Origin of the sequence: Propionivibrio sp. (assembly GCF_029255185.1) — a bacterium.
In the GTDB taxonomy this organism is placed as follows: domain Bacteria; phylum Pseudomonadota; class Gammaproteobacteria; order Burkholderiales; family Rhodocyclaceae; genus Propionivibrio.
This window is the reverse complement of sequence record NZ_JAPUVO010000105.1, coordinates 1-53,398: the sequence shown is the minus strand read 5'-3', so window position 1 is coordinate 53,398 and position 53,398 is coordinate 1. Positions and strand designations below refer to the sequence as shown.

General features: G+C 57.9%; 47 protein-coding genes and 2 tRNA genes. 12 read left to right on the top strand and 37 right to left on the bottom strand.

The features are described from left to right. Positions 1–164: 164 nt before the first annotated feature. Positions 165–1,256, bottom strand: coding sequence for an iron-sulfur cluster carrier protein ApbC (gene apbC / locus Q1J43_RS09450; RefSeq protein WP_301102238.1), 1,092 nt, complete (start codon positions 1,254–1,256; stop codon positions 165–167). Positions 1,257–1,392: 136 nt separating this feature from the next. Between apbC and metG the strand changes: the two genes are divergently transcribed. Continuing rightward, positions 1,393–3,486 carry a methionine--tRNA ligase gene (gene metG, locus Q1J43_RS09445; protein WP_301102237.1) on the top strand — a complete coding sequence of 698 codons (2,094 nt, stop codon included), beginning with the start codon at positions 1,393–1,395 and terminating at the stop codon, positions 3,484–3,486. 200 nt (positions 3,487–3,686) lie between these two features. Here metG and Q1J43_RS09440 read toward each other — a convergent pair whose 3' ends face one another. The 6 genes from Q1J43_RS09440 to queC all read right to left on the bottom strand — a co-directional run bounded on the left by Q1J43_RS09440 (position 3,687) and on the right by queC (position 9,652). Beyond that, positions 3,687–5,687, bottom strand: a complete 2,001-nt coding sequence (locus Q1J43_RS09440; protein ID WP_301102236.1) for an acyl CoA:acetate/3-ketoacid CoA transferase — start codon at positions 5,685–5,687, stop codon at positions 3,687–3,689. Positions 5,688–5,853: 166 nt separating this feature from the next. Further along, the gene (locus Q1J43_RS09435; protein ID WP_301102235.1) at positions 5,854–7,236 is read right to left on the bottom strand and encodes a GntP family permease; all 1,383 of its coding nucleotides are present in this window, start codon (positions 7,234–7,236) and stop codon (positions 5,854–5,856) included. A 269-nt stretch (positions 7,237–7,505) separates the two neighbouring features. After that, positions 7,506–8,630 carry an NAD(P)-dependent alcohol dehydrogenase gene (locus tag Q1J43_RS09430; RefSeq protein WP_301102234.1) on the bottom strand — a complete coding sequence of 375 codons (1,125 nt, stop codon included), beginning with the start codon at positions 8,628–8,630 and terminating at the stop codon, positions 7,506–7,508. Between the two features lie 42 nt (positions 8,631–8,672). Next, positions 8,673–8,748, bottom strand: a tRNA-Lys gene (locus Q1J43_RS09425). A gap of 39 nt (positions 8,749–8,787) precedes the next feature. Further along, positions 8,788–8,863 (bottom strand) — tRNA-Lys (locus tag Q1J43_RS09420). Positions 8,864–8,932: 69 nt separating this feature from the next. Next, positions 8,933–9,652, bottom strand: a complete 720-nt coding sequence (queC, locus tag Q1J43_RS09415; RefSeq protein WP_301102239.1) for a 7-cyano-7-deazaguanine synthase QueC — start codon at positions 9,650–9,652, stop codon at positions 8,933–8,935. Between the two features lie 123 nt (positions 9,653–9,775). Here queC and Q1J43_RS09410 point away from each other — a divergent pair, with 123 nt between their 5' ends. The 5 genes from Q1J43_RS09410 (at position 9,776) to Q1J43_RS09390 (ending at position 14,458) form a co-directional block, all read left to right on the top strand. Next, positions 9,776–10,963 (top strand): ABC transporter substrate-binding protein, encoded by a 1,188-nt coding sequence (locus tag Q1J43_RS09410; protein ID WP_301102233.1) that lies wholly within the window; start codon positions 9,776–9,778, stop codon positions 10,961–10,963. Positions 10,964–11,083: 120 nt separating this feature from the next. Beyond that, entirely contained in the window at positions 11,084–11,998 is a 915-nt protein-coding gene (locus Q1J43_RS09405; RefSeq protein WP_301102232.1) for a branched-chain amino acid ABC transporter permease, read from the top strand. Positions 11,999–12,000: 2 nt separating this feature from the next. Then, on the top strand, positions 12,001–12,954 hold the full coding sequence (locus Q1J43_RS09400; RefSeq protein ID WP_301102231.1) for a branched-chain amino acid ABC transporter permease: 954 nt from the start codon (positions 12,001–12,003) through the stop codon (positions 12,952–12,954). Next, complete coding sequence (locus Q1J43_RS09395; RefSeq protein WP_301102230.1) at positions 12,947–13,714, top strand: ABC transporter ATP-binding protein; 768 nt, start codon at positions 12,947–12,949, stop codon at positions 13,712–13,714. Before Q1J43_RS09400 ends, Q1J43_RS09395 begins: the two co-directional genes overlap by 8 nt. Positions 13,715–13,747: 33 nt before the next feature. Then, the gene (locus Q1J43_RS09390) at positions 13,748–14,458 is read left to right on the top strand and encodes an ABC transporter ATP-binding protein (protein WP_301102229.1); all 711 of its coding nucleotides are present in this window, start codon (positions 13,748–13,750) and stop codon (positions 14,456–14,458) included. Between the two features lie 3 nt (positions 14,459–14,461). Here the strand turns inward: Q1J43_RS09390 and Q1J43_RS09385 are convergent, their stop codons facing one another. From Q1J43_RS09385 to Q1J43_RS09300, 18 genes are all read right to left on the bottom strand, one after another. Continuing rightward, positions 14,462–14,824: a PilZ domain-containing protein gene (locus Q1J43_RS09385; RefSeq protein WP_301102228.1), complete on the bottom strand. Its 363-nt coding sequence runs from the start codon at positions 14,822–14,824 to the stop codon at positions 14,462–14,464. 19 nt (positions 14,825–14,843) lie between these two features. Continuing rightward, on the bottom strand, positions 14,844–15,503 hold the full coding sequence (gene queE / locus Q1J43_RS09380) for a 7-carboxy-7-deazaguanine synthase QueE (RefSeq protein WP_301102227.1): 660 nt from the start codon (positions 15,501–15,503) through the stop codon (positions 14,844–14,846). Between the two features lie 4 nt (positions 15,504–15,507). Beyond that, entirely contained in the window at positions 15,508–16,260 is a 753-nt protein-coding gene (ybgF, locus tag Q1J43_RS09375; protein WP_301102226.1) for a tol-pal system protein YbgF, read from the bottom strand. Between the two features lies 1 nt (position 16,261). Further along, positions 16,262–16,783 (bottom strand): peptidoglycan-associated lipoprotein Pal, encoded by a 522-nt coding sequence (gene pal / locus Q1J43_RS09370; protein WP_301102225.1) that lies wholly within the window; start codon positions 16,781–16,783, stop codon positions 16,262–16,264. 37 nt (positions 16,784–16,820) lie between these two features. Beyond that, the gene (tolB, locus tag Q1J43_RS09365) at positions 16,821–18,113 is read right to left on the bottom strand and encodes a Tol-Pal system beta propeller repeat protein TolB (RefSeq protein WP_301102224.1); all 1,293 of its coding nucleotides are present in this window, start codon (positions 18,111–18,113) and stop codon (positions 16,821–16,823) included. A 77-nt stretch (positions 18,114–18,190) separates the two neighbouring features. Beyond that, the gene (locus Q1J43_RS09360; RefSeq protein WP_301102223.1) at positions 18,191–18,976 is read right to left on the bottom strand and encodes an energy transducer TonB; all 786 of its coding nucleotides are present in this window, start codon (positions 18,974–18,976) and stop codon (positions 18,191–18,193) included. A gap of 3 nt (positions 18,977–18,979) precedes the next feature. Beyond that, on the bottom strand, positions 18,980–19,384 hold the full coding sequence (gene tolR / locus Q1J43_RS09355; protein WP_301102222.1) for a protein TolR: 405 nt from the start codon (positions 19,382–19,384) through the stop codon (positions 18,980–18,982). A 12-nt stretch (positions 19,385–19,396) separates the two neighbouring features. Beyond that, positions 19,397–20,074 (bottom strand): protein TolQ, encoded by a 678-nt coding sequence (gene tolQ, locus Q1J43_RS09350; protein WP_301102221.1) that lies wholly within the window; start codon positions 20,072–20,074, stop codon positions 19,397–19,399. Continuing rightward, the gene (ybgC, locus tag Q1J43_RS09345) at positions 20,071–20,514 is read right to left on the bottom strand and encodes a tol-pal system-associated acyl-CoA thioesterase (RefSeq protein ID WP_301102220.1); all 444 of its coding nucleotides are present in this window, start codon (positions 20,512–20,514) and stop codon (positions 20,071–20,073) included. Before ybgC ends, tolQ begins: the two co-directional genes overlap by 4 nt. Positions 20,515–20,592: 78 nt before the next feature. After that, a complete protein-coding gene (gene ruvB, locus Q1J43_RS09340) occupies positions 20,593–21,675 on the bottom strand; it encodes a Holliday junction branch migration DNA helicase RuvB (RefSeq protein ID WP_301102219.1) in 1,083 nt (360 codons plus the stop codon). Positions 21,676–21,677: 2 nt separating this feature from the next. Beyond that, on the bottom strand, positions 21,678–22,751 hold the full coding sequence (locus Q1J43_RS09335; protein ID WP_301102218.1) for an AI-2E family transporter: 1,074 nt from the start codon (positions 22,749–22,751) through the stop codon (positions 21,678–21,680). Continuing rightward, positions 22,748–23,323 (bottom strand): Holliday junction branch migration protein RuvA, encoded by a 576-nt coding sequence (gene ruvA, locus Q1J43_RS09330; protein WP_301102217.1) that lies wholly within the window; start codon positions 23,321–23,323, stop codon positions 22,748–22,750. Before ruvA ends, Q1J43_RS09335 begins: the two co-directional genes overlap by 4 nt. Before the next feature lie 184 nt (positions 23,324–23,507). Further along, positions 23,508–24,032 (bottom strand): crossover junction endodeoxyribonuclease RuvC, encoded by a 525-nt coding sequence (gene ruvC / locus Q1J43_RS09325; RefSeq protein WP_301102216.1) that lies wholly within the window; start codon positions 24,030–24,032, stop codon positions 23,508–23,510. Positions 24,033–24,056: 24 nt separating this feature from the next. Next, positions 24,057–25,496, bottom strand: coding sequence for a mannose-1-phosphate guanylyltransferase/mannose-6-phosphate isomerase (locus tag Q1J43_RS09320; RefSeq protein WP_301102215.1), 1,440 nt, complete (start codon positions 25,494–25,496; stop codon positions 24,057–24,059). A 70-nt stretch (positions 25,497–25,566) separates the two neighbouring features. Further along, positions 25,567–27,015, bottom strand: coding sequence for a phosphomannomutase (locus Q1J43_RS09315; RefSeq protein WP_301102214.1), 1,449 nt, complete (start codon positions 27,013–27,015; stop codon positions 25,567–25,569). Between the two features lie 21 nt (positions 27,016–27,036). Continuing rightward, positions 27,037–27,585 (bottom strand): dTDP-4-dehydrorhamnose 3,5-epimerase, encoded by a 549-nt coding sequence (gene rfbC / locus Q1J43_RS09310; RefSeq protein ID WP_301102213.1) that lies wholly within the window; start codon positions 27,583–27,585, stop codon positions 27,037–27,039. After that, positions 27,585–28,469 carry a glucose-1-phosphate thymidylyltransferase RfbA gene (rfbA, locus tag Q1J43_RS09305; RefSeq protein ID WP_301102212.1) on the bottom strand — a complete coding sequence of 295 codons (885 nt, stop codon included), beginning with the start codon at positions 28,467–28,469 and terminating at the stop codon, positions 27,585–27,587. Before rfbA ends, rfbC begins: the two co-directional genes overlap by 1 nt. Beyond that, positions 28,466–28,651, bottom strand: a complete 186-nt coding sequence (locus tag Q1J43_RS09300) for a hypothetical protein (protein WP_301102211.1) — start codon at positions 28,649–28,651, stop codon at positions 28,466–28,468. Before Q1J43_RS09300 ends, rfbA begins: the two co-directional genes overlap by 4 nt. 199 nt (positions 28,652–28,850) lie before the next feature. Between Q1J43_RS09300 and Q1J43_RS09295 the strand changes: the two genes are divergently transcribed. The 5 genes from Q1J43_RS09295 to Q1J43_RS09275 all read left to right on the top strand — a co-directional run bounded on the left by Q1J43_RS09295 (position 28,851) and on the right by Q1J43_RS09275 (position 36,677). Further along, positions 28,851–29,651 (top strand): sulfite exporter TauE/SafE family protein, encoded by an 801-nt coding sequence (locus Q1J43_RS09295; protein ID WP_301102210.1) that lies wholly within the window; start codon positions 28,851–28,853, stop codon positions 29,649–29,651. A gap of 123 nt (positions 29,652–29,774) precedes the next feature. Continuing rightward, positions 29,775–31,943: a methylmalonyl-CoA mutase gene (gene scpA, locus Q1J43_RS09290; protein WP_301102209.1), complete on the top strand. Its 2,169-nt coding sequence runs from the start codon at positions 29,775–29,777 to the stop codon at positions 31,941–31,943. A 21-nt stretch (positions 31,944–31,964) separates the two neighbouring features. Next, on the top strand, positions 31,965–32,969 hold the full coding sequence (gene meaB, locus Q1J43_RS09285; RefSeq protein WP_301102208.1) for a methylmalonyl Co-A mutase-associated GTPase MeaB: 1,005 nt from the start codon (positions 31,965–31,967) through the stop codon (positions 32,967–32,969). A 64-nt stretch (positions 32,970–33,033) separates the two neighbouring features. Beyond that, positions 33,034–34,566, top strand: coding sequence for an acyl-CoA carboxylase subunit beta (locus tag Q1J43_RS09280; protein ID WP_301102207.1), 1,533 nt, complete (start codon positions 33,034–33,036; stop codon positions 34,564–34,566). A gap of 122 nt (positions 34,567–34,688) precedes the next feature. After that, positions 34,689–36,677 carry an acetyl/propionyl/methylcrotonyl-CoA carboxylase subunit alpha gene (locus Q1J43_RS09275; protein ID WP_301102206.1) on the top strand — a complete coding sequence of 663 codons (1,989 nt, stop codon included), beginning with the start codon at positions 34,689–34,691 and terminating at the stop codon, positions 36,675–36,677. A 162-nt stretch (positions 36,678–36,839) separates the two neighbouring features. On the opposite strand, the gene Q1J43_RS09270 is transcribed toward Q1J43_RS09275, so the two are convergent. From Q1J43_RS09270 to Q1J43_RS09245, 6 genes are all read right to left on the bottom strand, one after another. Further along, entirely contained in the window at positions 36,840–42,920 is a 6,081-nt protein-coding gene (locus Q1J43_RS09270; protein WP_301102205.1) for a PilC/PilY family type IV pilus protein, read from the bottom strand. 30 nt (positions 42,921–42,950) lie between these two features. Further along, on the bottom strand, positions 42,951–43,487 hold the full coding sequence (locus Q1J43_RS09265; RefSeq protein ID WP_301102204.1) for a hypothetical protein: 537 nt from the start codon (positions 43,485–43,487) through the stop codon (positions 42,951–42,953). Positions 43,488–43,549: 62 nt separating this feature from the next. Continuing rightward, complete coding sequence (locus Q1J43_RS09260) at positions 43,550–44,647, bottom strand: PilW family protein (protein WP_301102203.1); 1,098 nt, start codon at positions 44,645–44,647, stop codon at positions 43,550–43,552. Then, positions 44,644–45,123 carry a hypothetical protein gene (locus tag Q1J43_RS09255; protein ID WP_301102202.1) on the bottom strand — a complete coding sequence of 160 codons (480 nt, stop codon included), beginning with the start codon at positions 45,121–45,123 and terminating at the stop codon, positions 44,644–44,646. The genes Q1J43_RS09260 and Q1J43_RS09255 overlap by 4 nt, the downstream gene beginning before the upstream one ends. After that, entirely contained in the window at positions 45,123–45,701 is a 579-nt protein-coding gene (locus Q1J43_RS09250) for a GspH/FimT family pseudopilin (protein ID WP_301102201.1), read from the bottom strand. The genes Q1J43_RS09255 and Q1J43_RS09250 overlap by 1 nt, the downstream gene beginning before the upstream one ends. Beyond that, positions 45,695–46,153, bottom strand: coding sequence for a prepilin-type N-terminal cleavage/methylation domain-containing protein (locus Q1J43_RS09245; RefSeq protein WP_301102200.1), 459 nt, complete (start codon positions 46,151–46,153; stop codon positions 45,695–45,697). The genes Q1J43_RS09250 and Q1J43_RS09245 overlap by 7 nt, the downstream gene beginning before the upstream one ends. A gap of 209 nt (positions 46,154–46,362) precedes the next feature. On the opposite strand from Q1J43_RS09245, the gene Q1J43_RS09240 reads away from it, so the two are divergent. Further along, positions 46,363–47,175 carry an energy transducer TonB gene (locus tag Q1J43_RS09240; protein WP_301102199.1) on the top strand — a complete coding sequence of 271 codons (813 nt, stop codon included), beginning with the start codon at positions 46,363–46,365 and terminating at the stop codon, positions 47,173–47,175. Here Q1J43_RS09240 and ispH read toward each other — a convergent pair. From ispH to Q1J43_RS09210, 6 genes are read right to left on the bottom strand one after another with little or no spacing between them, the layout of a single operon-like run. Further along, entirely contained in the window at positions 47,087–48,034 is a 948-nt protein-coding gene (gene ispH / locus Q1J43_RS09235) for a 4-hydroxy-3-methylbut-2-enyl diphosphate reductase (protein ID WP_301102198.1), read from the bottom strand. The genes Q1J43_RS09240 and ispH overlap by 89 nt on opposite strands. Before the next feature lie 2 nt (positions 48,035–48,036). Then, a complete protein-coding gene (locus Q1J43_RS09230; protein ID WP_301102197.1) occupies positions 48,037–48,501 on the bottom strand; it encodes a peptidylprolyl isomerase in 465 nt (154 codons plus the stop codon). Positions 48,502–48,540: 39 nt separating this feature from the next. Continuing rightward, positions 48,541–49,020, bottom strand: a complete 480-nt coding sequence (gene lspA, locus Q1J43_RS09225; RefSeq protein WP_301102196.1) for a signal peptidase II — start codon at positions 49,018–49,020, stop codon at positions 48,541–48,543. Continuing rightward, positions 49,007–51,811 (bottom strand): isoleucine--tRNA ligase, encoded by a 2,805-nt coding sequence (gene ileS, locus Q1J43_RS09220; protein WP_301102195.1) that lies wholly within the window; start codon positions 51,809–51,811, stop codon positions 49,007–49,009. The genes lspA and ileS overlap by 14 nt, the downstream gene beginning before the upstream one ends. 40 nt (positions 51,812–51,851) lie before the next feature. After that, the gene (locus tag Q1J43_RS09215) at positions 51,852–52,241 is read right to left on the bottom strand and encodes a GxxExxY protein (RefSeq protein ID WP_301102194.1); all 390 of its coding nucleotides are present in this window, start codon (positions 52,239–52,241) and stop codon (positions 51,852–51,854) included. Beyond that, positions 52,231–53,202, bottom strand: coding sequence for a bifunctional riboflavin kinase/FAD synthetase (locus tag Q1J43_RS09210; protein WP_301102193.1), 972 nt, complete (start codon positions 53,200–53,202; stop codon positions 52,231–52,233). The genes Q1J43_RS09215 and Q1J43_RS09210 overlap by 11 nt, the downstream gene beginning before the upstream one ends. Positions 53,203–53,398: the final 196 nt, after the last annotated feature.

The following is a 53,398-nucleotide window of genomic DNA, read 5'->3' as shown; positions in this document are numbered from 1 at the left end:
TGGTTTCCCCCATTCACCATATGGGTGAGCGCCATGGACAAGAACAACAAGATCTAAGCTGTTGATTTCTTTGCGGCACTCTGCGTCCTTCGCGCCTTTGCGGTGAACAACTGAGTTTTTAAGGTTGAATCCACCGCAAAGGTGAATATCCACCTGCTTCAGGTTCAGGTGTTTTGAACAACAATATTCGGGAACTTGGCGCTCATGTCCTTGGCGCGCTCAGCGACCTTCACCGCAAGACGGCGGGCAATCGCCCGGTAGATGTCGGCGGCGCGGGAATCAGGGGCGCCAACCACCGTCGGCCGCCCGGCATCGGCCAGTTCCCGGATCGAGAGTTCGAGCGGAAGCGAACCGAGCAATTCGGTATCGTAGTCCTGACACATCTTCTCGCCGCCACCATGGCCGAAGATATGCTCTTCGTTGCCGCACTTGGAGCAGATATGGATGCTCATGTTCTCGACCAGCCCGAGAATCGGAATCCCGACCTTATCAAACATTTTCAGGCCCTTACGCGCATCGATCAGCGCGATGTCCTGCGGCGTGGTGACGATCACCGCACCGGTCACCGGAACCTTCTGCGCCAGTGTCAATTGTGTATCGCCGGTACCCGGCGGCATGTCGACGATGAGATAGTCCAGCTCCCTCCAATGGGTCTGATTGAGCAATTGCTCAAGCGCCTGGGTGACCATCGGACCGCGCCAGACCATTGGCGAATCGACATCAATCATGAAGCCGATCGACATTGTCTGCACCCCGTAAGCGATCAACGGATCCATCGATGTGCCGTCCTCCGACTCCGGCTGGCGACCAGCCAGACCGAGCATCTGCGGAATTGAGGGGCCGTAGATGTCGGCGTCGAGCAGACCAACGCTCGCACCTTCCTGGGCCAGGGCCAGCGCCAGATTGACTGCGGTTGTACTCTTGCCAACGCCGCCTTTGCCAGACGCTACGGCAATGATATTCTTGACGCCCTTGAGTGGCTTCAGATTGCGCTGCACGGCGTGGGCAATGATCTTGATCGTCACGTTGACGGCTACACTGCTGACCCCCGGAACCGCCTTGAGCGCCGCTTCTACCATGCCGCGAATGCCGTCGACCTGTGTTTTCGCCGGATAGCCCAGTTCAACATCAAGCGACACCTTGTCGCCATCGACCGCTATGTTCTTTGCCGAACGGGTCGACAGAAAGTCTTTCTTCGTGTTCGGATCGATCAGATTTTTCAGCGCCGCTTGTACGGCATCCAGTGTTAAAGCCATTCTGCACTCCTTGTCGAGATACCCGAGTAATTTCGTCCAGTTTACCCGAAAACGGGATCGACCGCGCTTTGATAGAATGCACGCTTTGCCGCGCGCGGCTCCACCGACGCTTCACCGGAACTCCTGATCGCAGCCCATGACCCGAAAAATCCTCGTCACCTCCGCCCTGCCCTATGCCAATGGCGCCATCCATCTCGGCCATCTCGTCGAATACATCCAGACCGACATCTGGGTACGCTTCCAAAAGATGCAGCCCAAGGAAAGGGTCAGCGAATGCTGGTACGTCTGCGCCGACGACACGCACGGCACACCGATCATGCTGCGCGCCGAAAAGGACGGCATCACGCCGGAAGCACTGATAGCGCGGGTACACAGCGAACACTCGCGTGACTTCGCCGGCTTCCATGTCGCTTTCGACAACTTCTATACCACGCACTCCGACGAAACTCGTGACTGTGCCAACGAGATTTATTCCCGCCTGCAAAAGGGTGGCCTGATCGAGAAGCGCAGCATTGAGCAGTACTACGATCCGGTCCGGCAGATGTTTCTTCCCGACCGTTTCATCAAGGGCGAATGCCCCAAGTGCGGCGCCAAGGATCAATACGGAGATAACTGCGAGAACTGCGGCGCCGCCTATACACCAAATGACCTGATCGATCCGTACTCGACCGTTTCCGGCGCCAAACCGGAACTGCGCAACTCCGACCACTACTTCTTCAGGCTCTCCGACTCGAGCTGCCAGAGCTTCCTGCGCCGCTGGACACGCGAATCTGGCCGTCTTCAACCGGAAGCCGCAAACAAGATGCAAGAGTGGCTCGGTTTTGACGAAAATTCGGACGAAAACAAGCTCACCGACTGGGACATCTCGCGCGACGCACCCTATTTCGGTTTCGAAATTCCCGACGCGCCCGGCAAATACTTCTACGTCTGGCTCGACGCCCCAATTGGCTACATGGGCTCATTCAAAAACCTGTGCACTCGTCGCGGCATCGACTTTGACGAGTACTGGAAACCGGATTCGCAAACCGAGCTCTATCATTTCATCGGCAAAGATATCCTGTATTTCCACGCCCTCTTCTGGCCGGCCGAGCTTGAGCACGCCGGCTATCGCACGCCGACCAGCGTCTTCGCGCACGGCTTCCTGACCGTCGACGGCGCCAAGATGTCCAAATCACGCGGCACCTTCATTACCGCCGAGAGCTACCTGCAACAGGGACTCAACCCCGAGTGGCTACGCTACTATTATGCCGCCAAGCTCAACAATTCGATGGAAGACATTGACCTCAACCTTGAGGATTTCGCCGCCCGCGTTAATTCGGACCTGGTCGGCAAGTACATCAACATCGCCAGCCGCTGCGCTGGTTTCATCAGCAAAAAATTCGACGGCCAACTAACAACGACTGATGCCCCCTGGCTCAAGCCGCTACGCGATACCGCGCAGACCATCGCCCAAGCCTACGAAGACCGCGAATTTGGCCGCGCCCTGCGCGAAGTGATGGCCCTGGCCGATAGCGCCAACGTCATCATCAACGATCGCAAGCCTTGGGAACTTGCCAAGCAAGCTGATAATAATCCCGAAGTAAGTGCTCAACTTCATGCCGCCTGTTCCGAAGCCATCGAAGCCTTCCGCCTGCTTACGCTTTACCTGAAGCCGGTGCTGCCCAAGGTCGCGCAAGCCGTGGAAGCCTTCCTCGGCATCGCCCCGCTGACCTGGAGTGACGCGGCGAAACCGCTGGCCGCCGGACACCAAATCAACAGCTACACCCACCTGATGACACGCATCGATCCGAAGCAGATTGCGGCGCTGGTCGACGCCAACAAGGCGACGTTCTCCCCCGCCCCCGAGACCGTTGCCCAAACCACCGTTGGTCATGACGACAGCATTAGCATCGACGACTTCATGAAGATCGATCTGCGCATCGCGCGCATTGTCGCTGCTGACCACGTCGAGGGGGCAGAAAAACTGATCCGCCTGGCACTCGACATTGGGGAAACGCAAAATGGCGGAATGAAAACACGGCAGGTCTTCGCTGGAATCAAATCCGCTTACGACCCGGCGCTGCTCATTGGCCGCATGACGATGATGGTTGCCAATCTCGCGCCGCGCAAGATGAAGTTCGGCATCAGTGAGGGCATGGTCCTCGCCGCCTCGGACCCGAATGGCAATACCCCTGGGATTTTCCTGCTTGCACCGGACGCCGGAGCCTTGCCCGGAATGCGCGTAAAATAAACAGGGCGTGCAACCAACCATCCCAGGCACCACTCGGGACGGCTAGCAGTTTGTCAGGCTTGATCGTGAAATTTGGCGCGAACAAAAAACCTTTGTTGCAGCCTTGAAGTACAACACATCCACATAATTCAGCACCGCCTCCGCCAACGGCATGCTGGCTAGCCTTGTTGTGAAGCCACGCCTTGTGCGTGTCATGCGAACTACTGTTGCAAGCGGACCAGAGCTTCCTCCGGAGTGTTGAAAAAATCAGGCGCGACCGACCGTTGTGTCAACGCGTCACCGATGTGGGCACGGGTGAAACTGCTGGCGGTATAGCGTGTGGCACGAACGTAAAACCGAACGACCACATCACGCACCATATCCATATAGGCATTAAGTAAATCAGGGTTAAGGGTGAAGTTATCGTAGTTCTCGATCGTATAGACCTTACGGCCCAATGGTTCGAGCCGAGCTTCAATCAGGCGACGGATAGTGTCGATATCGTGCTGGCTGCGAACGTTCAGTCCCTCGAAATTAACGAAGAAAATATTGTGCTCCGCGTCGTAGGCGAAGCGCTGCTCGAGCGGCAACGTCAGCATGTCGTCACGCAAGCCCATCGGCTCATCGCGAAAGATGCGCGCATCCATGGTTTTCAACTGCGGGCTGATGGCTGGACGAAAGGCCATTAGCGCCAGAATGTCGCGCTCCAGATCGACACCGGGGGCAATTTCGATCAGTTCCAGCCCGCTCTCGATCAGACGGAAAACGCAGCGCTCGGTAATGTAGAGAACTGTCTGTTTTCTCTTGAAGGCATATTCACCGCTGAAGGTGCGATGTTCGACGAGCGGAACGAATTTCGCCGTTTCGCCCTCGGTGAGAATTTTCAACGCGCCATTGACGACGGCGACATCGAGTTTCCCTGCGGTGAAAGTACCGACGAAAACAACTTTTTTTGCGGTCTGGCTGATGTTGATGAAGCCACCAGCACCGGACAGTCGCGGTCCGAACTTGCTGACGTTGAGATTGCCTAGGGCATCAGCCTGCGCCAGTCCGAGAAACGTGATGTCCAGCCCGCCACCGTCGTAGAAGTCAAATTGGGTCGGCTGGTCGATAATTGCTTCAGCGTTGGTCGCTGCGCCAAAACTCAAACCCATCGCCGGAACACCGCCAACCACGCCGGGTTCGGCGGTGAGGGTCATCAAGTCAATGACCTTTTCTTCGGCGGCAACGCTGGAGACGCCCTCGGGCATGCCAATGCCGAGATTGACGATGTCATTGGGTTTCAACTCAAAAGCCGCACGGCGGGCAATAATTTTTCGCTCGGAGAGTTCCATCGCCGGGATTGACGACATGGGAACCCGGATTTCGCCAGCATAGGCCGGGCTGTAGGGTTCGCTGAACGTCTGCATGTGGTATTCAGGCTTCTCGGCGATCACCACGCAATCGACCAGAATGCCGGGAATCTTGACCTGGCGGGAGTTGAGCGTACCGCGCTCGGCAATGCGCTCGACCTGGACAATGACGATGCCGCCCGAGTTGTGCGCGGCCATGGCAATGGCATTGGCTTCCAGGGTCAGCGCTTCCTTCTCCATGGTGATGTTGCCGTCAGGATCGGCAGTCGTGCCACGAATGATGCCAACATTGATCGGGAAGGTCTTGTAGAAAAGGTATTCCTCGCCGTCGATGACCATCAACTCGACCACATTTGTTGTGGTGATGCTGTTGAGCTTGCCACCACCGTGGCGTGGATCAACGAAGGTGCCAAGGCCAACGCGCGAGAGCAGCCCAGGCTTGCCCGCGGCAATGTCGCGGAAGAGATGGGTAATGATGCCTTGCGGCAGGTTATAGGCTTCGATGCGGTCGGTCACGGCAAGCTTTTGCAGCTTGGGAGCCAGCCCCCAGTGTCCGCCAATAACGCGCCTGACCAGGCCCTCGTGGCCGAGGTGGTTCAGACCACGCTCCTTGCCGTCGCCCTGGCCGGCAGCGTAGGCAAGTGTGAGATTGCGCGGGCTGCCCGCCGGTGACAGCGGATCGGCCCCAAGAAAGCGCTTCTCAAGCGCAATCGCAATATTCTCGGCGAAACCAATGCCGACAAAACCGCCGGTCGCCACGGTGTCGTTGTCACGGATCAGGCGCACGGCTTCGGCGGCGCTGACAATCTTGTTGCGCTTGGTCGGCACGTGTTGTGGGTTGGTCAACAGCGGATGGGTTGTTAGGATCACGTCATGCTTCCTTGGGTTGGTGGTGGTTGCCTGACAAGGGATTGCAGCCGGGTGAACACGGCGATCGCAGGCCGGTCGTTTGGTGAGGCTCGCACGATGCGTTGCGCATATCCAGTAGCATGTGCCAAATTGCCGGGAACCCCTGAGGGATCCCGGCAAAGGAGAATCAGACCACTCCGAGCGTACCGAGGACGATGGCCAGGGCACAGCAGATCACCGGGATCACGACGGAAACCATACCGATGTCGGCATAGCTCTGCTTGTGGGTGAGCTGGGTAATGCCGAGCAGGGTGATCACGGCACCATTGTGCGGCAGGCTGTCAAGGCCGCCGCAGGCGATGGCCACCACACGGTGCAGGACCTGCGGATTGATACCCTGGGCGAGGGCGGCCTGGTAGAACGTTTCGCCCATCGCGCCAAGGGCAATGCTCATGCCGCCCGACGCCGAGCCGGTAATGCCGGCAAGGATATTGGTGGCGATTGCCGAGGTGATCAGTGGGTTGTCAGAAATCGAGAGTAGGGCCGCCTGGATGATGGCGAAGGCACTAAGGGTCTTGACGACATTACCGTAGCCGACCTCGCTTGCCGTGTTGAGGATCGGCAGCATTGAGCCGAAAACACCGGCATTGACGGATTCCTTGACGTCGGTAAAGCGCTTCCAGTTGACGGCGATCGCGAAAATGACGGCCACCACCAGGGAAATCACCAGTGCCCAGATTCCGCGAACTGCGCCGAGATTGGTTTCGAAGGGCTTGGCCTTGAGGTAGTCATAGCCGGTCGCATTGGCCGTCAGGACGTACTCGGAAAGGATGAAGTTGAGGACCAGGACGATGATGATCGGCAGCAGAGCGACCCAGACACTGGGCAGATTGGCGCTGTCAAAATCCTTGACTACTTCGTTCGGGTGATTGCCGTAAAACTCGCCGCGCGCATTGGCTACCTTGGCGCGGTACATCAGCCACCAGGTGCCGGCAACGAACATGATGATGCCAATGATGGTACCCAGGACCGGGGCAGCATAAACGGTGGTCTTGAAGAAGGGCATCGGGATGGCGTTCTGGATCTGTGGCGTGCCAGGCAGGGCCGTCATCGTAAAAGTAAATGAGCCGAGGGCGATGGCGCCGGGGATCAGAAACTTGGGCGTTCCGGCTTCCCTGAAAAGGTGGGCGGCAATCGGGTAGACGGCAAAGGCGACGACGAAGAGCGAGACGCCACCGTAGGTCAGGATGCCGCAGGAAAGCACGACGGCGAGGATGGCCCGGCTCTTGCCGACCCTTTCGGCGATGTCATGGGCAATCGCCTTGGCGCAGCCGGAGTCTTCCATTACCTTGCCGAAGATAGCGCCGAGCAGGAAAACGGGGAAGAACAGTTTGAGGTAGTTGGCCAGGTTGGGCATGAAGACATGCGTGTAGGTGGCTATGATCGGCATGTCCGAGAACATTGCCGCAACCAAGGCCAGGATCGGTGCAAGGATGAGGACCGTTATGCCTCTGTACGCGAGGTACATGAGCAGGCCAAGTGATAATACGATGCCGATTACGCCAATCATGAAAGGTGCTCCTCCGTTAGTTTATTTTGGACGCCACTGACGCCCTCGATTTTGAAAGGGTAAAAGCGATCCGGAAAACGACCGCCTTTATCTCTTTCACCACGCCCCAAGGTTAGCAAATGCAACCAGTCTGAGTATCATTGACCGCTTCAACTCTGTCAATGCCGATTATTACTCCTGAATATTGCCTTTGAATTCCCACAGGAAGTTAAACAGTAACGACTGCGACCCGACCATCCCAGGTTCGAAGCCTGTATTTCCATTGTCTTTCAGCCTTTCAGCGAAGCCATGTCAATCACGAAGCGATATTTCACATCGCTCTTCAGCATGCGCTCGTAGGCTTCGTTGATTTCCTGAATCTTGATCACCTCAATATCCGAGGTAATGCCATGCTCGCCGCAAAAATCGAGCATCTCCTGGGTTTCGGTAATGCCGCCAATAACGGAACCGGCCACCGACTTGCGCCCCATGATCAACGGAATAGTATTCAGCAAGGGATCCAGGCCACCCAGATACCCGACGAGCACCAGCGTTCCGTTGAGCGACAACGTAGGCAGGTATGGATTGACGTCGTGGATATAAGGCACGGTATCGATGATCAGGTCGAAACGGCCCTTTACGGCAGCCATTTGCCCGCCATCGGTGGAGAGTACGACTCTGTCCGCGCCCAAATGACGCGCATCCTGCTCTTTGCCCGGTGATCGGGTAAAGAGCGAGGCCTCGGCGCCCAAGGCCTTTGTGAGTTTTAGCGCCATGTGGCCGAGCCCGCCCAGACCGATGACCGCCACCTTGCTGCCCTTGCCGACCTTCCAATGACGTAGCGGTGACCAGGTGGTGATGCCGGCACAAAGTAACGGCGCGGCTCCTGCCAGATCCAAGCCGTCGGGGATTTTCACCACGAACTTATCCGATACGACGATCTTTTCGGAATAGCCGCCGAATGTCGGCATCCGGTCATGACAATCAATATCGTTGTAGGTCAGGGTGTGACGCACCTCGCAATACTGCTCCAGTCCTTGTTCGCAAGCCGCGCAGTGCTGGCAGGAATCAACCATACAGCCGACACCGACATGAGCGCCAGCTTTGAAGCGGGTGACGTTCGGCCCAACACTAATCACGCGGCCGATGATTTCATGGCCAGGAACCATCGGGTAAATGCTATTCCCCCAGTCATTGCGGGCTTGGTGCAAATCGGAGTGGCATACGCCGCAGTAGATGATTTCGATCACCACATCGTTTGCACGCGCTTCGCGGCGATCGAAACGATACGGAGTCAGGTCATCCTTGGGAGAGTGTGTTGCGTATCCAAGAACATTCATGGTCATTTTGTCCTCCTTTTTTAACAGTCGATCAGTTGGTGCGGGAGACTTTACCAAAATCAGAGGGGCAGGCAACAAAAAGCCCACTCCGAAAAATGGGCTAGATGCTTGAATACGTGGTAGGGCGTGACAGATTCGAACTGTCGACCTACGGATTAAGAGTCCGCTGCTCTACCAACTGAGCTAACGCCCCACGTAGAAATTACTACGGCAATAAGACACTGATGCTTCCTGGTAGGTCGGGCGAGATTCGAACTCGCGACCAACGGATTAAAAGTCCGCTGCTCTACCAACTGAGCTACCGACCCGGAAAAAGAGGAAGGGCGGATTATAGGGATCGGTCAGAAGCCTGTCAACGCAAGGCTGTCGCGAACCGATCAGAACTGAGTTTCTTTTTTGCCAATCACGTAGGGCGTCGGGTCAGGAACGCCTGCCGCTGCAAAGCCTTCGCGGCGCAGGCGGCAGGAATCGCAAACACCGCAGGCGCGGCCTTTTTCATCAGCCTGGTAGCAGGAAACCGTGAACTGGTAATCAACGCCGAGGGCGCCGCCGCGACGAATGATGTCGGCCTTGGAAAAATTAATCAGTGGCGCATGGATGGTTAGCCTGGCGCCTTCCACTGTGGCCCGGGTTGCCAGGTTGGCCATGGTTTCGAAGGCGGCGATGTAGGCCGGGCGGCAGTCCGGGTAGCCTGAATAGTCGACGGCATTGACGCCGACGAAGATGTCACGGCTACCTAGTACTTCGGCCCAGGCCAGCGCCAAAGAAAGCATGATGGTATTGCGCGCAGGTACGTAGGTGACGGGGATTCCCGATTGAGCGCCATCGACCGGGACGGCGATGGCCGGGTCGGTAAGTGCCGAACCACCGAATTCGCCAAGTGCCAGTTGCATCACACGATGCTCGCAGGCACCCAGGCTCTTGGCCACCTGCGCTGCGGCGGCAAGTTCAACGGCGTGTCGTTGGCCGTAGTCAAGCGACAGACAATAGCAGTCGTACCCGGCGTCGCGGGCAATGGCCAGGGTCGTAGCCGAATCGAGGCCGCCTGAAAGGAGGACGACGGCAGGCGGCCGGCTGGGGGCGAATGGCGTGTGCATGGCTTGTAAATAAGCGGTTTGTGACCAAGAATAGCCTGCCATTTTACCGGCTTTTAGCCAGACCCTGCCTACATCCTGCGCTACAATCGCCTTCTTTCAGCCCGCTTTCCATTCCCGGAGAAGATGATGCGCCCGACGAAATATCTGACCCTATTTGCCACTCTACTTCTTGTGGGGTCTTCAGTTCAGGCGGCCGAAGCCAACAGAACTTCGCTGAAGGTTGGTTTGCTGTCCACCCTGTCCGGCCCTGGCGCCGGCCTTGGCGTCGATATTCGTGACGGTTTCAATCTGGCGGTCAAGCACCTGAACGGGAGGTTCGGTGGTCTGCCTGCTGAAGTGATCGTGGTTGATGACCAGCAGAAGCCCGAGGTCGCCCAGCAGGCGGTCGAAAAATTCCTGAAGAAGGACAAGGTCGATTTCATGACCGGAATCGTCTTTTCGAACATCATGCTGGCGGTTGGCCCGCCGATTTTCGATAGCAAGACTTTCTTCATTTCGGCCAACGCCGGGCCATCACAGTATGCCGGTGAGCAGTGCACCCCCTTCTTTTTCAACGTAGCCTGGCAAAACGATAATCTGCATGAGGCCGTTGGCCAGTACGTTCAGAATAAAGGCTTCAAGAATGTCGTTCTGGTGGCGCCCAATTACCCCGGCGGCAAGGATGCGATGGTCGGCTTCAAGCGCTTTTACACAGGCAGGGTCAGCGAGGAGATTTATACCAAACTGGGGCAGCTCGATTACGCTGCCGAGCTTGCCCAGATCAGATCGCTCAAACCGGATGCCGTGTTCTTTTTTCTTCCCGGCGGCATGGGCATCAATTTCATCAAGCAATTTGTCGCCGCCGGCCTGTCGGCTGATTCACAGCTTTTTGCCCCCGGCTTTTCGGCCGACGAAGACGTGATCAAGGCAGTTGGTGCGCCGATGCTCGGTATGTTCAACTCATCGCACTGGGCACACGACATGGATAACGCCGAAAACAAGCGTTTCGTCGCCGATTTCCAGAAGGACTTCGGACGCTTACCATCGCTCTACGCCTCGCAGGGCTATGATGCAGCCCTCCTGATCGACGCTGCCGTACGTGACGTGAAAGGCAAGCTCGACGACAAGGAGGCTCTGAGAAAGGCGCTCGAAGCCAAACACTTCAAATCGGTTCGCGGCGACTTCAAGTTCAATACCAACCACTACCCGGTGCAGAATTACTACCTGCGCGTAATTGGTCGCGACGCCCAGGGCCGCGTGACCAACAAGACCATGGGCACAGTGTTCACCAACCACGCCGATGCCTACGTCGCGCAGTGCTCGATGAAATAACACAGCAAGCTCTTTCAACGCAGAGTACGCAGAGGCGCAGAGAGAGAATCAATATCGTTTTTCTCTGCGATCTCTGCGCCTCTGCGTACTCTGCGTTGAAAGCGGTTAACTTCCATCCCTATGACCCAACTCATTCTCGAACAGGCGCTCAACGGCTTGCAATTCGGACTCATGCTGTTCCTGCTGGCTGCCGGGCTGACGCTGGTGTTTGGCATCATGGATATGATCAACCTCGCGCATGGGTCCTTGTACATGGCCGGGGCGTATCTTGCGGCGGCAGCGACGCAGGCCAGTAACTCATTCGTGGTCGGCATCGGCGCTGCCATGCTGGCTACGGCAATTCTTGGCGCGTTGCTTGAGATCACTTTGCTGCGTCGGCTTTATGCGCGCAACCATCTGGCGCAGGTGCTCGCCACCTTTGCCCTGATCCTGATTGCCAATGAGGCGGTGCGCATGATCTGGGGCGCACAGCCGGTGCCGCTCAATGCGCCGGACGCGCTTTCCGGACCGGTCAACATCGCCGGTTTCTTCTATCCAGCCTACCGTTTACTGATCATCGGCGTCGGCGCACTGGTTGCCGTCCTGCTCTATGTCTTGGTAACGCACACACGACTGGGCATGTGGGTGCGTGCCGGCGCCTCGAATCGCGAAATGACCGAGGCATTAGGCATCAACGTGCGCCTACTGTTTACGATCGTTTTTGCCTTCGGAGCGGCGCTTTGCGCGCTGGCCGGCGCCATGCTCGGACCGTTGCTGGCGGTCCAGGCCGGCATGGGGGAAAGCATTCTGATCTTAGCTTTCGTAGTGATCGTCATTGGCGGCATCGGATCGATTCGCGGCGCTCTGGTCGGCAGCCTGCTGGTGGGCATAGTTGATACCCTGGGCCGCGCCGCCTTGCCTTCACTGCTCAGCTTGTTTCTGTCACCGGAGGTGGCGTCCAATTTCGGACCAGCGCTTGCATCTGTCCTGATTTATCTGCTGATGGCGGCCATTCTTTTCTGGCGACCGGAAGGCCTCTTTCCGGCGAGAGCCTAAACATGGGGCTTTATGAATCTTCAAAACGCCGCCGGGTGGCGGCCGCCATAACCTTGGCCTCCCTGCTTGCGCTACCCTGGCTGATAACTGCCCTTGATCAAGGTTTCTATATCAGTTTTGCCAGTCGCGTGCTGATTTTTGCGCTGGCGGCAACCAGCCTCAATCTGGTCATTGGCTTTGGCGGCATGATTTCTTTCGGGCACGCAGCCTTTTTCGGCACCGGTGCATACTGTGTGGCAGTACTGGCCGAGAGTGGAATAGTTTCGGCTGCTCTGGCATGGCCGCTGACCATGGCGCTGACGGCGCTGCTGGCCTTGTTGATTGGCGCGATCAGTTTGCGTACGCGGGGCGTCTATTTCATCATGATTACCCTGGCTTTCGCACAGATGGTTTTCTATCTGGTGGTTTCGCTCAAGGCCTGGGGGGGGGACGATGGCCTTTCACTGGTGCGGCGTTCGATTTTCGGCGGACTCGATTTGAAGGACGATACGACCTTTTACTTTGTTGTCCTGGCTATTCTGGCGCTGGTCCTGGTGGCGCTTGACCGTCTCGCCCATTCGCGCTTCGGGCGGGTGATCCAGAGCATCCGAGAGAATGAAACGCGGATGGAGGCGCTGGGCTACCCGGTGTTTGCGTACAAGCTGGTCTGTTTCGTCATCGGCGGCGCACTGGCCGGATTGGCTGGCGCCTTGCTGGTGAACCAGAGCGGGCTGGCCAGTCCGAATCTGCTGCACTGGATGCAGTCGGGAACACTGATGGTGATGATTGTGCTCGGTGGCGTCGGCAGCGTCTATGGTGGTGTGGTCGGTGCCGTGCTCTTGCTGCTGGGCGAAGAGATTTTGGCCGAGTGGGTGCCGCATTGGCCGATCGGCCTGGGTGTCCTGCTGCTGGCGGTCGTTTTGTGGGCGCCACTGGGTATTGCCGGTCTCTTCGGCTGGGGGCGCAGCCGTGAATGAGTGCCGGACGACCCTGCTTGAAGTGAGTGATGTGAGCAAACACTTTGGCGGTATCTACGCACTCAACGCGGCGTCGTTGGAAATTCAGACCGGCGAAGTGCATGCACTGATCGGGCCTAATGGCGCCGGCAAGACAACGCTGATCCACGTCCTCTCGGGCACCATGCTCCCGGATGCCGGGCGCGTCGTTTTCGCTGGCAAAGATCTGGTACGGCGGCAGATGCATGAACGTGTGGCGCTTGGACTGGCGCGTTCGTATCAGATCACCAACCTGTTCCCGCGCCTGACGGTGCTGGACAACGTCACGCTGGCGGTTCAGGGGCGGGTGCGCGACTGGGGTTCCAGCTTTAGTTTCTGGAGGCCTTTTTCAGTTGATTCGGCGATTATCAGCGAGGCCTATGATTTTCTGGGACAAGTCGCACTCACCGGCGTCGCCGGACGTCGCGCCGGTCAGCTTTCGCATGGCGAGCAGCGTTGTCTGGAGGTGGCGCTGGTGCTGGCAACGAAACCGAAACTGCTATTGCTCGATGAGCCGATGGCCGGTATGGGTCCGGAAGAATCGGCGCGTATGGTCGAACTGATCGAGAGTCTGGCGCGACGAGTGACGATGCTGCTCGTCGAACACGATATGGACGCCGTTTTCCGCCTGGCCGACCGGATTTCGGTACTGGTCAGCGGCAGCGTCATCGCCACCGGCGAACCCGCAGCGATACGCGCCGATAGCGAAGTGCGGCGCGCCTACCTCGGGGATATTGAATGAGCCAAAAGAACTCACCGCAAAGGCGATCGAAGGATGGCTGCGTTGCTTGAGATCGAATCGCTGGAAACCGCCTACGGCATGAGCCAGGTACTGTTTGGCGTCAGTTTCGCCATCGCCGAAGGCGAAGTGGCAACACTTCTGGGGCGTAATGGCATGGGCAAGACGACCGCTGTGCGCTCGATCTGCGGACTGGAAAAGCCGGGAGGGGGCAGTATCCGTTTTGCCGGAAAAAGAATCGACGGGCTGTCGGCGGATCGCATCGGTCGCGCAGGGATTGCTCTGGCGCCCGAGGGACGGCAGATTTTCCCCAATCTCACGGTACGCGAAAACCTGCTTGCCTTCGCCGCCAACCGGCATGGCGCAAGTAAGCCCTGGACGCTGGATCGGGTCTATGCCTTCTTCCCGCGTCTGGCGGAACGCGCTGGCGTTCTCGGCACTCGCCTGTCGGGCGGCGAGCAGCAGATGCTGACCATCGGTCGTGCCTTGATGACCAATCCGAAGCTGCTGATTCTGGACGAAGCAAGCGAAGGCCTGGCGCCGCTCGTGCGCGAGGAGATCTGGCGCTGTCTTGACACCCTGCGCAGCAGTGGGCAAACCATTTTGCTTATCGACAAACATGTCGAACGACTGCTTGCACTGGCTGACCGGCATACCATTCTCGAGCGCGGCCGGGTGGTGTGGCAGGGGGCGTCGGCCGAACTCGATGCCGATCGCGGAATCTGGCATCGCTATCTGGGAATCTAAACTTTAATCCGCGATCAGCGCCGAGAGTTCGCGCTCGAGCAGCGCCGGATCGCCGAGATTGAGTTCAACCAGACGACGCAGATGGGTCATGCTGTCGATGTCGATAGTCAGGCACAGGAGCCCCACATCACACCCGTCAACGTGGGTGACAAGGGTCTCCATGCTAATCTTGTCATCCATGCCGTCGAGTTGAACATGTAACCTGCAGATCGCGCCATCTTGCAGCGCTGTTTCGGCGGGCAGGCGGATCAGCGCACCTTTGAACGAGATGTCGAGAACGACGACATCAATCGTGCCGGCGGTAAACACCAGCTGAGCAGTGGTGTTAAAAGAAATTCGCGAGTGCTGGCGGCGTTCGTCGGTCATGGCAATATTCTCAGCAAGATCACTTGCCCCGCATATTACCCCAAAGCAGCTTGTGCAGTTGCAGTTGAAAACGAACCGGCAGCCGATCGGCGAGTATCCATTCGGCCAAGGCTTTGGGTTCGAGCTCGCCCTGCACCGGTGAAAAGAGGAGCGGGCAGACTGCGTCAAGATGGTGTTTGTCGATGGTCTGCCGTGCCCATTCGTAGTCGCTCCTGTCCTTGAGCACGAACTTCAGTTCATCGCGCGCAGTGAGCAGATCAAGGTTCGGCCAGAAGTTCTTGCCGGACTCGCCGGAACCCGGAGCCTTGAGATCGACAATTCGGGATACACGCGCGTCGACGTCGGCAATGTCAAGTGCGCCGGATGTTTCGAGGCAGACATCGTAGCCGCTATCGCAAAATGCTGTGAGCAGCGGGAGGCAATTCTTCTGGGCGAGCGGTTCGCCACCGGTGACGCAAACCCGGCGGACGTCATAGCCACCAACATCGTCGATAATCTGCGTCAGCGTCATGCTCTGGCCGCCAGAGAAGGCGTGTGCGGTGTCGCACCAGACACAGCGCAGAGGGCAGCCGGTCAGTCGGACAAAAACCGTTGGCAGGCCAGCGCGCGAGGCTTCGCCCTGCACGGAATAGAAAATCTCGCTGATTTTCAGCGAGAGCGATTTGTCTTCGATGGTCACCCGGCTACTTTTTTAAACGTTGCTTGGCCGTAGCCGCCGCCGGACTGTCCGGGTACTTGATAAGCACCGTTTCAAGGGTCGACTTGACGCCTTTGGCGTCGCCTAGTTCCTGCTGACAGGTGGCGATGTTGATCAGCGAGTCAGGCGCTTTCGGATGCTGAGGCCACCTGCTGACCACTACCCGGTGCGCGTCGATGGCCTTTTTGCAGTCGTGCAGCGCGTAATGCGCGTTGCCCAGCCAGTATTGCGCATTTGGCGTCAAGCTACTGTCCGGATGTGCTCTGGCAAAAGTCTCAAAAGCGACTGCCGCTTCCTTGATCTTGTTGCCCTTGAAGAGGTTAAGCGCCGCTTCGTATTCGCGTGTTTCGGTCGCCGGGTCGCTCAAGGGCAGAGCCGTATCCGCTGGCTTGCTTTCTTCAGTAGGAAGCAACTGGGTTTCCTGCTTGCGCAGGCGACCGTCGAGGTCGATGTAGAAATCCTGTTGCCGCTTCTTCGCCGATTCAAGTTCGTAGCTGAGCGTTTCTAGTTGGCCGCGCAGCCTGGCATTCTCTTCGCGTAGGGCCTGAATCTGGTTGACTAGTTCGAATTGAGCTTTGGACAGGGTATCGAGGCGCTCGTCGGTCTGAATCGACAGCTCCTTGACCTGGCGTCGCGCTTCGTCGTCATCAAACATGCCGGCGTGCACCTGCTGTGCGCCGACGACGGCGAGTAGCAACGTAATTGTCGATAGCCTCGAAGCGAAACGACGTGCCGGCATCTCAGAATTCGCCGTTGTAGAGCATGTCGCCGCGACGGTTCTCGGCCCAGGCGGCTTCGTTCTGGCCTTCATTCTTCGGCTTCTCTTCACCCAGACTGACCGACTCAAGCTGCTCTTCGCGAGCGCCGAGCAGGGTCAGCATCTTCTTGATCGCGTCAGCACGTTTCTGGCCAAGCGCGAGGTTGTATTCACGGCTGCCACGATCATCTGTATTGCCCTGTATCAGCATTTTGAACTGTCGGTTGTCAGCGAGGAACTTGGCGTGAGCAGTGACCAGATCCTTGTACTCGGCACGGACTTCGAATTTGTCGTAATCGAAATAAATGCTGCGCTTGGAGAGAATGCTCTTGGGATCGGTAAGGATGGCAGGCAGTTTGCTCCCGCTGACGCCATCTGCCGTAACTGGAGCCACGCCAGCGCCACGACTTTCAACGGGCGCACCGCCTTGCTCGGGGGCGTCGGGCGTCGAACTGCAACCAGCGCCCAAGAGGACGAGAAGGACGGGGATGATGAGTTGCTTCATTGTGTTTCTCCTGCTTCAGAATATTAAGCTTGTCCGACTAATTGGTGAATGGAGCCCAGGCCGGTTCGCGAACATCACCGGCCGGGATGGAAAGTCGTTGTTTGATGCGTCCGTCAATCGATACGGCGGACAGCACGCCGCGTCCGCCGATCTCGGTAGCGATCAGGATCATGCGGCCATTCGGTGCAAAGGTCGGCGATTCATCCTTGCTCGAGTCGGTGAGGATTTGTACCTGTTTGCTGCCCAGATCCATGACCGCCAAACGGAAGCCACTCTCGCGCCGGCTGATGAAGGCCAGCGTTTTGCCATCCGGAGAGATGCGCGGCGAAACGTTGTAGCTACCATCAAAAGTTATGCGTTGTGCATCACCGCCGCTAACGCCGGTGCGGTAGATTTGCGGGCTGCCGCCGCGATCCGAGGTGAAATAGATCGACTGTCCATCGGCGGCGTAAAAAGGCTCGGTATTGATCCCGGACGAGGCGGTCAGGCGCTGCACCCCGGAGCCATCGGCATTGACTATGAATATCTGCGAGCCGCCATCCTTGGACAGAACGACCGCCAGTTTTCGGCCGTCGGGTGACCAGGCCGGCGCCGAATTCGATCCCTTGAAATTGGCGACCACGATACGTTGCCCGCTGGCCAGTGAATGCACATAAACCACCGGTTTTTTGTTTTCGAACGAGACATAGGCCAGGCGTCCGCCGTCCGGTGACCAGGTCGGCGAAATAATCGGCTCCCTGGACTTCAGGGCCGCTTGCGCGTTCTGTCCGTCAGCGTCGGCGATGTGTAGCTCGTAACGATTGGCGCCACTCTTCACGACATAGGCGATACGTGTCGAGAAAATTCCGGGTTCGCCAACCAGTTTTTCGTAAATAGCGTCAGCGATGCGATGGCCGGCGGCACGCAACATCGGCGTTGAGGCGACGAAGGCGGCGCCAGCGAGCGCGCTTTGCTTGTTGACGTCGTAAAGCCGATAGCGGGCTTCTTGCCGGCCGTCACCACTGGGGCCGATGCTGCCGGCCGCCAGAGCGTCGGCGCCACGGTTTTTCAAGTCGGCATAGCCCGGCGTGGTCGACTCAGTCATTGCGGCACCGGTCGTATCGATCAGCTTGAACAGGCCGCTACGCTCCAGATCGCTGCGTACGACGCTGGTCAGCACCCGCGCAACACCGGCGTCACCACCAAACTCGGCAATGGCCAGCGGGATGCGATTGGCGCCGGCACCGGTGATCTCGATCGTCAGTTCAGCCTGGGCGGGTGTCTGTAACAGGGCGAGTGTGCTGAAGGCGATCAGGCTCAGGCCGCGCAGTTTGAGCAAGGGTCGAAGCATTGGCACAGGTGTCCGTTAAACAATCGGCGATTATATCCCTTTGATATGCGAAGGATTTGTAACGAAACGTAATATTGCTACTTGTCAAACGGCTGATAGGGAATTCGCAATTCGCGGTCAAAGAGTCCGGAATCCTCAGGTTTTGGAAGCGGCGAGGACTTCAGAATGGCGCGTTCGATGGCCGCATCGAGCGTCGAATTGCCACTTGATTGGCGCACCCTGACGCTCAACACTTCGCCCGAAGGCAACTGAGTCACTTCAAAAATGCCTTCAGGATTCCCCTGAATGCCTGGAGGCAGAACGATATTGCCGCGAATTTTGCCGCGCACCTTGGATACGTAGTCGGCCAGCCCGCGTGAGCGAGCCGCTGCGGCCTGCTCAGATTTGAGCTGGGCGATCTGCTTGGCCTCGGCTTCGGCATGGGCACGCTGTTCCTGCACTGTTTTTTGCTGCTGGATCTGTTTTTGTTCGTGCTTGAGTTCTTCGTCAAAGCTTGGTCGCCGATCCGGTTCGGTTTTTTTCGGCGCCTCTTTCTTGGGTTCAGGCTTTTTGGGCTCTTCCTTCTTCGGCTTTTTGTCGTCCTTGATCGCAATATCTGGCTTGATTGTCGGCACGGGCTCCACTTTGGGAACTGGTTTTGGCTCGGGTGCGATCTCGGGCGGCGGCTCAGGAACCAGCTCGGGCTGGGCCACAACCGCCGGTGCCGAACGCCAGACTTCGACTTCGACTGCCGACGGCGCCTGGCTCTTCCACTGCACGCCGAAGAACAATGCGCTGAGCAGCAGCAGGTGGACCAGGGCCGAGAGAGCTAGCGCAGCAGTGTCTGACTGCTCGGTTTCCGGTGGCGGTGCTGCGAGGTTCACGGCTTACTTGCCCGTAGGTTGCACAAGCAGGCCAATGCGCTTGACCTGCTGGCGCTGAAGTTCATCCATGACGCCGAGAACGGCTTCGTATTTGACGTTCTTGTCGCCGACGATGAGCACCGGCTGTTCCGGGTTCTTGCGCTGGGCGTTGACGATAGCTTGCGACAGTTCGCTGCGGCTCAGGCTGCGCTCGGATTTGCCAGGCACTGTCAGTGACAGCGACTGATCAGCGCGGATATTCACCTGTAGCGCTTCAGCCGGCGCCTGTGCGGCCTTGCCAACCGAGGGAACATCAATACTGGCGGTAGTCATCATCGGCGCAGTGACCATGAAGATGACGAGCAACACGAGCATGACGTCGATGTAGGGAACGACGTTGATTTCATTTTTTAGGCGACGTGGGCGCATGAGGTTTCCCGCTTACCGCACCTGGCGTTGCAGGATGTTGGAGAATTCTTCCATGAAGGATTCGAAGCGCGTCGATAGACGGTCGATCTCGTGCGCGAAACGGTTGTAGGCAAGCACCGCCGGAATTGCAGCAAAAAGGCCAATGGCGGTGGCGACCAAGGCCTCGGCAATGCCTGGGGCTACGACGGAGAGCGTCGCCTGCCCGACGTTGGCGAGACCACGAAAGGAGTGCATGATCCCCCAAACCGTGCCGAACAGGCCGATGTAGGGGCTGACCGAACCAACCGAGGCGAGGAAAGCGAGATGGGAGTCGATGCTGTCAACTTCGCGCTGGTAGGTGGCGCGCATGGCACGGCGCGAACCGTCGATGACGTCTTTCGGGTCGAGATTTTTTTGGCTGCGCAATTTGTTGAACTCGCGGAAGCCGGACTCGAAAATGCGCTCCATGCTGCCCGTTCCGTGACGGTTGTTGACCGCGCTCTGGTATAGGCTGTTGAGGTCGCCGCCGCTCCAGAAGTCACGTTCGAACTGTTCGGTTTGCGCGCGTGCCGTCCCCACGGTGAACCATTTGCGAAAGATGTAGTACCAGGACATGAAGGAAACGCCGGCGAGCAGCAGCATGACGGCCTGCACTACAGCGCTGGCGTTGAGGATCAGGTGCAGGATCGAGAGGTCTTGCGAGACGTTCATTGAAGGGCTTCCAGTTTGGTGCGCAAAAAAGCGGGGATCGAGGTGATCTTCATCAGCGCGGAGTTCACGCAAACGATCTGAATCCTGCCGCTGAGCAGTTCTTCCCAGCCGCCGATGAGTGCCGGATTGGCGCGTCGGATGTGCTGGCGAAAGAAAATCTGGGACTTGGTGATTCTTTCGACCTCGAGGCCGACCGAGAGCATTTCATCGAGCCGCGCCGGCTTCAGATACTCAAGGCTGACACTGCGCACAACAAAGGCAATGCCCTGGTCGCGCAGCAAATCGGCCTGCTCGTGACCAATCTCACGCAGCCATTCGGTACGGCAGCGCTCGAGAAACTTCAGATAGTTGGCGTAATAGACAACACCTCCGGTATCGGTGTCCTCGTAATAGATGCGAACAGGGATGGTGAAGGCGTTGGGGTTTTGTTCGTATTTCATGGGCGGATTCTAAAGCGGCGTGATGGTGATGAGTGTAAGGGTTCGTGACAACATGCTTTCATGGATTTCCGGGCTGGCTCATTGGGCGCGCCACAGCTCGTTTTGTCCATTGCCTACTGGGTTCTCAAGGCCGAGGTGACGGTACACGGAAGCCGTTGCAATGCGGCCACGCGGCGTGCGTTGCAGGAAACCCTGCTGGATCAGATAGGGTTCGAGCACGTCTTCAATGGTGTCGCGCGCTTCACCGATGGCCGCCGCCAGATTGTCGACGCCGACCGGCCCGCCACCGAATTTGTCGATCACCGCAGAAAGCAGCTTGCGATCCATGATGTCAAGACCACCGTGGTCGACATCGAGCATGACCAGCGCCAAATCTGCCACCTCTTGTGTGATATGCCCGGCGGCCCTGACTTCAGCAAAATCACGCACCCGACGCAGCAGGCGGTTGGCGATGCGCGGCGTGCCGCGCGAACGACGAGCAATTTCCAGCGCGCCGCCGGGTTCGGCCGGGACCTTGAGCAACTGCGCCGAGCGCGTGACGATATGCGTCAGTTCTTCGGGTGTGTAGAACTCAAGCCGCGCGACGATGCCGAAGCGGTCCCGCAAGGGGTTGGTCAGCATCCCGGCACGGGTCGTCGCACCAACCAGCGTAAACGGAGGCAGATCGAGCTTGACCGAACGTGCGGCGGGGCCTTCGCCAATCATGATGTCGATCTGAAAATCTTCCAAAGCCGGATAGAGGATTTCCTCGACGACCGGACTTAGGCGATGAATTTCGTCGATGAACAACACATCGTGCGGTTCAAGGTTGGTCAGCATGGCGGCCAGGTCACCAGCCCGCTCAAGCACCGGTCCCGAGGTCGAGCGCAGATTGACGCCCATTTCGGCGGCGATGATGTGCGCCAGCGTGGTTTTTCCCAGACCCGGCGGGCCGAACAGCAGAACGTGATCGAGCGTGTCCTGGCGTCGTCGGGCGGCTTCAATGAAGATCGAGAGCTGTTCGCGAATCTTCGCCTGACCGACATATTCGGCCAAGCGCTTGGGGCGCAGGGCGCGTTCAATTGCTTCTTCCTGCGTTGATTTTGACTCGGCTGAAATCAGCCGGTCCACTACATTTTCACTTAAATTATCGCCGTCGCTGAATTTGTCTATTTCGATCATGGCTAAATGGAGGGCGCTTCGAAGTCGGGGTGCGCCAGCCATTCCCGGATCAGCACCTGGCCGAGGGCGAGCAGGGTCGGCCCGAGAAAGAGTCCGATAAAACCGAAGACCAGGACGCCGCCGAAAACGCCGACGATGATCAGCAATAGCGGCAGACTAGCGGTGCGCGAAATCAAAATGGGCTTGACGAAATTATCGACGCTGCTGATGCCGAACATGCCCCACACGATCATGAAAATGGCCCAGCCGGTTTGCCCGCCATCGTAAAGCCAGGCGGCTGCGCCAAGCCAGATCAGCGTGGCGCCAACCACTGGCACCATCGAGAAGAAAAACGTGGTCACGGTGAGAATGGTGACTCCGGGAACACCAGCGATGATAAACCCGATCATCGCCACCAGTGACTGGGCCGCAGCGGTTCCAACGATACCGACCATAACGCCGGTGACGGTGCCATCGGCCAGCCTGAGCATGCGTTCGCCAAGATCGCCGGCCAGTTTTCGGCTGCCGGTACGCAAGGCATCGGCATAAAACTCGGCGTCGCGAAACATAAAAAAAACGAAAAAGACGACCAGCATGAGTTGTAACAGGCCCTGACCAAACATCGTCACGGTCGCCAGCGCGAGTTTGCGCGTAGGGTCGAGAAGTTGGCGCAGGAGGGTGTTCATCTCTTCCCGGCTGGCGACCAGCTTGTGCCAGTACGCGCTGATATCCGGGCCAACGACGGGCAGCCTGGCGAGCCAGTCCGGGGGTGCGCTGGGCAGTCCGGTTTCTAGCATCGGTTTGAAGTAGCGAATGGCCGATTCGATTCCGTCGGCGAGCGACCCGGAAAGCAGGGCCAACGGAGCGACCAGCAGCAGTATCAGCATCAGTGACATCAGCACAGCGGCCAGGCTGCTGCGCCCACCACAGAACAAGAGAAGGCGGTTGTACAGCGGAGCTGTCGTAACGCAAATGACAGCGGAAAAAAGCAGGGTGCCGGTGAAGGGAATCAACACGGCAATGCAGCCGATCAGCAGAAGCGCAACAATGGCAATCTGGATGATCTGCTTCTGGGCGGAGGAGATGGATTGTTTCATGCTTTCGAGAGTAGTTTAAGCGCCTGACGGATGCCGTCCGAAGTGGAAATGCCAATCGCTAGCGGCTTCATTGCCGCCGCTGCTTCGCGGTCATTGTAACCCAGCGACAGCAGCGCATTGAGGATGTCATGCTGACAGTCCTCGACGGCAATGGTAGCGGAAGGCAAGGCATCAGCCAACTTGCCCTTGAGTTCGAGCAGCAGACGTTCGGCAGTCTTCCTGCCGATGCCCGGCACTTTGATCAAGCGCCCGACCTCCTGCCGTGCGATAGCTTGCGCCAGATCAGTGACAGACAGCCCGGAGAGCACCGCCAGCGCCATACGCGCGCCAATGCCGGAGATCTTGATCAATTGGCGAAAGGCGAAGCGTTCTGATTCACTGGCGAACCCGAAAAGAAACTGCCCGTCTTCGCGCACGACAAAATGGGTCAGCAAGGTCATCTTTTCGCCAATCGCCGGCAAGTTGTAAAAAGTGCTCATCGGAACATCAACTTCGTAGCCGAGGCCGTGCACGTCCATGACCACCTGCGGCGGATTCTTTTCCAGCAGTATTCCGGTAAGGCGACCGATCATTGGCTTCTCCTGAATGATTAGAATTTAAAACTTAAGCGCTTTCAACGCAGAGTGCGCAGAGACGCAGAGGACGCAGAGAAGAGCGATTTGTCGAAGCATGTGAAAACGATACTACGTTTTTTCTTGTTTCTCTCTGCGAACTTTGCGTCTCTGCGTCCTCTGCGTTGAAAGCGGTTATCCACCCTCAAACCAGCCGCCCGTTGCGCACGCGCATTCCCTTGGTCGCCAGCGCGCCCATGCCTTGTCCGCCGTGCGCGTGGGCGATGGCGCAGGCCAGCGCGTCGGCGGCGTCGGGGTTGGGGTCGCCGGGCAAGGACAGCAGGCGGCGAACCATGTGCAGCACCTGTGTCTTGTCGGCGTGGCCGTTGCCGACCACCGCCTGTTTGACCTGCAAGGCGGTATATTCGGCGACCTCCAGCCCGCCGGCAACCAGGGCAGTGATGGCGGCGCCGCGCGCCTGCCCGAGCAGCAGGGTGGACTGCGGGTTGACGTTCACAAAAACGATTTCGACGACGGCTTGGTCAGGCTGGTACTGCGCGACCAGTTCGCGCAGTCCGGCATGGATCGTTCCCAGCCGGGTTGGCAGTGAGGCCTTGGCATCGGTCTTGATGCAGCCGCTGGCTACGTAGCTCAGCGCGTTGCCAGACTTTTCGATGACCCCGAAGCCGGTAATACGCAAGCCCGGATCAATGCCGAGGATGCGGATCAACGGGGACCGCTTGCTGCACAAGGCTTAACGTCCGTACACATCGTCGAACCGCACAATATCATCTTCGCCAAGATACGAGCCCGACTGCACCTCGATCATCTCCAGCGGCAGACGGCCGGGGTTCTCAAGGCGGTGTTTGGTGCCGAGCGGGATGAAAGTGGATTCATTCTCCGACACCAGATAGCTCGTCTCATCCCGCGTCACCTTGGCGGTGCCGCGCACGACAATCCAGTGTTCGGCGCGGTGGTGGTGCATCTGTAGCGACAAACTGGCGCCCGGTTTGACGATGATGCGCTTGACCAGAAAACGTTCGCCGACATCGACGCCGTCGTAGGAGCCCCACGGGCGGAACACCTTGCGGTGCAACTGCCCCTCGGCCCGGCCTTCGCGCTTGAGGTGATCGACAATTCTCTTCACCTCCTGCGTCCTGCTCCTGTGCGCCACCAGAACGGCATCCGGGGTTTCAACGACGATCATGTCTTCAACCCCGAGGCAGGCCAACAGGCGGCCTTCGGACATAGCCAGCGTGTTGCGACAGTCGAGCAGCACGACATCGCCCTGTGCCACATTCCCCTCGTCATTCTTGGGCAGCACCTCCCACAAGGCATCCCAGGCGCCCACGTCCGACCAGCCGGCGGACAGTGGAATCACCACGCCGGTCGGCAGCGCACCGTCACCAGCGGCAATACGTTCCATCACCGCATAGTCGATCGAATCTTTCGGACACGCGGCAAAAGCGTCCTGGCCGACCCGTAAAAAATCGCCCTCGGCCGTACCCTGTTCCCAAGCGGCGCGACAGGTGGTCAGTATGTCGGCATGGCAGATTTGGATCGCCGACAGCCATACCGAGGCGCGCACCACGAACAGGCCGCTGTTCCAGAAATACGACCCATCATCAAGATAGGCCTGCGCCGTCGCCTGATCAGGCTTTTCGACAAAGCGTGCAATGACGCTCGCCCCTCCGTCACCCAACGCCACGCCGGACTGTATATAGCCATAACCGGTCTGCGGTGAATCCGGCGTAACACCGAAGGTCACCACTGAGCCGGCGTCGGCCAGCGCTACACCCTGGCGCACCACCGCCTGAAACGCCGGAGTATCTAGAATCACGTGGTCGGATGGCATCACCAGCAGGATTGGATCGTCGCCATCGCGCATCGCAGCCAGTGCGGCCAAGGTCAGTGCCGGCGCGGTGTTGCGTCCGAAGGGTTCGAGCAGGATCGTCCCCTGCTGGCCCATCAGTCGCAACTGCTCGGCGATCACAAAACGGTATTCCTCGTTGCACACGATCATCGGCGCCCCAAGCTTGACGCCGGCCAAACCCTCGACCCGGCGCACTGTGGCTTGCAGCAGCGAGTCATCGCCGATCAGCGACAGCAACTGCTTGGGATATTTTTCGCGGGAAAGCGGCCACAGCCGTGTGCCGGAACCGCCGGAAAGAACAACAGGGATCAGTGAGTACATGGCAAGTTCCAGGTAAAAATGCTGTTTTGAACGCCGTCATTCCGGGCTTGACCCGGAATCCAGTAAACCATCATTCCAGCTTCGTCTGCATGCACCGCAACCCCTCCTGCACCAGCAGCCCCGCCCGTTCCTGGGTGGAGGCTTCGGCGTAGCAGCGCAGTTCCGGCGCATTGCCCGACGGACGGAAATGAATGATCTCATTGTTTTCAAGAAAGATGCGCAGCCCGTCGGTCTGGTCGAGGCCCGCGGGTTTGCCGCACACTCCGCCTAACAGCGCCGCAACGGCAGCGCCCGATGCGGCAAGATCAGCGAGAATCCTGCGGCTCGTTTCAGTAGGAAAAGACTGCAAACGGTCGCTCGCGGTAAAGCGTGCTGGCAAACCCAGAGGTAATGCAGAAACCTTAATCACTTGCTCCCTGGCCATCGAAAGCAGGCAGAGGATCGGCAACACCGCATCACGGGTCATTAATGGCGTTAGCATACGGCCATTTTTTTTCAGCGCCGAGCCTACCAGAAAACCGCCATTCGGCTCAAAGCCAACAACATTCGTTTTACCGGCCTTGATCAATCGTTCTATACCTTCAATCACGTAAGGTGACCCGATACGGGTTCTAAGCACGTCCAGGAACGCGCCACATTGTGTAACCGCCGTATTGCAGCTCACCGTGGTGACCACTGCCTGCGCCCCCAGATACTGCGCGCAGAGGATGCCGGCAATATCTCCCCGGAACCAGTGGCCCTGCTCATCGCCGAGCAGTGGCCGGTCGGCGTCGCCATCGGTGGACAGAATAGCGTCAAATCCATACTGCTGCGCCCAGCGCCGTGCCTGCTGGACGTCGGCCGCACTGACCGCTTCGGTATCGATGGGGACAAACTGGTCGGTTCGCCCCAGAGAAATCACCTCGGCGCCCAGCAGTTCCAGAAGCTCGCGCAACAAATCACCGGCGACGCTGGAATGCTCGTAGAAGCCGAGCTTCATCCCCGCCAGACATTGGGGCGCAAAAAACTGAAGATAGCGATCGATGTAATTCTGGTAGGCACTGCGATTGATTTCCAACAGGGGAATCGACACGCCCTCTGTAGGGACGGCGACCAGCGCGCCGTTGATTCTGGCCTCATCAGCCTTGGTGATTTCTCCCGCCGTGCCGTAGAACTTGATGCCATTCCGCTCAAAGGGAATGTGGCTACCAGTCACCATGATGCCCGGCAGGCCCTGCGTCTGTGCGTAGTAGGCGAGCGCCGGGGTTGGAATGGCGCCGCAAAAATCGACGCTCAGCCCGGCATGCTCAATCGCCGCTGCACACGCCGCCGCAATCTGCGGACTGCTCGGGCGCAGATCCATGGCCAGCGCAACACGCCCCGAAGTGGCCGACATCGCTTGCAGGAAGGCGCTCGTGTAGGCGAAGCAGACCTCGTTCGTCATGTCGGCAACCAGGCCGCGCACGCCGCTGGTTCCGAAGCGCACGCCGCTGGTGTCCATGAGCGCCTGGATGGCCACCTCTTGTTCTGAGTGTTTCATGGAAATTCTTACTCCCTTGACCTACTCGAACACCTCCGCCTGCAGAAACGCCTGCCCCCTGGCGTCTTTGCCCGAGAGCAACGGTTCGCCGGTCAATGCCGGCCAGTCAATGGCCAGCGTCGGATCATTCCAGACAATGCAGCGCTCAAACTCGGGGGCCCAGTAATCCGTCGTCTTGTAAAGGAACTCGGCACTCTCGCTGAGCACCACAAAGCCGTGCGCCATGCCCGGCGGCACCCATAACTGGCGCTTGTTATCGGCTGACAGAATCTCGCCGACCCACTGGCCAAAGGTTGGCGAGTTGCGGCGGATATCGACAGCCACGTCGAACACCTCACCGGCGATCACGCGAACGAACTTGCCCTGCGGCTGCTTGATCTGGTAGTGCAGGCCGCGCAACACATTGCGCGCCGACTTCGAATGGTTGTCCTGAACGAAATCGACCGTCAGCCCGGAGGCTTCGCGGAACGCGCGCTGGTTATAGCTCTCGTAAAAAAAGCCGCGATCGTCGCCGAAAACCTTCGGTTCGATGAGCAGCACATCAGCAATGGCACACCGGGTCACCTGCATCAGAGTACCTTCTCGTGCAGCAGGCCGAGCAGATAGTCGCCGTAACCGGACTTGGCGAGCGGTTGCGCCAGCCGTTCAAGCTGCGCATCATCGACCCAGCCATTACGCCAGACGATTTCTTCCGGCGCGGCGACCTTCAAGCCCTGCCGCCGCTCGATGGTTTGGATGAACTGGCTGGCCTCGAGCATCGATTCGTGGGTGCCGGTATCGAGCCAGGCGTAACCGCGGCCCATGGTTTCAACGTCGAGCGTACCCTGTTCCAGATAGAGCCGGTTCAGATCGGTGATTTCCAGTTCGCCGCGTGGCGACGGCTTGATCGACTTGGCCAGGTCGACTACCTGCTGGTCGTAGAAATAAAGGCCAGTTACCGCATAGCGCGATTTGGGTGCTTCCGGTTTTTCTTCCAGACTGATAGCACGGCCCTGACTGTTGAATTCGACAACGCCATAGCGCTCTGGATCGGTCACCGCATAGGCAAACACCGAGGCTCCCGCCCTGCGCTCGTTGGCATTCTTCAGCAGCCCGGCAAAGTCATGGCCGTAGAAAATATTGTCCCCGAGGACCAGCGCGGAGGGGTTGTCGCCAATGAAGGATTCACCGATCAGGAAAGCCTGCGCCAGCCCGTCGGGGGAGGGCTGAACGGCATAGGAGATGCTGATTCCCCACTGGCGGCCATCGCCGAGCAGTTTCTCAAAAAGTGGCGTGTCCTGTGGCGTCGAGATGACCAGCACCTCGCGGATTCCAGCCAGCAGCAAGGTACTGAGCGGGTAGTAAATCATCGGCTTGTCAAAAATCGGCAGCATTTGCTTGGAAATAACCTGCGTTGCCGGATAAAGCCGGGTGCCGGAGCCTCCGGCGAGAACGATGCCTTTGCGTTTATTCATTGTGGAATTTCCTGCATGGGATTGCACAACGTGACTTGCTTCTTAACCCTGGGTGAGTTCACAACAGCCGCTTCCCAGAAGTCCAGGTCGGTATCGGGTGCGTCTGAATAATCAACTTCAGCATCACTCATCGCGTCGATGCGCGGCCAGTCGCTCAAGATAAATTTTTTGTTCGCGTTCATTGGCTTTCCTCATCGAAATGATGCGCACCTTGCCGGCGCGCGCTGTGTGGGCAACAAGCACCATCATGCTGCATTGTAGTTATAAATTGTAGTTACATGCTGTAGTCGCGCGGCCCGCAGCGTGGTTTGCGGGACACTACCGGCGAAGCCAGCGCTGCTGGCCCTGGCAGGCTACAATCGTGCTTTCGGGGAGAGGCATGTGAGTTGGTGGCTGGCGTATATCGGACTTGGGCTGTTTACCGGCTTTTCTGCCGGCATGCTGGGAATTGGTGGCGGACTGGTGATGGTGCCGGCGCTGACCATGATGTTTGCCGCGCAGGCTGGCTTCCCGCCGAATGAAGTGTTGCATATGGCGCTTGGCACGTCGATCGCGACAATCCTGTTTACCTCGCTTTCTAGCTTGCGCGCGCACCACCAGCATGGCGCCGTGCTCTGGAAAGTGGTTATCCAGATCACCCCGGGAATCTTGCTCGGCACCCTGCTCGGCGCCCTGTTCGCGTCCAGCGTGTCGGCCAAACCGCTGGCAATTTTTTTCACCGGATTTGTCTGTTTTATCGCCCTGCAGATGATTCTCAACCTGAAGCCCAAACCCTCACGCCAGTTGCCCGGGGCGCAAGCGGTATTTGCCGTCGGTCTGGGCATCGGCTCGATTTCGGCGCTGGTAGCCATTGGCGGTGGCGCTTTCACCGTGCCCTTCCTGACCTGGTGCAACGTTCGCGTACAGAACGCGATTGGCACCTCGGCGGCCATCGGTTTTCCGATCGCCGTGGGCGGCTCTCTGGGCTATATCTACAATGGCTGGGGGCATGCTGATCTTCCGGCATCGAGCCTGGGATTCGTCTACCTGCCCGCGCTGGCCTGGCTGGTTCCGCCAAGCGTGCTGCTTGCCCCGCTCGGCGCCAAGCTTGCACACCGCCTGCCGGTCACCACCCTGAAACGCATCTTCGCTGGTCTACTCATTGCGCTGGCCTTAAAGATGTTTTTGAGTCTTGATTCCTAACGATAATAATCGCTGCACGCCTTGTTTTTCCTTGCCTTGGCACCATGGATTCAGTAGCATCGGGGTCCGTGTTGCCGGTTCAAGAAGGCTCCCCAAGTTTCTTACAATCCGAAAGGTTTTATCATGTCCAACGAGAGTAATCCTCCGTTACTTGACTCATCAAATCTTGACGCCTGGACAAAAGCGGCTGCCAAATCAGCCCCCGCTGGCGACATCAATGCACTGAACTGGGTGAGCCCGGAAGGCATCGTCGTTAAGGCGCTTTACACCAAGCAGGATGTTGCCGGTCTCGAATACACCGACACCCTGCCTGGCATCGCGCCCTATGTGCGTGGGCCGCAGGCGACGATGTACGCCGTGCGTCCGTGGACCATCCGCCAGTACGCCGGTTTCTCGACGGCGGAGGCGTCCAACGCTTTTTATCGCAAGGCGCTGGCCGCTGGTGGCCAAGGTGTTTCGGTGGCTTTTGACCTGGCCACGCACCGAGGCTACGACTCGGATCATCCGCGCGTTACCGGCGATGTTGGCAAGGCCGGTGTGGCGATTGATTCAGTCGAGGACATGAAGATTCTGTTCGACGGAATCCCGCTCGAAAAAGTCTCGGTCTCAATGACCATGAACGGCGCCGTGCTGCCCATTCTCGCTGGCTACATTGTTGCCGCCGAAGAACAGGGGGTAACGCAGGACAAGCTGTCGGGGACGATCCAGAACGACATCCTCAAAGAATTCATGGTGCGCAACACCTACATCTACCCGCCGACACCGTCGATGAAAATCATCGCCGACATCATCGGTTACACCTCGCAGAACATGCCGAAGTTCAACTCGATCTCGATCTCCGGCTACCACATGCAGGAAGCGGGCGCGACAGCAGCGCTTGAACTGGCTTTCACGCTGGCCGACGGGCGTGACTATGTCAAGACGGCCATCGACTCTGGCCTTGACGTCGACTTTTTTGCCGGCCGCCTGTCCTTCTTCTTCGCCATTGGCATGAACTTTTACCTCGAAGTGGCCAAGCTGCGCGCAGCACGTCTGCTGTGGTGGAAGGTCATGCAGGAGTTCAACCCGAAAAGCCCGAAATCTTCGATGCTGCGCACTCACTGCCAGACTTCTGGCTGGTCGCTCACCGAGCAGGACCCCTACAACAACGTTGTACGCACCACCATCGAAGCCATGGCCGCCGTTTTTGGCGGCACCCAGTCCTTGCATACCAATGCCCTTGATGAAGCTATCGCGCTACCGACCGATTTCTCGTCGCGTATTGCGCGCAACACCCAGCTGATCATTCAGGAAGAAACCCACATTACCAATGTCGTCGATCCCTGGGCGGGTTCCTACATGATGGAAAAGCTGACGCAGGATCTGTTCGACGAGGCCTGGAAGATTATCAAAGAAGTTGAAGCCATGGGCGGCATGACGCACGCCGTTGAGTCAGGTTGGGCCAAGATGCGTATCGAAGCCTGCGCCGCCGACAAGCAGGCACGCATCGACTCGGGCAAGGACGTCATCGTCGGCGTCAACAAGTACAAACTGCCCAAGGAAGACGCGATCGAGATTCGCGACATCGACAACAACGCCGTTCGCGATTCGCAAATCGCCCGTCTCAAAACCATTCGCGCCAACCGCGATGCCGCCGCCGTGCAAGCCACGCTTGACGCCCTGACCGAGTGCGCCGAAAGCGGTGAAGGCAACCTGCTCGACCTGGCGATCAAAGCCATGCGGGCGCGGGCAACGGTGGGGGAAATCTCAAGCGCTCTGGAAAAGAAATTCGGCCGCTTCCGCGCCACCCAGCAGACCGTCTCCGGTGTTTATGGCGCCGTCGTTGAGGGCATTGCCAGTTGGGAGTCGCTCAAGGCCGACATCGACAAATTCAGCGAAGAACAAGGTCGCCGTCCACGCGTCATGATTGCCAAGCTCGGGCAGGATGGTCACGACCGCGGCGCCAAAGTCGTTGCTACCGCCTTTGCCGACCTCGGCTTTGACATTGATGTGGGGCCACTCTTCCAGACCCCGGAAGAAGCCGCCCGTCTGGCCATCGAGAACGACGTTCATGCCGTTGGCGTTTCCTCGCTGGCCGCCGGTCATAAAACGCTGCTGCCGGCGCTGGTTCAGGCGCTCAAGGATCAGGGCGCCGATGACATTATCGTTTTCGCTGGCGGTGTTATACCGGCACAGGACTACGATTATCTGTTCAAGGCCGGCGCCAGGGCAGTATTCGGACCGGGCACCCGCATTGAGGATTCGGCAACCACGGTTCTCGCCGAAATCCGCAAGGCCCTGGCCAAAGCCTAAGCTGCTCCTGGGCAACCACCCATGGACGTGAGTAACACGCCCAGCGCTCTGCTTGCCCCCGTTGACCAGCAATTGGTTGACGGGGTTCTGGCCAGGAGCCGGCGCGCGCTGGCGAAAACCATCACCCTCATCGAATCAACACGCAACGACCACCAAGTCCGCGCGCAACGGGTATTGACCACACTGCTTCCATACACCGGCAAGGCCATCCGCGTCGGCATTTCCGGTGCTCCCGGCGCTGGCAAGTCAACCTTCATTGAGACCCTTGGCATCTATCTGATCGAGAGTGGCAAACGGGTGGCCGTTCTGGCTGTCGATCCGTCATCTTCGGTTTCGGGCGGCTCCATCCTTGGCGACAAAACGCGTATGGAGCTACTCTGTCAGCAGGAAGGCGCTTTCATTCGCCCGAGTCCTTCGGCCGGCGCGCTTGGCGGCGTTGCCGATAAAACTCGGGAGGCAATGCTGGTTTGTGAAGCCTCGGGCTTCGATGTCATCATCGTCGAGACGGTGGGTGTCGGGCAATCCGAAACCACAGTGGCCGGCATGGTCGACGTTTTCGTCCTGCTGCAACTGCCGAACGCCGGCGACGATCTGCAGGCGATCAAGAAAGGCATCGTTGAGATTGCCGACCTGATCGTCTACAACAAGGCAGATATCGACGAGCGTGCGGCGCAATTCGCCCGTGTACAGATGCAAACGGCGCTCACCATGCTGCGCTCGAACAGCCCCAACTGGCGCCCGCCGGTACTGACCGTCAGCGCACTGGCTAAACGCGGCATTCCTGAATTCTGGGCTGAAATCGAACGCTATCGCTCGACAATGAGCGCCAGCGGCGAGTTTGAGGCCAAACGCCGGCGCCAGGCCGTAAACTGGATGTGGGGCCTGATCGACTCGGGCTTGCGCCACTATTTTCGTGAACACCCGGTGGTCCATGCCGCCCTGCCCGGCTTGCTGCACGATGTTGCTGAAGGCCGTACTACCCCGGGCGCTGCGGCCTATCGATTGCTGCACAGTTTGAACGGTTGAACGGCTTCTGACTGCCCGTATTCTGAGTAAGCAATACTCTTGAAACAACAGGGAGAAACGTCTCATGCACGACATCATTCGCCAGCTTGCAGACAAACGCGCCGCCGCGTGTCTCGGTGGTGGTCAGAAACGCGTCGACAGCCAGCATGCCAAGGGGAAACTCTCTGCCCGCGAGCGGATCGAGCTGCTGCTCGATGCCGGCTCTTTTGAAGAATGGGACATGTTCAAGGAGCATCGGTGTACCGATTTTGGCATGGCCGAACAATCGGTTCCGGGCGACGGTGTGGTTACCGGCTACGGCACCATCAATGGCCGCCTGATGTTCGTCTTCTCGCAGGACTTCACCGTTTTTGGCGGTTCGCTTTCCGAATCGCACGCCGAGAAAATCTGCAAACTGATGGATCACGCCATGAAGGTCGGCGCACCGCTTATTGGTCTTAACGACTCTGGTGGTGCGCGTATTCAGGAAGGCGTTGCTTCGCTCGGAGGGTATGCTGATGTCTTTCAGCGGAATGCCCTGGCCTCCGGCGTCATTCCACAGATTTCCCTGATCATGGGCCCTTGCGCTGGCGGTGCAGTGTATAGCCCGGCGATGACCGATTTCATCTTCATGGTCAAGGACTCCTCGTACATGTTCGTCACCGGCCCGGAAGTCGTCAAGACCGTGACCCACGAAGATGTGACGGCCGAAGAGTTAGGTGGCGCGCTAAGCCATACCAGCAAATCCGGCGTTGCCGACCTGGCCTTCGAAAACGACGTCGAAGCGCTGATGATCCTGCGCCGCTTTGTCGGCTTCCTGCCAGCCAATAACCGCGAAAAGCCGCCACGGATACCGGCTCAGGATCCAGCCGACCGCCTCGACCATTCGCTCGATACGCTGGTCCCGGATAACCCAAACAAACCCTATGACATCAAGGAGCTGATCCTCAAGACCGTCGATGACGGCGACTTCTTCGAACTGCAAGCTGATTTCGCCAAAAATATCATCATCGGCTTTGGCCGCATGGACGGTTCGCCGATCGGCATTGTGGCCAACCAGCCGCTGGTTATGGCCGGTTGCCTGGATATCAAGAGCTCGACCAAGGCAGCGCGCTTCGTCCGTTTCTGTGACGCCTTCAACATCCCGGTGGTCACCTTTGTCGATGTTCCCGGCTTCATGCCCGGCACCGCCCAGGAATATGGCGGCATCATCAAGCACGGCGCCAAACTCCTTTACGCCTATGCTGAATGCACCGTACCCAAGATCACCGTGATCACGCGCAAAGCCTACGGCGGCGCCTATGACGTGATGTCGTCCAAGCATCTGCGTGGTGACGTCAACTTCGCCTGGCCGTCGGCCGAGATTGCGGTGATGGGGCCTAAAGGCGCTGTTGAAATCATTTTCCGTGAAGAAAAAGGCGATCCAGCCAAACTGGCTCAACGCGAGGCTGAATACAAAGCAAAGTTTGCCACCCCCTTCGTCGCCGGAGCGCGCGGCTTTATTGATGACGTGATCATGCCAAATGAAACGCGCAAGCGCATCTGCCGCTCGCTGGCCATGCTGCGCGACAAGCAGTTGGAAAACCCCTGGCGCAAGCACGGCAATATTCCGTTGTAGTAAAAACCAACCGCATTCAACGCAGAGCGCGCAGAGGCGCAGAGGTCGCAGAGATGAATCAAAATCCTGTTTTCCTTCTTTCTCTGCGTCTCTGCGTACTCTGCGTTGAAAGAGGTTAAAACATGTTCAAGAAAATTCTCATAGCCAATCGTGGCGAAATCGCCTGCCGCGTCATCAAGACTGCCCGCCGCATGGGCATTGCCACCGTCGCCGTTTACTCTGAAGCCGACCAGGATTCCCTGCATGTGCTCAGTGCCGACGAAGCCGTATGCATTGGCCCGGCAGCGTCGAAAGACTCCTACCTGGCGATCGACAAAATCATCGCTGCCTGCAAGCAAACGGGCGCCGAGGCGGTGCATCCCGGTTATGGGTTTCTTTCCGAGAATCAGGAGTTCTCGCGGCGACTCGAAGAAAATGGAATCATCTTCATCGGTCCCAAGCACTATTCGGTCGCCGCCATGGGCGACAAGATCGAATCGAAAAAATTGGCCATCGCGGCCAGGGTCAACACCATTCCCGGTTACAACGATGCCATCGCCGACGCTAAGCAGGCAGTCGCGATCGCCCGGGGAATTGGCTATCCGGTGATGATCAAAGCCTCTGCCGGCGGTGGCGGCAAGGGATTGCGCGTGGCCTTCAACGACACGGAAGCTTTTGAAGGTTTTGATTCATGCCGCAACGAAGCGCGCAACAGCTTTGGAGACGATCGCGTCTTTATCGAGAAGTTCGTCGAGGGTCCGCACCACATCGAGATCCAGATCATCGCCGATGCCAACGGCAACACCGTTTATCTTCTTGAACGCGAGTGTTCGATTCAGCGCCGCCACCAGAAGGTCATCGAGGAGGCGCCGTCGCCGTTCATTGACGATGGCATCCGCAAGGCCATGGGCGAGCAGGCCGTGGCGCTGGCCAAGGCGGTCAGGTACCAGAGCGCCGGCACTGTCGAATTTGTCGTCGGCTCCGACAAATCCTTCTACTTCCTCGAAATGAACACCCGTTTGCAGGTCGAGCATCCGGTCACCGAGATGATCACCGGTCTTGACCTGGTCGAACTGATGATCCGCGTTGCCGCTGGCGAGGCGCTCCCGTTTGTGCAGGACGACATCAAGCCCAAAGGCTGGGCCATCGAGTGCCGCATCAATGCCGAGGACCCGTTCCGCGGTTTTCTGCCGTCAACCGGACGCCTGGTTAGATTCCAGCCACCGGTAGCCGTCGACAACCAGGTGCGCGTGGATACCGGCGTTTACGAAGGTGGCGAGATTTCAATGCACTACGACTCGATGATCGCCAAGCTCATCTGTTACGGCGACAATCGCCTGCAGGCGATCGAACGCATGCGTGATGCGCTTAATGTCTTTTTTATTCGCGGCGTTAGCTCGAACATCCCCTTCCAGGCCGCTCTGGTACAGCATCCGCGTTTCGTTTCAGGAATTTTCACCACCGCCTTCATCGCCGATGAATACCCGAACGGTTTCGTTGCTGCCGATGTTCCCTACGACGATCCGGGACTGCTCGCTGCCGTCGCCGCCTTCGCAAGACGCCGCTATATCGACCGTGCAATACAGATCAGCGATCAGATGCTCGGCCATCCACGCAAGGTGGGCAGGCACTGGGTGGTGGTCATCGAAGGCACGAACCATCAGGTCACCCTTGATGTGATTCCCGGTGGCTACGCGATCACCTGCGGCGAGAAGCGTTACGACATTGTTTCCGACTGGTTGTTCAGGGAACTTGTTTTCCGCGGAACGTGCAACGGCCAACCAATCTGCATGCAACTCGAGCGCGCCGGACTGGAGTATCGCATCAGTCATTTCGGCAAGCAGGTCAAGGCCGTTGTGATGTCGGCCAAGGCCGACCGTTTGTTGGCGTTGATGCCGCTCAAGACACCGCCGGATCTTTCCAAGTTTCTGCTTTCCCCGATGCCCGGACTGCTGCGTGAGGTTTTGGTGCACGTCGGACAAAAGGTCAGTGTCGGCGAAAAACTCGCCGTCATCGAAGCCATGAAGATGGAAAACATTCTCAAGGCCGAAAAAGATTGCCAGGTAAAAAGAATCGTCACCGAGCCCGGTGAAAGCCTGTCGGTGGATCAGGTTATCGTCGAGTTCGACTAAGCTGACCACACGATTACCAAAGAACCCTCCGCTTGGTGGGGTTCGTGGTTTGGTGCGCCCGGTAGGGCGGACCTGCATGCCGGGTGGTGTGGGAGGGGATCGGTCAGAAACTGGCCGCCCCCATCCCGATCTGCCGAGAAAATTTCCAGCGAATTACAGTTGTTAGTCAGAAATCAATTCCCGCCAGGAGATGCGACGTGTGGGGGATGGATCAAGTCCACCTGGCACGGGCATAGCTTTTGGAGGGGTGGTCTCGTCGGGTTTTATGTACATTTTGGGGGTGCCATCTGACGTCAGGACGATGGATGGAGCGCTGCTCAGGTAATCCCCGAGTTTGACACCCGCAAGACCGGAAGTGCCTTCGACAAATCCGCCCGTCCGGTAATCCAGGAAAAAGGAGTAGCTGATACCGATCGGAACGCAAGCACCTGATTTTGGTGTATTGGTTGTTAGCAGCAATGTGCTTGCGAACAGGCGAATATCCGTGTTCACCCGTTCTCCAGCGACCGGGAAATCGACGTACCAGCCGTCATTGGTGGAAAAATTGACCGGGTTTTTTGTCACTTCAACGGTCGCCTCACCTTCAGTACAGTAAGTATTTTCAGAACCGCAGATGGTCGAAGTCATGGTTTGGGCGACAAAGCTCCCGGGCGTTGGGCTTGTTTGTGCGGGGCTTTGAGGCCTCGGGCTTCCATAATCACTCACGCTCAAACGGTCTTTGATAGCATAGACGGATTGGATTTGGCTTGATTCCAAATCGCCGGTGCCGAGAAGTTGGCCCGTGCCGACAAAAATAACCGGAGTGTGATTGATCAGTCCGAGTTCGGGTCGTGTGGTGATCGGCTGCGTGGCGCCCGCCGCATCTTTAAGAACGGCAAGCCGCTGGGCGTCATAAACCGGCGGGTCTTCGCCGGCCGGGATGTCGCCATTAATGTCGAAGCGCCAGAGATTACCGAGCAGGTCGCCGCCATAAATTCGCTGGACTGTGTTGTTGTTATCGGGGAAATTGGCCCAGCCCGAGAGTCGCGATAATCCACTGGGAGTGGCCGTACTTCCTGCGCTTGTGGCGATTGATCGGATGAGCTCGCCGGAGTTGGCATTCACGATAAACAATCTGCCCAAGCCGTCCCCTGGAGAAACATTGTTATATCCCGAAGCGAAAATCACCACCCAGGTCCCGTTCTTGAGTTTGGTGATTATCGGATTGCCATAGGTGTATCCAAGATTGTCATCCGTAAACTCCCACAAGGCTTTTGGTGTTGCCGGGTTTGTGATGTCAAGCGCATAATAGCCGCGCCCGCCGTTATTTTGGCCGCCAACGAGTATCGTCTTCCACACCGTTCCGGTATCGCCAATGTTACAGTTACTCGCACAGATATCGCCCATTGCCGGAGAGCCGTCAACAAAGAATCTGTGCAGCTTGTCGTAATTCACGTCAGCCAGCTGATAGAGATTGGGCAAAACGATTTTTGGGATATAGGCCCAGGCTTCCTGACCGTCTGATGCGTTGAAGGCATGCAACATGCCATCGTTGGCAGCGACATAGACCATCCCCTCACGGCTAATATTGGCCGTCTTGAAGGCGTTGTACTGGTAGTCAGTGTAATTCCAGGGCGATTTTTTCACATAAACGGTTTCGGAGCCGACGATATCTCCCAATAAGCTTGTGCGCAAACGGTATAGCGGCAACTCGTTCGTCTTGTCTCCGCGCAAGAAGTTAACCATATTCTCTTCATCGGCAAGTTCTTGATTGGCAGTCGAAAGGCAGACCGCTCCGACCGTGCATAACTGCGAAAGGCTGGCGATATGGGGTTTCGTGAAATAACTTTGCTCTGCCGTTGTCAGCGTGCTCCAGAGGAAGGGCTTCAGATTGTCAGCGGCTCCCGCAGCGCTCTCGCCCTCCGCGTTATAGGTGAAAATCTTGCGGGCAGTGTGGGTGCCTAAGGCAACCTTGGCATCAAGCAGACTTGCAGCTGTCCAGGTGGGGGTCGCGGCAATGGTGGCGTTTGCTGGGTCAGCTTCGAACCTGGACAGGCTGCCGGTCCAGGTCCCGGCCGAGAACCCAACTTGGAATAAAAAACTATTATCGGCACTTAGGTTTGGGTTGCCGACCGTGACCGCCGCCAACGAGCCTCCCTTGATACCGACGTCCCGCAAAGCGCTGCTAATGCCTGCTGCCATTGCTGACGGGTCGCCGGCACTGAAATAGCTGCCGCGTCCATTAACAGCGGCATGCCAAAGGTCGTCAATGTTTGTTTGCGCATTGCTTTGCGGTTTGGGCCAGTTGCATTTGCCAGCCGTTTGCCACGGGCATGCACCCGAGGCCGCATCTGCCGTCTCACTCAAGACGCTGTAGAAGTCGCCACTTGTCGCTGTCTTGTAATCAGCCTGATACTGCATCAAACCCGAGGCACCGAGACCGAGAGTGTAGGTGCTCATGAATTGTCTTGCGACCGACTCAGGCAAGTCTGTATTCGGGCACACGTCGGAGTACGTTGTAACCGTCCCGGAAACGATCGGTCCGCCCGTACAATTACCAAGGCTTGTGTCGCGCAAGTCAGTCTTCCAGTAATACTCTGCAACGTCGGCCAGGGTGTCAGGCGTTGCGCCTAGTGCGCGAACGCTGCAGGTGGTTGCAACATAGTTGTTACCCACTGCTGCCGTGACAGGTACGCACGAAGTAACGTCAGTCGGGCCGGTTGATGCCAGGGTGCAGGTTTTCTCTATATAGCCGTTCGAACTATCCGCCGCCGCCGGGACGCACGACGGTGTCGGCGTCAGTAACGATGGGTTCGGGACTACAGACTGGCAACTGGTGGTCAGTCCTCCTCCGGTGGTGCCTGGGGTGCAGGAGATTCCCGAAGTGGTTGTAATTGTGTCGGCTACCGCGTCGGAGAGGGCCGACGCCGCCGGAGCCGGAGCCCAGTCGCTGACCAACTGCTGCCGGCAGTGCACTGTGCCGCTTTCGGTACAGCTTGCCGCGTCAATCCACGGGTTATCGACTGTCCGGCATTCGGTTGTGCCGGATGCCGTGCAAGCCCCCGTTGTAGACCACGGAGTCCAGTTCGTCTGGCATTGACTCGCGGTGAGAACTGTGTAAGGCGATTCAGCGCTTTGTGCCAATGCGGTGCAAGAACCCGTTGGCGTCCACCCGGTCCACGCTGTGTATTGGCACTGTTGGTCAGCGGCCACCGTACACGTGCCAGCAGCATTAACCCAGCCGCTTGGCCAGGTCATCTGGCATTCGGTTGCAAAGTTGGTTGTATAGCTCGTTGGCCCGGCCGACCTGGGGTTTGATGTGCACGAAGCTGTGTTGTGCCAGTCGTTCACCAGCCTGTAGCCACATTCGGTCGTGGAGTCAGCAGTGCAACTGCCTGTCGTGACGTCAGACCAGTTCGACCATGCCGTCGTACAGGTTGTTGTGGCGTCGGGAGTGCAGGGGCCGGCGACCGCAGTCGTCCAGACTGTCTGACATTGCCTTGCCGGACCAGTGTAGTCTGGGCCGGTGGAAACGGCAGCAGCAGTGCAAGAACCGACATCGCTCCATGGGCTCCAGCCTGCGTATGCACACTGTGTCCGCGTGAGGCCTGTAGTAACCTCTGAGCAGGAGCCCGTGGGGGACCAGCCACCGTAATTTACTGAGCAGTCCTTGGCGTGAATCACACTCCAAGGGTTCGTCGTCGATTTGGCGACATCCGAGCACGTCGCGTCGTCGGTGAAAGTTGACCAACTGCCATACTGGCAGCCAACCGAATTCGTGACACTGTTGCACGTCGAACTGGTATCGGCCCAAGCCGTCCAGTCAATCTGACACTGTCTTGCCAAGCCGGTCGTGTACGGTGAGGCCGTTGATCGGGGTGCAGGCTCACATGAACCGACATTGGACCAGCCGGTCCAGCCGGTGTACTGGCATTGCAGCGTGTCCGACGTTGTACAGGAGGACGCGTCATTCCAGGTCCCCGACCAGACCGTTTGGCAATCGATCGCAGTGCCCACGGAGTAAGGCGACGCTGAGGATTTTGCTACCGCCGTGCACGAACCGACATCACCCCAGGCGGTAGGCGTGGTGTATTGGCATTCTGACCGCGTCGTGTAGATTGTGGCCTCCAGGTCAGTTCCGGCATTAATCACCGTCGTGCCACCAGCGATCGTGGTGCAGCTTGAAGCGCTGTTCCAAGCTGACTGGACCAGGGTCTGGCATTGCACACGGTCCATTCCGCTGGTGACTGGCGAGCACGAGGCGACGTCGGTCCAGCCACCCCATGATGTTCCCCCATTGCTCGATGTCCGCTGTTGAACCTGGGTTAGCCGTTGTTGCAACGTGTAGGTTCTGCTTTGTCGCTGACCGGTCTTGCTTTGCAACTGCGAGGTTTGGGTCTGTATTTGGGTTTTTGTCCGCGTTTGAAGATTGGCCGTTCTTCCCCTCATCGGACCTGAGCGCGCGGACAGTGTCTTTGTTCTTTCTTGAAGCTGGGTTAACGTGCTGATCATACTAACCGACAATGTTCTCCTCTGGAGTTGCCACTCCTTACTTTGCCATTGCCCGGTTTTGCTCTGGAGATTTGACGTTTTTGTTTCAAGCTGGGTTAACGTGCGCGTTTCAAGCCCGTCGGTTTTGCTTTGCAACTGTTCGGTCTTCTTCTGCAGCCAGGTGGCCGTGGTTGGCGTCAGAAGTTTGTTTTGCTGAAGCGTGCTCCTCTGGTCTTGCGGTCCACCGGCATCGAGTTGCGGACGGACTTCCAGGGTCGGTCCGTCCTGGTCACCCACTGCGGTCGTTCCATCGATCCTGAAGCCGGCACCTTCATTCCAGTAGCCGTCCGTTGACAGAATGGTGACGTTCTGTTGGCAAAAATACTGGACGGGGTCAACGACTGCGACGCCATTGAACGTGGAGAGTTTCCCGGAATACAGGCGCCCGGCATTGGATAGGGCAATACGAAGCGGCGTGTTGAGTTTTGGAACGGCGGAAAATACTTTGTCATACCATGCCTTTTTTTGCGCGTCAGAAAAGTCGGTGATGTTCTGGAAATCGGTCGTCGTATTGTTGTTGATGCTCGAATAGCCGATTCGATATTTTTCGCTCGTCGGCTCGAACGCACGGCTGGTCGCCGTTTTCATCGACTGCATGCGTGTCCGGTAGTAGGCCCACCAGTTGGCGAAGTTGGTCATTTCTTCAGCATAGGCGCACTCGGTGGCAGCGCAATCGGCCCGCTTTGCGCCTTTAGGGTAGGTCGCAGTTGTGGACGTAATAACGGTCAACAGGTTTTCGCCGGGCGCAAGATTTGTTGCCGGGCGGGAAAATACGGTTGCCGAAATCGTCATTGGGCCCGATTTGGTAATGCTCGGCGTCGCAGCGCTAAGACCGGGAGCGCTGATGATAACAGTGGCGCCTGAGGCAAGCGCACTGTAGCCGGCAATTGTGCAAGAGCCGGTCGTACCGAACGTACAGGCATTGATGCTGCTCGCAATGGCCAGAGCCATCGCTGTTGGCGAGGTGGTTTCCGCAATAGCCGTTGACAGGATAGTCATGGCATCGACGGTAATGCTGCTGATCGATGTGGGATCTGACCCGGAGATAGAAAGCGTGCTGCTGCGTGGCGCAGGCATGCGCGGAAATTCAAACGGTATATTGGTTCCACTGGCGGCAATCTGGGTTGCCTGGCATGCGTTATCCGGGGGTGTTGCCGCGACGGCATCCGCCGCTGTTTTGCACCAGCGCAGGAGGGCGGGTTTAGGGTAGGTATCATTGGGCGCAGTGAGCGCAATGCAAACCTTCAGCGTACTGTCTTTGCAGTATTCTCCTGGGACCGTCGTGAAGTAATAGGCGTTGCCGATCAGATTGCTGCTGGTCGTACTTTGTACCCCGTAGCCATCATTTTTGACTGACGTCCAGGCGCTGGTAATTGCTGACGACTGGCCTGGATAGGCGGTGGTATTGAGGCTGCCGTCAGCGTTGAAATACTTGGGTGGGACGTATTGAATTTCCGGGTTGTAGGCCACGCCGTTAAAGCTCGGGTTCTTACTTTGCGAGACGAGCGTCGTCAATCCGGCCCAATCGGGAAGGTAATCCCGGTCCATACTGCCCGAATCGTCCAGTACAAACAGGATGTTCGGTTTGATCTCGGTCGATGTGGCTCCCGAAAGCGGCGAGTCGGCAAGTTGGGTGGTTGCGGCATGAGCCGAGAGCGCGAAGAAAAGTAGGGTGCTCAGCAGCGTTGTGATGGCAGTCAGCTTGGTTTTCATGGCAACTCCTTGTTAAATCCGGGTACCGCGTTAAAGGGCGAGAATGGCCTGTGTATAGGCAACAGTGTTTCTTGGCCCGACGATACGGGCGGTGACTCTGTAATAGACTTGCGGGGGAGGGGTTGGCCCAGGCACGCCAATTGTGAAGGGACCATTAATCGCCGGTGGTTTGGAACAACTCGCCAAGAGCGGATCTCCAGTTGCATCGCATAGGCGGTGGATCACGTAAGAAACTGTATTTCCTGCCACGTCGGTAGCGCCGGTTAAGGTTTGGCCCGCCAATGAGGCCCAGTAAACGTCCAGCGATACGCCAGTGGCCGGGTCTGCGCGTACGGCACGATAGCCATTTGCCGCGTTGTGATCGTATAGGACGATCTTGCCCGCAGCGGTTTGGTTGTTCGGCTGTAGCCAGTTGGTCACAGCCAGTTCTGTGCTCCGCTCTCCGGCATGGACGGCAGACTCATGAAACGACATATTCCCGGCGATAAGATTCGTGGTATCAACCGAGCGAATCAGCGCCAGACCCGCCAAAGTCAATGCGATCAGGACAATTAGCGCAACAAGCAACACAACGCCACGCTGTCTTGACCGGGCAAGTGGCGCAGAAGAACAGGATCGATGAGCAGTTTTCACGGGCATAATGCCGTCCCCATCCATGACAGGTTGCGAAGTGGAATCACGGTTTCAAAAACACGGTAACGATAGTTCTGCCAGTCTGCTCTTGCACTCAAGTCAATGGCATTGAGCGCACTGCCTTCCCAGACTGGAGGCAGCGCGGTAAGAATGCCGCTGTCTGGCTGGCTATTACGGGCGACCAGGGCGATCCGCAGGGCCGAGGCCCTGGACCATAGGCAGGCAAAGAGTAACTGATTGGCAGGTGAGGGTTGCACTGGGGTGGTCTGGTCCCAGGTGTCAATCCCGTCCATTGGCGTTGACGTGTCGCGACCATATTGTGCGCGAAGGCTAACAATATTGTTGGCAACGGGAGTCCAGTTTGCGTTGCAGTTTGCGTTTCCGGCAACACACGCGGCGGCGCAATTGGCCTGCATGTAGTCACACACGGTCAGGTTGCCGCCACGTATGGCGTACGCCACAATTCGGGGCGATGTGCCAAAATTAAACAGCGATCCACCCTCGCCAGCATTACTTGGGGCGACGGTAACATTCGGGCTGGTGACGTCTGTAACGGTGCCCAAAGTCAAGGCGCAACCATTTGCAGGCTCTACAGGTGCGGCCAAGGCACGATGACCAACGCTGAAGTTCGTTGGCGACAGGACGCTAAAGACTTGATCACTGCCCACAGTTCCGGTAGCCGTGATCAGGTCGCCTTCAGGCGATCCGCCGCTTCTGCCATAAGCAACAAGTAAGGTATCGGTATTGGCATCACCAGCTGGAACATCAGCGACCGGCGGGTTAATAATAACCGGCGCCAGAAAGGTCAGCGTGCGTGCAACCGGCGGAGCGGGTATGGTGATTGGGCATCCAAATACGTTGATGGAATTGAATCCGTATCCGCCGAGGCGGACATCTCGTTGGAGCGTGTACAGCGCCAATGCGCCGTTGTTCTGGAGGTCGCCTTCGCCGGTTGTTACCCGTTTTTGCCCTTCCGCCGCCGAGAAAACCTGGAGCATGATAATCATCCCGAGCATGCCGATGACCATGGCAACCATGACTTCAACGAGTGTGAAGCCTTTGACGGGGAGCGAAAAAGTTAAGGGGTGTCTCATGGCGCGTTTCTGACAATTTGCGTTGTGACGATATGGCGGTGTCCGGCTTGATCTGCGGGCATCTCCGGAGTTCGCCAGAACAAGGTGATGACGGCCTGCCCGGCCGTCGCCCCGGCGGCAGCGTCGACGGTCACTAGTGGGAGGGTCGAAACAACTCCGGCAGATTCGGCAACAACGCCCGGCAATCCCTCTTTATCGGATACGTCGGCAAGCCAGGCAATGTAAGCGGCTCCACCCGGTTCGAAATTGGCCTTGAGTGCCGCGAGATCACCCCCGCTGACCCACATTTGGCCAATAAGCTTGTTCGCCAGAAGCGTTGCATTGGTACGGTATTTGGCGTCGCCAGTGAGCTTGATCGACGTCGCCTGCAAGGCGAGGACGGTAAGAATGCCGAGCGAGAATATCAGTATGGCAATCAAGGCTTCGAGCAGCATGATTCCGGATTGCGACTTCTCGATTGTCGGGTGATTTTTCATTAACAGCCCTGGGTAGTGGTGTTTGGTAGCGCTGGGTCGCACATGCGGATTTGCCCTCCGGAAGTGACGTCGACGCGCAAGCAGCGTGCTGTTCCGCCCGCATCGATGCATAGCACTGCAAGTGAGGTTTTAATGTCGATAGCAGAGGCGGTTGAGGTCAGACGACCCATTCCATCAAAAACAAAGGAGGATTGTCCGGAGAGCAGCGTGGTACTGCCACCCGACCCCTCGGCGCTACTGCCAAGCTGAATGATTCGAGGGTCTGTGGTCTCCGACGCGACCGTTCCACATTTGCCTGTGGCGACATCCAGACTGACAATCCAATTGGGTCCTGCGGTGTCTAATGCGCAGGTGTCATCGCTTGTGGTGGTCAGTTGGAAACGCACTACGGAATTACGTCTTACGGCCTCTGCTCTGGCCAGTTGCAGCCCGCTCAGCACGGACTCAGCTTTCGTTCGAATCTTGGCGTTGAGGATCCAGCCGGAAAAGTTCGGTGCCGCGATAGATAACAAAATGAAAAATATCGCCATGGCGATGATTAACTCGATCAGGCCGAAGCCACTCTTGGTTTTCAACACGCACCACCTTTGCTGGTCACCCAGCAATTGTCAGGCGTATGAGGTACCCAGCCAGCGGGCGCCCCCGAGAACGCGCTAGTTTTTACGTTGGACTGGTTGACCGTGTATGTAAATCCAGTCATCGGCCCCTTGCCCGTGGCAATTACCCTATACGTAGTGGCGGTAAGGCTGTCGCAGGCGAAGTCAAAGTAAGCGTTTGTGGTGTCATTGACACAGGCGGGTGCAACGATAGGAGGAACGGCTACGGTGTCACTAAACGTATGGTTGTCCTGGAAGAATTGCTCCATCTGGGTACGTTTTGTGGCCAGGCCCGAAGTTGCGTTCGGAACCCGCGATCGGGTCACGTAGTCGCTGTAATTGGGAATGGCGATCCCGGCAAGAATGCCGATGATCGCCACAACCACCATCAACTCGATTAGTGTGAATCCTCGTTGTTTATGGGGCAGAGTCATTTTGTTTCGCCTGATGTTTTCGTTAACTGCACTCAAGCCCGTGCCGGGTCTTGCAAGCTGATCATAGCCGAAGGTCTGCTGCACGCAAACGGGAAACGACGTGTGGTTACTAATTGTAGATAAGCGGTACCGTGCCTTCTCCGGCTGGCAGTAGAATTCTTTGCATGGGTTCGTTACTTGTTAATTAATTGCCATTGAATGGACTATCGGTGCTCGCTGTTCCGCTTAGCAAGATGCCGACAAATTTGTTGTGGGCATTATGCCTCTCCATCCTTCTTCACCTTTTCATTTGTGTGATCAAGTTCGCGCCTGATCGTCCGGCGAGTGCTTGGAATCAGCGCGGTGTTTCTGTGGTACTGGCAACGACTTTGCTGGGCGTTGCAAAAAATGCTGAATCGGGCAACGTTATCGAGCCGACTGTGGTTCCGGTGGCGAACGGGGAAACAGTTCAAACGCCTGTTGAGCTAGCTGAGGCGAAGATGCCTTCCGGATCCGACAACAGATTTTCCGAAGGAGAGTGGCCATTAGTACCACAGCCAGACCGGACTAAATCAACCGCACTTCCAGAGCCGCTTTCTTCAGGTGTTGTGCCCGAAGTGTCGGTATATTTTCACCGTTCTGAATTGACCCTCCCGCCTTTACTACAGGGCGAACCGTCGTTTGATATTCTTGAAGACTCGGGGTCGAATAAGCCAAGCAGCAGAAAACTGTCGCTGCGCTTATACATTAATGCACGTGGAGCGGTTGACTTTGTCGAGATTCTAGATAGCACTTCGCCGTCGGCTTTTGAAGATGCTGCAGTCGCTACTTTTTTAGCCACCAGTTTCAGACCTGGAGAAATTGACGGCACTGCGGTGGGGAGCCAGGTGGTCTTCGAGATTGACTTCGACGCTCAGTCAAATGGAGCGAGCCACTCGAGCGATTCGGCGCATCTTAGCCCCGGTTTTGGGCGGCCTGAGCAGCCTGCAATTCCCTCGGCAGCGCAAACGTCACGTTTTCTTCAACGCCCGTCAGTTGAATGATGGTTTGTTTGCCGGCATCGGCCAGGCGGGCGATGACGTTCTGAACCAGCACTTCCGGTGCCGAGGCGCCGGCGGTGACGCCGATGCGTGTCACGCCGTGCAGACAGGCCAGGTCGATCTGTTCGGCCTGATCGATGAGGTAGGCTTTGGCGCCGAGGAGTTCGGCGACTTCGCGCAGGCGGTTGGAATTGGAACTTGTCTGGCTGCCGACGACAAATACGATGTCGGTTTGGGCGGCCAGTTGCTTGACGGCATCCTGACGGTTCTGGGTGGCATAGCAGATGTCGTCGCGCCGGGGGCCGGTAATGCCGGGGAAACGTTCCCTTAGCGCGGAGACCACTTTTTCAGCGTCATCGACCGAGAGCGTGGTTTGCGTGACGTAGGCGAGTTGGTCGCGGTTGTTAACCTCAAGCTGCCGCACATCGGCGACGGTTTCAACGAGGTACATGCCTTGCGGGCTCTGGCCCATCGTTCCTTCCACCTCGGGGTGTCCCTTGTGCCCGATCATGATGATTTCGCGGCCTTCCTTGCGCAGCTTGGCGACTTCGACATGGACCTTGGTCACCAGTGGGCAGGTGGCGTCGAAGATTTTCAGGCCACGCGTCGCGGCTTCTTCACGGACCGCCTGCGAAACGCCATGAGCGCTGAAAATGACCGTGCAGCCGGTCGGCACATCGGCCAGGTTGTCGATGAAGACGGCGCCTTTGGCGCGCAGATCGTCGCACACGTACTGGTTGTGCACGACTTCATGGCGGACATAGATCGGTGCACCGAATTTTTCAATGGCCCGTTCAACGATGGCGATGGCGCGTTCGACACCGGCACAGAAGCCACGCGGGTTGGCGAGAATGATTTGCATGGTTACATGATTCCGATGATTTCGACTTCGAAGCGGATCGGCTTGCCGGCGAGCGGGTGGTTGAAGTCGAAGAGGGCGGTAGTGTCATTCAGTTCGCGCAAGAATCCGGCAAAACTGGCGCCGCCATCGGGCGCGCCAAACTCAATTAACGAGTTTTCCTTGAGTTCGATGTCCGGGGGTAGAGCGCTGCGTGCGATGCGTTCAACGAGTTTTGGATTGTATTCGCCAAAGGCCTCATCGCAGGAGAGTTCGATGACCTGGTGCTGGTGCGCAGAGAGTCCGATAAGGCACTTCTCGAGCGGCGCGGCAAGCTGGCCGCTGCCCATCAGCAAGGTCGCCGGGGAGAGGTCAAAGGTACTGACAAACTCGTTTCCTGCACTGTCCGAGAGGCGGTAATGAAGGGTCAGATAGCTGTCGCAACATACTCTCTGGACCATCAACTCACATGAATCAGTCGCTTTGCTCATGATTATTTTGCCAAATCAGGATCGCCGGGTTTGACCGTTTTATCGGCGGGGGGGTTTCGTCGCGAATTGATCCCAGGCTAGCAGAATGGCGCCGACGGTAATCGCCGAATCGGCAACGTTGAACGCTGGCCAGTAATAACCAGCAGCGTGCCACTGGATGAAATCGACGACCGCACCGAAGCGCAGACGGTCGACGACGTTACCAAGCGCGCCGCCGAGGATCAGGGTGAGCGCCAACGAGAGGCGGAATTCACTGCTGTGTCGGCGCAGCAGGGTGACGATCCAGGCCGAGACGCCAAGCGCCAGAGCGGTGAAAAACCAGCGTTGCCAGCCACCGGCATCAGACAGGACACTGAATGCGGCGCCGCGGTTGAAGGTCAGCACCCAGTTGAAAAACGGCGCGACGTAGCGCGAATCACCCGGTTGTAGCGCGCCGAGCACGATCCACTTGCTGATCTGGTCGGCCATAATCAGCGTCGCGGCCAGCCATAACCAGGACTTGATGTTACGCGCAGGCACGAGCTTCACCTTCGCCGTACAGGTTGCTCAGGCAACGGCCGCAGATCTCCGGATGCCCGGGATCGCTGCCGACGTCGTCGCGAACATGCCAGCAGCGTTCGCATTTTGCATCGGCGAGCGCTGTGCACTCGAGCTTGTCTTCGCCGCTGCGAACGAGCCGGGTCTTTGAGCAAATGAGGACAAAGCGTAGGTCATCGCCGAGCGAGGCCAGGATGTCGTATTTTTCGCCATCGGCATGAATCACGACAGCCGCCTGCAAGGACGAGCCGATGCTGCCGGCAATCCGCAGTGCCTCAAGGGCGCGCGTCACTTCGGCGCGGTAGAGACGGATCTTGCCCCACTTGTCGAGCAGCATGACTTCGTCGGCGGGAGCGGGCAGCGGTTGCCAGGTTTGCAGCATGATTGACTGACCGTTGCCGTTGATGATTTGCCAGACTTCTTCGGCGGTAAAGGCGAGGATCGGTGCCATCAGTTTCACGAAGGTCCGGGTGATGTGCCACAACGCGCTTTGCGCCGAACGGCGCGCTGTCGAGTTGGCTGCGGCGGTGTATAGGCGGTCCTTGAGAATGTCGAGGTAGAAACCGCCAAGGTCTTCCGAGCAGAAGGTTTGCAGTGCTTGCACGACACGATGGAACTCGTAGTTGTCATAGTCGGCCTCACACTGCGCCTGCATCTGGCGCGTCATGGCCAGTGCATAGCGGTCGATTTCGAGCCACTGCCCGGGGGCCAGGAGATCCCTGCTCGGGTCGAAATCGACGGTGTTGGCGAGCAGAAACCGCAGGGTGTTGCGCATGCGCCGGTAAGACTCGACGACGCGCTTGAGAATTTCGTCGGAAATTGTCAACTCGCCCGAGTAGTCGGTGGCCGCCGTCCACAGACGCAGGATGTCGGCGCCCAGGGTATCGGAGACCTTCTGCGGGGCGATGACGTTGCCCTTCGATTTGGACATCTTCAGGCCTTTGCCGTCGACCACGAAACCGTGTGTCAGCAGCGCCTTGTATGGGGCGCGACCGTCGATCGCGCAGCCGGTGAGGAGCGAACTCTGGAACCAGCCACGATGCTGGTCGGAGCCTTCGAGGTAGAGATCGGCGGGATAGGCGAGTTGGGCCTGATGCGATGCGCGCAGTACGCTCGAATGGGTCACTCCGGAGTCGAACCAGACATCGAGGGTGTCGTTCATCTTGCGGTAGTTCGCCGCCTCATCGCCCAACAGTTCCTTGGCGTCGAGCGAGAACCAGGCTTCGATGCCGGCCTGCTCGACGCGCAAGGCCACGTCCTCAATCAATTGCGGGGTGCGCGGGTGCAGCGCACCAGTTTCTTTATGCAGGAAGAAAGGAATCGGCACGCCCCAGTTGCGCTGGCGCGAAACGCACCAGTCGGGGCGGGTTTTCATCATCGCTTCGAGCCGGGCGCGGCCCCAGGCCGGGAAGAACTGCGTCTCATCAACCGCGCGTTCGGCGATCCAGCGCAGTGTCGCGGCGTTTTCGTTGTCTTTGTGATCCATGCCGATAAACCACTGGGTTGTGGCGCGGAAAATGATCGGTGTCTTGTGCCGCCAGCAGTGCGGGTAGCTGTGCGTGATGCGCTCCGACTTGAGCAGGCGTCCCTGGGCTTCGAGCTCCTGTACGACCAGCGGGTTGGCTTCCCAGACGGTTTTGCCGGCCAGCGTTGAGACCGAGAGTGGTGGCGTGTTGGCGAGAAACCTGCCGTCGTCGCCGACCGGGTTGTTGACCGGCAGGCCGTAGACCTTGCCAATCTGGTAGTCGTCGGCGCCGTGCGCCGGCGCCGTATGCACCAGGCCGGTACCGGCTTCGGTGGTTACATGCGTGCCGCAAATGATGGCCACGTCGCGTTCCTGGAAGGGGTGCTTGAGCAACACGTGGTCAAGCGCCTTGCCCTTGACCGAGCCGATCACCGTGCTCTGGCCAGCGTCAAATCCGTAACGTTGAAGGCAGGCTGCGGCCAGTTCGCGCACCAGGATCAGCGCGCCCTTCGGCGTGTCGATCAGGTCGTAATCGAATTCCGGGTGAATGCTCACCGCTTCGTTGGCCGGCAAGGTCCACGGGGTGGTTGTCCAGATCACGGCAAAGGCCGGGCCGCGCAGGTGCGTCAGGGCGAAAGCCCTGGCCAGTTTTTCAGCGTGGTTGGGATGGACCTCGAAAGCGACATCAATGGCCGGCGAATTCTTGTCCTCGTGTTCGACTTCGGCCTCAGCCAGTGCCGAACCGCAATCCAGGCACCAGTTCACCGGTTTGAGCCCCTGATAGAGATAGCCCTTCTCCAGGATTTTGCCGAGCGAGCGGATCTCGTCGGCCTCGCTCTTGAAGGCCATCGTCAGGTAGGGGTTGTCCCACTCGCCAAGAATGCCGAGACGGATGAAGTCTTTCTTCTGGCGTTCGACCTGCTCGCCAGCAAAGGCACGGCACAGCGCGCGCACCTTGTCGCCAGCGATATGCTTGCCGTGCAGTTTCTCGATCTGGTGCTCGATCGGCAGGCCGTGGCAATCCCAGCCCGGCACGTAAGGCGCATCGAAACCGGCCAGCGTCTTCGAGCGAACGATGATGTCCTTGAGAATCTTGTTGACCGCGTGGCCGATGTGGATGTCACCGTTGGCGTAGGGCGGGCCATCATGCAGAACGAAGTGAGGCCGACCTTTGGCGACCTCACGGATCTGCTCGTAAAGCTTTTTGTCCTGCCAGGCAGCAACCCACTGCGGCTCGCGCCTGGCAAGATCACCCCGCATCGGGAAAGGCGTGTCGGTAAGATTAAGTGTGTTTTTGTAGTCAGCCATTTTTCACCGCAAAGGCGCAAAGACGCAAAGGACGCAAAGTTTACAAACCATTGACTATCCGTTTGATGCCGTCCCGCATAACAACAACATTGAAATTAAGTAAGAGGCCGAGTTTGAGGTCGGTCATTTTCAGGTAGGTCAGAAGCTGTGCTGAATGGACCGGCATCAAGAGAGCGACCGATTTTGCCTCAACGATGATGCTGTCTTCCACCAGCAAATCAAGGCGCAAAGGTTTTGAAAGCACCTTGCCCTTGTATTGAATAGGTATGACCACTTCTTTTTTTACTGTTACTCCCAGTTCGGATAACTCAGCCGCAAGGCACTCGGCATAAATAGACTCAAGTAGTCCTGGGCCAAGCAATCGATGCACCTCAATGCAGGCACCGATCACCTTATGACTGAGTTCGTCAAGAAATTTTCTAGTCGGCACTTTCTTTGCGACCTTCGCGCCTTTGCGTCTTTGCGGTAAAAAACGATTTTGCATTGCTTACGTCGAGCGCAATCTGTGCCTTCAGCGCGTCAAAGTTGGGGAATTTCATTTCGTTTCTCAGCTTGTGCAGGAAACGAACGTTCAGATGAGTGCCGTAGAGGTCGCCGGCGAAGTCGAAGAGATGTACTTCGAGCAGCGGTTGCAGAGTCTCGTCGATGCTCGGGCGGAAGCCTAGATTGGCTACCCCTTTGAGCGGTGGGGCATCAGGCCCCTTGATCCCCTTGACCTCGACGGCAAAGACTCCCAGGAGCGGCGGCTTGTTGTGCTTGATGCGGATATTGGCGGTGGCGAAACCGAGCTGTCGGCCAATCTTGTCGCCATGGACCACGCGGCCGTCTATCGCGTAGGGGCGGCCGAGCAGACGTGCGGCATGCTCCATGTTCCCCTCGGCGAGCGCGGCACGGACCGCTGAACTTGACGCGCGTTCGCCATCAAGGGTCACGCAATCCATCGCTTCAACCTGAAAGCCGTGACGTTCTCCGGCCTCGCGCAGCAGTGCAAAATTGCCCCGGCGGCCGGCGCCGAAGCGAAAATCATCGCCGATGATCAGATGCTTGACGCATAGTGTGTCGATCAGGATATGCTCGACGAATTTTTCTGCCGAAAGCGCGGCAAGGCGGGCGTTGAAGTGGCTCACCCAGGTCAGCGCAACGCCTTCGTCGGCAATCAGTTCAAGCTTCTCGCGCAGGGTGGACAGGCGGGCCGGCGCCGATTCTGGGGCAAAAAATTCACGTGGATGTGGTTCAAAGGTGAGCACCGCTGGCAGCAGATGGTCTCTTGCTGCTATGGCTTTCAAGCGGGCGAGCAACGAACGGTGGCCAAGATGGACGCCATCGAAATTGCCGATGGTCAGCACAGTGGGGCCAGAGGCTGCTTGCAAAAAACCGCGATAAACGAGCATCAGGATGAGTTGCCGGGGAGGACACGGAAAAGGGCTGAATTATAACGGTTTTTCAGAGGAGGCTCGATCACCAGGGCAATTGCATCAAAATGCGAATGCCATTGTCGTCGACCCACAGAAATAATCGTTTACGCTCAATGAGTTACAGAGGGGCTGTTCACAGCGTTTGGAATTGTGTAGTTTTCTGTCTTTTTGG

Coding starts and splice junctions, on each gene's coding strand:
- apbC (WP_301102238.1), bottom strand. CDS start 1,256: ATGGCTTTAACACTGGATGCCGTACAAGCGGCGCTGAAAAATCTGATC.
- metG (WP_301102237.1), top strand. CDS start 1,393: ATGACCCGAAAAATCCTCGTCACCTCCGCCCTGCCCTATGCCAATGGC.
- Q1J43_RS09435 (WP_301102235.1), bottom strand. CDS start 7,236: ATGATTGGCGTAATCGGCATCGTATTATCACTTGGCCTGCTCATGTAC.
- queC (WP_301102239.1), bottom strand. CDS start 9,652: ATGCACACGCCATTCGCCCCCAGCCGGCCGCCTGCCGTCGTCCTCCTT.
- Q1J43_RS09410 (WP_301102233.1), top strand. CDS start 9,776: ATGATGCGCCCGACGAAATATCTGACCCTATTTGCCACTCTACTTCTT.
- Q1J43_RS09405 (WP_301102232.1), top strand. CDS start 11,084: ATGACCCAACTCATTCTCGAACAGGCGCTCAACGGCTTGCAATTCGGA.
- Q1J43_RS09400 (WP_301102231.1), top strand. CDS start 12,001: ATGGGGCTTTATGAATCTTCAAAACGCCGCCGGGTGGCGGCCGCCATA.
- Q1J43_RS09390 (WP_301102229.1), top strand. CDS start 13,748: ATGGCTGCGTTGCTTGAGATCGAATCGCTGGAAACCGCCTACGGCATG.
- Q1J43_RS09385 (WP_301102228.1), bottom strand. CDS start 14,824: ATGACCGACGAACGCCGCCAGCACTCGCGAATTTCTTTTAACACCACT.
- ybgF (WP_301102226.1), bottom strand. CDS start 16,260: ATGCCGGCACGTCGTTTCGCTTCGAGGCTATCGACAATTACGTTGCTA.
- pal (WP_301102225.1), bottom strand. CDS start 16,783: ATGAAGCAACTCATCATCCCCGTCCTTCTCGTCCTCTTGGGCGCTGGT.
- tolB (WP_301102224.1), bottom strand. CDS start 18,113: ATGCTTCGACCCTTGCTCAAACTGCGCGGCCTGAGCCTGATCGCCTTC.
- tolR (WP_301102222.1), bottom strand. CDS start 19,384: ATGCGCCCACGTCGCCTAAAAAATGAAATCAACGTCGTTCCCTACATC.
- tolQ (WP_301102221.1), bottom strand. CDS start 20,074: ATGAACGTCTCGCAAGACCTCTCGATCCTGCACCTGATCCTCAACGCC.
- ybgC (WP_301102220.1), bottom strand. CDS start 20,514: ATGAAATACGAACAAAACCCCAACGCCTTCACCATCCCTGTTCGCATC.
- ruvB (WP_301102219.1), bottom strand. CDS start 21,675: ATGATCGAAATAGACAAATTCAGCGACGGCGATAATTTAAGTGAAAAT.
- Q1J43_RS09335 (WP_301102218.1), bottom strand. CDS start 22,751: ATGAAACAATCCATCTCCTCCGCCCAGAAGCAGATCATCCAGATTGCC.
- ruvA (WP_301102217.1), bottom strand. CDS start 23,323: ATGATCGGTCGCCTTACCGGAATACTGCTGGAAAAGAATCCGCCGCAG.
- Q1J43_RS09320 (WP_301102215.1), bottom strand. CDS start 25,496: ATGTACTCACTGATCCCTGTTGTTCTTTCCGGCGGTTCCGGCACACGG.
- Q1J43_RS09315 (WP_301102214.1), bottom strand. CDS start 27,015: ATGAAACACTCAGAACAAGAGGTGGCCATCCAGGCGCTCATGGACACC.
- rfbC (WP_301102213.1), bottom strand. CDS start 27,585: ATGCAGGTGACCCGGTGTGCCATTGCTGATGTGCTGCTCATCGAACCG.
- rfbA (WP_301102212.1), bottom strand. CDS start 28,469: ATGAATAAACGCAAAGGCATCGTTCTCGCCGGAGGCTCCGGCACCCGG.
- Q1J43_RS09300 (WP_301102211.1), bottom strand. CDS start 28,651: ATGAACGCGAACAAAAAATTTATCTTGAGCGACTGGCCGCGCATCGAC.
- scpA (WP_301102209.1), top strand. CDS start 29,775: ATGTCCAACGAGAGTAATCCTCCGTTACTTGACTCATCAAATCTTGAC.
- meaB (WP_301102208.1), top strand. CDS start 31,965: ATGGACGTGAGTAACACGCCCAGCGCTCTGCTTGCCCCCGTTGACCAG.
- Q1J43_RS09280 (WP_301102207.1), top strand. CDS start 33,034: ATGCACGACATCATTCGCCAGCTTGCAGACAAACGCGCCGCCGCGTGT.
- Q1J43_RS09275 (WP_301102206.1), top strand. CDS start 34,689: ATGTTCAAGAAAATTCTCATAGCCAATCGTGGCGAAATCGCCTGCCGC.
- Q1J43_RS09270 (WP_301102205.1), bottom strand. CDS start 42,920: ATGAAAACCAAGCTGACTGCCATCACAACGCTGCTGAGCACCCTACTT.
- Q1J43_RS09260 (WP_301102203.1), bottom strand. CDS start 44,647: ATGAGACACCCCTTAACTTTTTCGCTCCCCGTCAAAGGCTTCACACTC.
- Q1J43_RS09255 (WP_301102202.1), bottom strand. CDS start 45,123: ATGAAAAATCACCCGACAATCGAGAAGTCGCAATCCGGAATCATGCTG.
- Q1J43_RS09245 (WP_301102200.1), bottom strand. CDS start 46,153: ATGACTCTGCCCCATAAACAACGAGGATTCACACTAATCGAGTTGATG.
- ispH (WP_301102198.1), bottom strand. CDS start 48,034: ATGCAAATCATTCTCGCCAACCCGCGTGGCTTCTGTGCCGGTGTCGAA.
- Q1J43_RS09230 (WP_301102197.1), bottom strand. CDS start 48,501: ATGAGCAAAGCGACTGATTCATGTGAGTTGATGGTCCAGAGAGTATGT.
- ileS (WP_301102195.1), bottom strand. CDS start 51,811: ATGGCTGACTACAAAAACACACTTAATCTTACCGACACGCCTTTCCCG.
- Q1J43_RS09210 (WP_301102193.1), bottom strand. CDS start 53,202: ATGCTCGTTTATCGCGGTTTTTTGCAAGCAGCCTCTGGCCCCACTGTG.